Source organism: Micromonospora sp. NPDC005806, from assembly GCF_042871425.1.
Lineage (GTDB): Bacteria > Actinomycetota > Actinomycetes > Mycobacteriales > Micromonosporaceae > Micromonospora.
Map to the genome: position 1 here is coordinate 1 of NZ_JBIAIL010000038.1, position 56,444 is coordinate 56,444.

Sequence of the window (56,444 nt, forward strand, 5' to 3'; positions counted from 1 at the left end):
ACGTTGTTCGCCGAACCGCGGTCGACGGTGTTGTCGTCAGAACGCAGGTTGCGGTCCGCGCCCGAATCGGGCACCTGCTTGACGAGTACGACGATATTCATCGCGCTTCCTTCTGACAGACCCTGTTACTCGCGAGCCACTCCATCGCGACGGTGGAGTCAATGATGTCGGCGTAGCGTCGCCCGATGTCTCGAAGATTTGCGTCATGGCTTTCCAACGACTGGTCGCCACAGCAGTCCTCGACCAGCTGAGTTCGGAAACCGTGCGAGAAGGCGTCGATAGTGGTTGCCCGGACACACCCTGATGTCGTCGCGCCCATGACGAGCACCGTGTCGATATCGTTCCTCTGCAGTATGGAACTCAAGTCCGTGCCAAAGAATGCTGAGGGGTACCGCTTCAGCAGACACAGGTCCGTTTGGCCCCAAACGCGCGGATCGATCTGCGCTGCCCACGACCCTGGTGTGATCTCAAGCAGCGACGGGATCTTCCACCGACCGAACTCTGCCTCGCCCGACCAAGCCACATAGGTGTGAATCACTGGTGTGCCGACCGACCGTGCCGCCGACAGAACGGGTGCGGCCCGTTCCACGGCGGCGACGATGTGTTCGCCACCCCCGAGGGGGGACCCGGAAGACGTAAAAGCGAGTTGGAAATCGACGACGACGACCGCTGGCCGCCGCCCGAAACCCACTTGGCCGATGCCGTAACCTGCACGCTCGAAACTGTCCACGTCGTCCTCCGGTCGTCCCCTCTGGGCATCACATCGACTGACTTTTCCCCGCCTACAGTCGAGCAGTCATGCTCAATGTTCGCCGGGCATGTCGGACCACGGCCTCGTCGAGGAGACGGCCGTTTGCGTCGATGAGAACCGCAGTCCCGGCCCGAACCTGCTCGTCGAACAGTCGGAGTACGGTTCGCGCCTGCTCCAGTGCATCCTCATCGGGCGTGAAGATTTCGTGGACCACGGCAAGTTGCGACGGGTGGATACACGCTCGTCCCACGAAGCCTTGACGCGAAGCCGCCTGGGTAGATCGGCGGAATGCCTGGATGTCTTTGATCTCGATGGACACCGGCGCCGCAGGCGGTTGGATCCCCGCTTCGGCACTGGCCAACACGACCTGGCTGCGCATCACCGCCACCTCGAACTCGTCCGGCCCCGGTGTGATGCCGGCTTCGGCGCAGAGGTCGTACTCGCCTATCTGCAGTCGCTGGACCTGCGGCTGGCGTGCAATCTGTCGGGCCTGGAAGATGGCACCAGGTGTCTCCAGGAGAGGACTCAGAAGCAGGCTGGCGTGTCCGCGGTCGGTGAGGATGTCACCGATTCTGCGGACGTCGTCGGCGCTTCCCGCCTTGGCCAGCACGAGACCCGTGAGGGACGAGATCCCGTCGAGCGCTTCAATGTCGGCCATTGCCGCATCGCCGGAGTTGATCCGTACCCAGAGCTCCTTGCTGAGAGCAGTTTGTGTTGACAGCCAGGCACGGACATCACGGCGCGCTGCCGTCTTGCCGGACCACGGCACCGCGTCCTCTAGGTCGATGATCAGTGCATCGGCGATACTGGCAGCCGCCTTCGGCAGCTTGTCGGGAGCGTTTCCCGGCACGTAGAGATAAGAGCGGGCGAGGCGCATCCTCTCAGCCGACCTTGGTGTCGCCGCGCAGGAGGGACTTGGCGACAACGGTGCGGAGGACGTCATTGGTACCCTCACCAATGCTCATCAGCGGCGCGTCGCGATAGAGGCGCTCAATCTCGTACTCGGTGGAGAATCCGTAGCCGCCGTGCACCTTCATGGAGTCGATGGCCGCCTCGAGGGCCACGTCGGAGCAGAAGATCTTGGCCATGCCGGTCGGGCCGTCTGCGCGGCCGTGAGCGACGGCGTCCGCTGCCCAGTAGGCCATCAGCCGTGCTGCCTGGAGGTTGGTGGCCATCGAGGCGAGCTTGAGTTGGATGGCCTGGAAGTCAGAGATCGGTTGCTTGAACGCCTTGCGCTCCTTGGAGTAGGCGAGAGCCTCGTCGAATGCCCTCTGGGCCACGCCGACAGAACGGGCGGCGATGTTGACCCGGCCCCATTCGAGGGCGGAGAGCACCTGCTGCATGCCCCGGCCCTCGACGCCGCCGACCAGGTTCTCGACCGGCACGCGCACGTTGTCAAGGAGCACCTCGCACGACTCTGTGCCCTTGTAGCCCAACTTTGGGATGTCCTTTAGGACGCTGAATCCCGGGATGTCCTGCTCTACCAGAAGGACGCTCATGCCCTTGTGTGCCGGAGAAGCGGTGGGGTCCGTCTTGACCAGCACGGGCAGCGGGTTTGCGTACCGGGCGTTGGTGATCCACATCTTAGTGCCGTTGATGACGTACTCGTCGCCGTCCAGGCGTGCGGTCGTGCGGATGCCCTGCAGGTCGGTCCCGGCATCGGGCTCAGTCAGGCCTATGCCCGTGCGTCGCTCGCCGGTGGCCAACCCGGGAAGATATTTCTTCTTCTGTTCGTCGGTGCCGTGCAGGCTGAGCAGGCGGCACGACAGGGAGTGGCTACCGAGCACGCCAGCGATGCCCATCCAGCCGCGGGAGAGCTCCTCGAAGACAAGAGCGAAGGAAACCGGGTCCAGGTCGATGCCGCCGTACTCCTCGGGCACCGTGATCCCGAACAATCCCATGTCGGCGAGGCCCTTGATGATCTCGGTGGGATAGCGGCCTGCCTGTTCCCACTCTCGCGCAACCGGAATCACCTCGCGGTCGACGAAGTTTTTGAGCAGCGCGCGGAATTCCCTCTGGTCCTCGGTAAACTGGAATTGCATAGTCGATCCTCCGTACTAGCCGTCGTTGGCGTGGGTTCAGCCTGGGTGCAGGGCAGAAATCACCGCGCCGCGCCCTGCACTTCGAATGCCCGTGAGTCCGGACTGTGGCGGTGCTCGTCCCCGAAGGCGCCCTCGTTGGCAAGCTTCGCGATGGTGGCCTCGTCGTAGGAGGCAATCTCCGTCAGGACGTGTTCCATGTCCTCATTCCGCAGGGGTGCGCGTCGGTAGGTTGGCGTCTCGCTTCCAACGCGGACTGGGGAGGCGACCTGGGAGACGGTACCGAATCGCGGGTGCTCGGTCTGCACAATCAGGCCGCGCGCGATGGTGTGCTCCTCTTTGAGCGCCTTTTCAACGTCGTTGATGGGCGCGCAGGGGATTCCGGCGGCGTACAGGTCTGCAAGCCAGTCATCAACCGTGCGCCCAGCGAGCACGTCTTCGATCATGGGGATCAGCTGTTCCTTGTGCACCCGCCGGTCGGCGAAGGTCTTGAAGTGCGGTTCGTCGGCCCATTCGGAATGGCCTAGCACGTCGACCAGCCGGGTCCAGAACTTTTCCTTGGCGCAGCCGATGATCAGCCAGCCGTCGGCCGCCTGGAAGGCCTGGAACGGCACCAGAGAGGGGTGCGCCGAGTGGGCGGTGCGGGTGGGGGTGAAGCGTGCGTTGAGATGCCATGCCGCCGGGTAGTTCAGGAGGGAGATGGCGGTGTCGTAGAGGCTGACGTCGCAGTCCATGCCGACGCCGTCCCGCCGGGCCGCGTGCAAGCCACTCAACAGGGAGATGGCGGCGACGAATCCTCCTGAGTAGTCGACCAGTGAGAGCCCCGACTTGGCTGGGGGGCCGCCAGGTTCGCCGGTCAGGTCCATCCAGCCCGCCAAGCCTTGCAGCACGTAGTCGTATCCCGGCTCCTTCTGGCGCGGCCCGGTCATGCCGAAACCGGTAAGGGAGCAGCAGACGATGGCCGGGTTCAGATGCTTGAGGTCGTCGTAGGTGATGCGCATCTTGGCTGGGACGTCGCCGCGCAGGTTGGAGTAGACAGCATCAGCGACCCGCACCAGGTCCTCGAAGACCTGCCGTCCTGCAGGACTGGAGAGGTCCAGGGAGAGGCTGCGCTTGTTGCGGTTGAACGCCTCGAAGAAGAGGGAGTCCTCCTCCTCGCCGTAGGGCGGCACATAGCGGCCGACGTCGCCACCGAAGCGCGGGTCCTCGATCTTGATGACCTCCGCACCCAGGTCTGCCAGGTGCACGCTGCCCCATGGGCCTGCGCCGTACTGTTCGATGGCGATGATGCGTACGTCCTCGAGGGGCCTCATGGGGGTCTCCATGCTGTCTTGGGTTGGCTGAATCAGCTGGCTGCAGGGGCTTCGACGGCCAGGGGCACTTCACCCTCGGGAAAGAGAGACTTGAGCTGCTCGGCGCCGCGCTTGTAGACGTAGAAGGTGCGGAGGAAGGAACACACCTGCTTGCCGTCCTGGTTCAGGGTGCGGGTCTTCACGGTGACGATGCCGGCCTGCGGCCGCGAGGACGATTCGCGTTTCTCGGTGACCAGTGACTCGCTCCACAGGGTGTCCCCGGCGAAGACTGGGTGGGTCATCCGGATGTCGTTCCAGCCAAGGTTTGCGAAGGCATTCTGGGTGAGGTCGGTGACGCTCTGGCCCACGGCGATTGCCACGGTCAGGGTCGACACCACGATGGGCCGCTTGAACTCGGAGCGCGCCGCGTAGTCGGTGTTGAAGTGCATCTGGTTGGTGTTCATCGTCAACAGCGTGAACCAGATGTTGTCACTCTCGGTGACGGTTCGCCCGAGGGGGTGCTGGTACACGTCACCGATCTCAAAGTCCTCGTAGAACCGCCCCTGCCAGCCGTCCACCTTAGCCATTGCGGCCTCCCACCTAGTCGGACCTTTGCATGGCAGCATAAACATCAGACCTTTACCGGTCAAGGGCCTACCTGCATAGAAAGCGCCCGACCTCCATCGAAGGTCGGGCGCTTTGAAAAATCTGACCAATCAGGTGCGAGGTCAGTCCTGGTAGAGCACACGTAGTGTCGCGAGGTGGTCGCGCATCGCCTTCGCCGCACCGTCCCCGTCGCCGGCAGCAATGCAGTCGAGAATGGCGCCGTGTTCGGAATCCACCTTGTGCCAGAACTCGGGCGCCACGTCTGGGCGCAGGAACTTCGCTTGGAGGACCTTGAACACCGGATCGTTCATGATCTTGAGTAGTCCATTGCCCGCAGCCTCCACAATGATGCCGTGGAAGTTGCGGTGCTCCCTGAACTTCAGACCGCGGCCCATGCTGGCGACCTCTCGGTGGAGCGCCTCGCGCATTGCCTCGATGTGTCCTGGGGTGGCGCGGGTGGAGGCGAGTCGGGCTGCGGGCACCTCGACGAGCTCGCGTGCCTCGAGGATCTCGGCCACGGTGATGGCGTCGGCTCCCGACATCAGGCCCAGACTGGTCTCGAGATACTGACTCACCTTCGCGGCGTCGGTCCGAGACACGAAGGTGCCACCAGTCGTCCCCCTGACGGTGTGGACGAGGTCGCGGGCAGCCAGCACCCGCAGGGCTTCTCGGATGGTGCTACGGCTCACGCCAAAAATGGCACACAGCTCACCCTCGACTGGGAGACGGTCGCCGGGCGCGAGTTCCCCCTTGAGGATAAGCTGGCGGAGCTGCTCAGCGACCTGTTCGTAGGCCGGCAGCACCTTCTTCACCGACAGCACGTCGGCGGTGCCGTTCTGCCCCGGGATCATCGCACGCACCTCACGCGCCTTCTTGGCGACTGATTCGACCATTGGTTCCTGACTGACCTTCATTGCACTCTAGGGCGTTGAGCCCTCTACTTGTCGCCGCCACCTGTTCGGATCGCAACGCTGGAGGGCGAGTACGGTCCGCATTCGCATTAGTTTGCCCCGTCCTTGAGCACGGGAACCACCTCCTTGGCCAGCAAGTCGATCGAGCCCTGCGAACTGGTGAGCGGCATGCCAGCCCAGTGGGTTCGGAAGATGAAAGCATCTACGCCGACCTCATCCCGCCAAGGGAGCAGTGCCGCCAGGCAATCCTCGGGAGACCCGACGATGAACCGCTGCTGGGCAAGTTCCTCGTAGGCGATGTCGAAGGACTCGGCCTCGGGCATCACCTTGTCCTGGCCCCACCTGGCATACGTGCGGTACTTCTCCGCCAGATAGGGGGCCGCCAGTTCGACGGCTGTAACCCGGTCCTTGGCGCAGAAGATCTCCCGCATCAAAGGCAAACCCGCCCCTGGGCCGGTGTTGGCCTCGGCGCGGGTCAAACGGTAGAGATCGACCTGGCGCCGGATGGTAGAGGCGGTGGCGTGGGGGTTGACCATCCAGGCGTCCGCCAAGCGCGCGGCACGCTGGACCGCTCTGTCGCTATTGGCCGCCATCCATAGGGGCGGGCGCGGCTGTTGCACCGGCAAGAGGTTGAGCTTGGCACCCCTGAGGCGACACCAGGGAAGGTCCGCGTCGACCTCCTCTCCCGCCCACAGGCGCAGCACGATATCCAGGTTGGCCTCAAACCTGGCCACCCTGCCTGTCTTGCCGACGCCGAAGGCGTCGTACTCGACGTCCCTATAGCCAAGTCCAACACCGAGAATCAGCCGCCCTCGGGTGACCACGTCGAGCGAGGCGAAGTTCTCGGCCACGTCGAGAGGGTTCTGGAGGGCGAGCAGGAGGATGCCAAGCCCGATGTTCATGTCGCCTGCCTCGGCCGACAACCGGGCCAGATAGGGCAGGGGCTGGATGTGCGTCACGGACTCGCTCAGGTAGTGCTGCCCGGCGAAGATTGAGTCCCAGCCGGCGTCACGCGCAGCACGCACCAGCTGGAGTTGACCGTCCAGCGCTCGGACCTGGTCGGCGCCTAGCGGCTGCTGGTTGGTCAGGAACAAGCCGATCTGCATACGCACTCCCCCAGGCCCTGGCGGCCACCGGCCGGTGGATGGGCTCTTGACATGGCAGTGTAAATGTCAGATGATTCTGAGTCAAGACTCGCGTGGTCATACCAGCTTTCTGTCGGCACGCACTTCCTAAAACCTCAGAGGTTATCCCCGGATGAGGAACCTCGCCGAGTTGAGCGATGGAGGCACGCCCGATGACCGTCCCAAACGATGATCTTGCACGGCGCGCGGAGGATGCGATCCGCCAGATGGAGAGGTGGGATCCCCTGCTGCGGGCCGTGATCACTCGCATGGATGACGAAGTCCGCGCTGAGGTCGCGCGACAAGCAGCGCAGGGTGGATCCGGGGAGTCGGCGGGTCCGCTGCACGGCATGTTGGTGGCCGTCAAGGACAACATCGACACGGCGGGGACACGGACAACGGCAGGGTCCGATTTCTTCCGCGACAGAGTCCCCGCTGCCGACGCCTTCGTGGTTGAACGCCTCCGGCAGGCTGGGGCCATCCTGAGCGCGAAGGTCAACCTCGCCGAGTTTGCGCTGGGCGCCACCACCCAGAACGCCCACTGGGGCTCATGTCGCAATGCGTGGGACCAGACGCGGATCCCGGGTGGCTCCAGCGGCGGCTCGGCCGTGGCGGTTGCGGCTGGCATGGCTGACGCATCGCTCGGCACCGACACCGGGGGCTCGATACGAATTCCGGCTTCGGTCAACGGATTGGTCGGACTGCGTCCGACCCTCGGGCGAATCTCCAACAGAGGCGTGACGCCACTGAGCCACGCCTTCGACACCGTCGGTCCCTTGGCGCGCACCGCGGCCGAGGCCGCTGCTGTTTTTAGCGCCATCGATGTCTTTGACTTCGATGACCCCACTAGTCAGGACGGGCCGCGGCAGGACGTCCTCACAACGCTCGATGCCGGAGTTGGCCGGCTGCGGGTCGGCATACCCGAGACGTACTTCTTCGACGACGTGGACCCTCCCGTCGCAGCGGCGGTCCGCGCGCTGGGGGAAACCCTCGCCACGCAGGGCAGCGAACTGGTTGCGGTTTCACTCGATGGCGCAGTCGAGGCGCAACAGCACATGTTCCGGATCCTCTATCCGGAGGTGGCGGCCTTCCACGCCGACCGGCTGGCTGACGCCCCCGGGCGGTTCGGGGAGGACGTCCATCGTCGACTCCAGCTAGGAGTGGGAGTCGATGCCCAGAAGATGGCGGAATCCATGGCGTGGCGCCGTAACTGGCAGCGTACTGTCGAGCGGGTTCTTCTCGACGTGGACCTCATCCTGACGCCCACCGTCCCGGCTGACGTGCCATGCGTGGAGGGTGCTGAAATGATCCGCACCACGCATGAGATCACGCGGTTCACCTATGGCTTTTCGATGTTCCACGGCCCCTCAATCTCGGTTCCGTGCGGCCTGCACCCGGAGTCTGGCATGCCCATCGGCGCCCACCTCACAGCCGCGCCGTGGCGGGAGGACCTGCTCTTCCGTGCCGCCGCGGCATACCAGGCGGTGACCGACTGGCACGAGCGCAGGCCCCCGGCCCTCCGGGCCGGCATCGCCTGAGCCCAGACTGCACAACGGCCGGGGAGGCGGAACTCCCCGGCCGTCGGCGTTGGCGCTAGTACTCCAGCCGGGGATCGTGATCATGGCTGGGTGAGTGCTTGGCGGGAGTAGTGGCTGGTCGTGGCTCGGGCTTGGTGGCGACGTCGGCGGATGGACCAGATGAGCGGGTCGGTGCGGCGTCGGCTGGGTTCGATGATCAGGACGTTGAACAGGTGGCGTAGCTCGTTGACGGTCAACGGGATCAGCCCGGCGGGTTCGGGGCGGCTGTGGTGGGCTGTCGCGGCGGCGAGGAAGGCGTGGGCGAGGATCGCCGGGGTGGTCCAGCGGTACAGCCTGCGTCCCGAACCCGCCAACCCGGGCGCCGAGGAACCACCGCCCTCGGTGCCTCGTCCCGACCACCGTGACCTGTCCCCGGCTGGTTCACCCTGCCGTGACCGGGATGCCCACCCCCGCATGGAACGACCTGCTCACCCGGCTGGCCGTCCCTCGCGAGGCCCAACGCGAAGCCGACCTGCACAACCGACGCGGCGGCACCCGACGACTACCGGCAGGCGGCGGACGCCGGCCCCGCCTCACCCTCGCTGACCGGCTCCTGGCCACCATCCTTGACCAACGATTCAACATCCCACAGCCAGTGATCGGTGACCTGTTCGGCGCCTCCCGCATGACCATCAACAACGCCGTCCGCCAGACCTGCCAACTCCTCGCCCAGATCCGGCACACCATCGAACCCGCCGACGTGCACCTCACCACCCTTACCGACCACACAGCCAAGGCAGGCCTCGACATCGCCACAGAGATCAAAAACGTGTGTTAATCCCCTGCGCGCCCTAACCGCCGAGGAAGGCCCGACGCACCTCATCGTCACCTAGCAGCGCCTCGCCGGTGCCGGTGTGGCTCACCAGCCCACGCTGGATGACGTACCCGCGGTCCGCCAGTTCTAGTGCCGAGCGAGCGTTCTGCTCGATGAGCAGGAAGGTGATTCCCGCTTCGTCCCTCAGCTCGCGGAGCTGCTGGAACATCGCCTTCGTGAGGATGGGTGATAGGCCCACGGACGGCTCATCCATCAGAATCATGCGCGGGTCGAGCATGAGAGAGCGCGCGATCTCCAGGGCGCGCCGCTCTCCGCCGGACAGCGTGCCGGCGTACTGCGCCCTCCGCTCGGCGAGACGGGGAAAGAGGTCGAACATCTCGTCGATTCGCGCCTTCACGCGAGCCTTGTCCCTGACGAGATACATCCCGAGCTCGAGGTTCTCGTAGACGTTGAGCGAGGGGAAGATCGTCGACAGCTGGGGAACCATTGCCATCCCGGCGCGCAAGAGCTCCTGGGGGCCCATGGCCGTGACGTCCTGCCCCTCGAAGACGACCTTGCCCTGGCGAACGTTGATCAGACCGTAAATCGCCTTGAACACGGTCGACTTCCCCGACCCATTCGGGCCAACGACGCAGACAATCTCGCCACGCCGCACCTCGACGTCGACGCCGTGCAGGATGTCGAATCCGCCGTATCCGGCGATGACACCGGAGACCTCGAGCATCACCTCGCCAGGTGCGACGCTCGAAGCTGCGACAGGGCTGGTCTTATGCACCGAGGTAGGCATCGATTACCTCCTGGTTTTCGCTGATCTCGTCGGGGCTGCCGTTGGCCAGCAGCTCACCGTCATGGAGGACGACGATCCGGTCGGCAATCGAGAAGATGAACCCGATGTTGTGTTCAACGATAATGAAGGCGACGCCCTCTTCCTGATTGAGCACCTTGACATAGTGCTTAAGTGACTCGATGAGGGTGGGGTTGACACCCGAAGTGGCCTCGTCCAGCAGCACCAGACTCGGGTTCGACATCATGGCCATCACGAGCTCAACGAGGCGCATCTGGCCGCCAGAGATGTTGCCGGCGTACTGGTGTGTGAGATGCGGGATCTCCATGAGGTCAATCAGATCGGACGCCCGCTGCTTCGTTGCGACATCTGCGGGACGAACGAGGCCCCGCAGCCCAACGCCCTTCCACTGACGGCCGAGCAGGGCGTTCTCCCAGACGGTGAGCTCTGGAAACAGCCGCACATTCTGGAACGTACGGCCCATGCCGCTCCGCGCCACCTGCATCGTTCGCAGCTTCGCGATGTCTCGCCCGTTGAACTCAACGCTGCCGCCCTCGAAGGCCATGTCCCGCGAAAGGCACGCCAGGAGGGTGGACTTGCCCGACCCGTTCGGGCCGACCAGCCCCACGATCTCGCCAGCGGCTATCTGGAAATCAACCTCGCGCAATGCCTGGACGCCCCCGAAGCTCTTCACGATTCCCCGAGCGTTTAGGAGTACGCGGCCGGGCAGGGAGGGAGCAAGCGCTGGGGCAGGTGTGGTAGTGGTCACTTCACGCTCCTCACGGCTAACGCGGGCGGGCGCACGGCCGGGTCGTTGCCCCCGCTACCGCGATGCCTCAGCCTCCTGGTCAGTCGGCCGAGCACCGTGCGCTCTCCACGCTGGATCGTGCCAACGATGCCTTCCGGCATGAAAAGCACGATGACGATCAGGAAGGCGCCGAAGATGACGAGGAAGGAGTTGCCCTGCTCCGCCCAGACAGTGTCGCGAACCATGAGGAACAGCGCCGTCCCAATGACGGGACCCCACACAGTTCCGAGTCCGCCGAGCACGGTCATGATTGCGACGTTGATTAGGAAGCTGTCGCGGAACATGATCTCTGGATCGATGAAGGTGACCTCGTACGCCCAGCAGGCGCCGACTGCGCCAGTGATCGCAGCGGAGAGGCAAAAGATCGTCAGCTTCAGCATGGTGGTGTTGATCCCCCTGGCCTCAGCGCCACGCTCATCGCCCTTGATCGCGAGCAGGGACACGCCGAACTGGGAACGGCGCAACCACCAGGCGAGGGCGACCACCGCGACCGCTCCGATGAGGTAGAGGTAATAGAAGAAGTGGCGGTTCACTTCGGGGGGCAGGACTAGCCCTTGGGCGCCCTCCGTCAACGGAGTGGCCATATGCACCAGCTCACGTACGGCCAGGAATGAGCCGAGCATGGCGATCGAGAAGTACACGCCCCGAAGCCGCAGCAAGGGATAGCCGACGGTGAGTGCACAGGCGGCGGCGAACAACGCCGCCAGCGGGACGGTGGAGGCAAAGGACATATCGGCCTTCACCATGAGAATGCCGGTGACATAGCCGCCGAGCCCGAAGAACACCCCGTGGCCGAAGTCAACGTAGCCCGTGAAGCCGGAGATGAAGTTCCAGCTCGACGAAAGGATGATCCACATGAACATCGTGCTGAGGGTGAGCAGCACGCTATCATTCAGCCCCATCGGGGGCAGCACGCTCATGCCGATCAGCGCCAGCACCAACGCAACAACGGGCTTGTACCTGATCTCGCGAACGTTGCGGCCGGGTGCGAGCCTCTCGCTTGGAGTGGTGGCCTCTTCGGCAACTGAACTGCTCATGCGCGAACCCCTCCCAGTCGGGAGATCCCTTCCGGACGCAGGGCTAGGACGACGACGACCAGAATGAAAGCTGCCGCCGTTCCGAGGCTGGTGCCGATGTTGGGCACATAGCCGCTGAGGCCTGACTCGATGAGCCCGACGAACATGGCAGCGGCGAGCGTGCCGCTCACTCGCCCGCCGCCGCCGAGCACGACGATCACGAAGGCTTTGAGGGTGAACAAGCCGCCCATGAAGGGGTAGAAACCCTGGGTGACGCTGAAAAGACCCCCGGCAGCGAACGCGACAGCGGTGCCGAGGCCGAATGCCGCGCAGTAGACGCGGGTCACGCTGATTCCGACGATCCGGGCAGCGCCGCGATTCTGGGCAGTCGCCTTCATCGCTTTGCCCTGCTTGGTTCGGTTCAGGAACAGCGTCAGCAGGCCGAGGAGGAGGAGGGCCGCGCCCAGCATCACGGCTTTGCTGACTGCCACCCGATAGTCCAAGAGGCTGATTACCGACTCGGAGTAGGCCGCCTGGGTCACCTTGGGTGTCGTGCTGAAGCCGAGCGTGAGCGAGCCCGCGATCACCGATGCCAGGCCGAAGGTCACTAGCAGCGGCATCAGCTCGTGGCGGTCGAGTACGGGGATGATGAGCAGACGGGACACCACCCAGCCGAACCCGAAGCCCAGCACGATCAGCAGCGGCAGTGCCACCAGGACGTCAAGTCCCAGGTACTGGTGCGCCAACCATGCCAGGTAGGCGCCGAGGACCAGGAACTCGCCGTGGCTCAGGTTGATGACCCTCATGATCCCGAAGATGAGGGAGAGGCCCTGGGCCATCAGGGCGTAGAACCCTCCCAGGATGACCCCATCGATGATGACCTGAACTAGCGTGTGCAACGTGCGACTCCGATCGCGCGACGTAGGACCGTCCTGTTTGTCATGATCGTGTCAGCGCGCATTCCATGGCTTGAGGGGCAAGATGGCTGCCTTGGCGGTGTCCTTTGGCGCGACCACCACCTGCTCGCCCTTCGCATCGATCTGCACGGTCAGCATGGGCCGGTTGATGTTTGCGCCCGTGAGGCCGCTAGCGTCGCCCGGTGCCGTGTAGTCGATCGGCCCGAAGAAGGTGTCTGCCTTCATGTCGACAAGGGCCTTGCGGACCTTCTCGGTGTCGGTGCTGCCGGCCTTCTCGACGGCGAGCTGCAGGGAGAGCCCCGCCGCCGACGAGCTCGGTGCCAGGTAGGACGGACGCTCGCCGTACTTCTTGAGGTAGGCGTCGAAGTAGTCCTGGGCAGTGCCGAAGTAGTCGTCCTTGTAGCTGTCGTTGGGCATCCACTGCGTGGGCGCCATGATGCCCTCGGCGGTTGCTGCGCCAAGTTCCCGCACGAAGGTGGGCTCGGTCGGGGCTTGGACCATGAGGACATAGTTGGGCGCCCAGCCGATGTCGCGCATGGTGCGGGTGGCCAGCAGTCCGATCAGGGTGGTGCCTGCTTCCACGAATGCGTCCGGCTGCTTCGCCTGAATCTGCCGCATGGCACCTGTGATGTCTGTGGCGTCAGCGGGGACGGACTGCACCGAAACCACCTCGAGCCCCATCTTCTTTGCATTCTCGACGGTAGCGTCCTTGACATCTGTCATCGGGGCATCGTCGGAGTGCATGACGCCGATGCGCTTGACCCCCTTTTCCTGCAGGGCCTGAAGTCCGCTGGTGGTGTAGTCCCGGGTAAGAGTCAGGGGACTGAACACATACTCGTTCTTCTGGTTGAACACACTGACCGCGGCCGCGCCGCCAGCAAACATGATCTTCTTGTACTTGCCCGCGATGGCAGAGGTTGCAATGGTCAGACCTGAAGAGTAGGGGCCGAACATGAAGTCGACCTTGTCCTGGCTGATCAAGCGCTGGGTGAGTTTCACCGCGGTCTCGGGCTCTGACTGGTCGTCGTAGTAGATGACCTGCACCTTGCGCTTCTTGCCGCCGACGTCGATACCACCGTGGGCGTTCACCTCGTCGACCCACATCTCGTACCCGCGCTTGGTGGCCTTGCCCTCGATGGAGAACTTGCCCGTCTCGGATACCGCAGCACCCACCTTGAGGGGCCCACTGTCGCTTCCCTCAGAGGAGCTGCCGCCAGCGCCACAGGCAGTCGCGACCAGGGACGTGGCCAGCGCGGTCGAGATGATCGTCATACGCCTAAACATGGGGCCTCTCTTCGAAGAAGATCTGTCAGGCAGGGGTCGAGCCGTGGTGTATGCGCGCCCTACGCCTGGGCACTTGGGTGGTGGTCTCCGTGGTGCGTGGACACTCAGAGTGGTGAACCTCACTAAATCCTCTGATGTTTCCGGTGATGTTAAAGGTCAGACTGTTGGTTGACAACCCCCTGACACAGCCGGTCTGCACGTCAGACACAGGCAGCCAACAGAGGAGGAATCGTGACCATCACCGAGGCAAGGGACAGCCAGTCGGACTTAACGGGCAAGGGCGGCGGCATCGGCGAGACCATCGCCGCGCGCATCGCACGGTGGGCCGCCGACGTCACCGTGAGTGACGTTCCGACGCACGTCGCTGACCGAGCGTTGTTGCACATTCTTGACTGCGTCGGCCTGGCCTACGCCTCCTCGAACTTCGACTTCGCCAAGCGCGCCCTTGCGGCGGTGTCCGAGCTCGGTGCCGGCAACACTCCGGTCATCGGCCACAGCGTCCGGCTCAGCCCCCGCGATGCGGCCCTCCTCAACGGGTTGCTGGTGCATGGCCTGGACTACGACGACACTCACCTGGCAGGCGTCATCCACGCGTCGGCGAGTGCCCTCCCCACGGCGCTCTCGGTTTCCACCCTGCGGCACCTGCCCGGCAAGGACCTGCTTTTGGGCTATCTGATTGCCATGGAGGTCAGCTCACGCGTTGGCGCAGCGGCAAACAGTGGGCTGCACGCTCACGGGTATCACCCCACCGGTGTGGTAGGAGCCTTCGGGTCTGCAGTGGCCGCAGCCCGACTCGGCGGTTTGAGCGCCCAGGGCATCGCCACGGCCCAGGGTTTCGTTGGAAGCCTCGCAAGCGGCGTAATGGAGTTCCTGGAGACCGGCGCTTGGACCAAGCGGGTGCACCCCGGGTGGGCTGCGGTCAGCGGCATCACTGCGGCGCAGTTTGCGAAGCACGGCTTCGAGTCCCCGCCAGCCATCTACGAGGGCCGCTTCGGGCTCTTTGCGCTGCACACCCCTCTCGGGCATGGCATTGACTTGTCCAAGGCGACCGCGGGCCTGGGTGAGGACTGGGAGCTCGTGCGGGTGGGCATCAAGCCCTACCCGGCCTGCCATTTCACGCACGCCTTCGCCGATGCTGCGCAGATCCTCCTCGACACCCATAAGTTCGCCCCTTCCGACATCGAGTCGATCACATGCCTGGTACCCGAGGAGATCGTGCCGGTCGTGCTCGAACCAGCCGCCAACAAGCTGTCACCCCGCTCGGACTACCACGCGAAGTTCAGCCTGCCGTTCATCGTCTCCGCCATCCTCAGCCGAGGGCGGTTCACCCTGGCAGAACTCGAGGACGAGGCGCTGCGCGACCCGGAGATCTTGTCGCTGGCCGCAAAGGTGGCCTACGAGCCGGATCCCAACAAGACGTTCCCCAAGTACTTCCACGGCGAGGTGATTGTGCGGCTCAAGGACGGACGGGAGCTCCGCCATCGAGAGAACGACAACCGCGGCTCCGAGGAGCGCCCGCTCTCGCGGGAGGACATCGAGACGAAGTTCTACGACAACATGTCCATTGTGTCGAGCCGCAGCCACGCAGAGCGTGTCCACGAGGCAGTCATGGGACTCCTCCAGGAAGAGGACAGTGCCAACTTTGCCGAGGCGCTGCGAGGGTAAGTCGTCCTCGACAGGCATGGCTTCAGGGGGCGCCGCGCGATAGAGGCCCGTGCGGCGCCGCCTGGGTGTTTCGAGATGAGGAGCGGTTAACTTCCGAGGAGAGTCGGTGTGGAAGACATGGTTGACCCATGCGCGTAGCGAGGGTGCCCAATCTTGTAGTCACCATGTTCACCGCCGGCGCCATGACGACGCTGGGTGCCGTTCCGGTCTTCCTATTGAGCGCGCAGTCCGTCTTCGTCCGAAGAGATGTCGGGTTCGACGAGGCGAAGTTCGGGTTAGCGGCCAGCTGCTTTTTCGCGGCGGCAGCGTCAAGTGCACTGTTGGGCGGGCGTCTTGTGGACCGCCTCGGCCGACGGCGCAGCACTATTCTGGCCGGTTCGCTAGCCTGCGCAGGTGCGATGGGACTTGCCTTGCTGGCGCACTCCTACACAACGCTGGTGCTGATGCTGGTCGTCCTTGGCATGGCTAACGCGGCCTTGCAAGTGACCTCAAACCTGTCGCTGGCCAATTCGATCCCGCTGCAGCTTCAGGGCTTGGCCTTCGGCGTCAAGCAGTCGGCCGTTCCTCTCGCGATCTTGCTCGGCGGCATGTCGGTTCCCACGATTGGAGCGCTGATCGGCTGGCGCTGGACGTTTGGGATCACGGCGCTCGGGGGGGTGTTGGTTGTGGTCAGCGGACTCGCTTTGCCGAGGGACGGCAAGCGCCGCGGGCCCGCCGCCCGCGCAGCTGAGAAGCCGCCGAGAGGTGCCCTCTTGCTGACAGTCGGCGGGATGGCCATCGCCAGCGCTTCGGTCAACTCGCTCGGCGCCTTCGTGGCCTCTTGGAGCTTTCACATTGGAATGAGCCCTTCGCAGGCTGGCTACATGATGGCCGCCGGCAGCGCATTGTCCATCATTGCGCGTGTGGTGACCGGCTACCGCGCCGACCGCCGGGATGGTGGCAATCTAGCCGTGGTCATCCAGCAGATCACGGTCGGCGCTATGGCCTTCGTCGCAATTTCGATCGGAACCGTTCCAACCCTCTGGGCCGCGTCCATGCTCGCGTTTGCAATCGGATGGGCGTGGCCAGGGCTCCTGCTCTTCGCGGTCGTGCGGGTAGGTCGCGAGGCCCCCGGTGCCGCCTCGGGAGCCGTCCAAGCAGGGGCATTCGTTGGCGGCGCGACCGGGCCAGCACTCTTTGGTCTTCTCGTAGCGCACGCCGACTATCCAACCGCTTGGCGCGTTGGCGGAGGGTGCATGCTGCTCGCGGGCGTCCTGCTGGTTTTGGCTCGCCGGGCATTCTTGCGAGACTTGGCGGCTCGGCCACTTCAGCGCAGCAGTACGGGCTGAACCGCCGACTTGTATGGGGGCAGCTGTTCTCGGCCTTCCGGTCGTAGGTTCCGTAGGACGCTGGGCGGGGTGACTCGTGAACCGCCTGCCGCCTTTCGGGGTTGACTCTCCCGGGTGTGTTGCCTCCCCGGTGTCCGGCCGCGGTCTGACTCAACAGAGGCGTGATCGTTGCCCGGTACTGCAAGTCGGCATCTCGTCCGCGGTCTTCGTCGTTTCGCCGAGGAGTGGGAGCCGCCGCGGCGGCCTCTGCCCACCACTCCCCGGACGATCATGAAACCCAACCCCACCCACGAGAACGTCAGTAGACCCGAAAATCCCCGCTACCTGGCCATTCGCCGAAGCGTTCGTCGTGTGCTGGCAACGCCTGACCGCCCTACCCGCACCCACCTGACCAGCAGAAGCCGTCTCAGCGAGCCGGAGGGGGCCGTTCCCGGGATCCGGAGACCCGGCACCACCACCGTGACAGGTGGCGCACACCCCCACCACCAAAGGGAACAAAACGGTCAAGCCAAAGTTCCTGCCGAGGGATCAAAACCCTCTGACGGATCGAGGCCAACGAGGGCGACCTCAGCAAGGTCGCGCTCCGGCTGGTCGACGCGGAGGGGACGGACCAAGCCTCAGAAGGCAACAGCGACCGAACACGCACCCACCGAGCAGGCTTTTGGCAAATGCGACCCAAGAATGAGTAGATGGGGCGGCGATACAGCAGGTCACGCGGCTGCAAACGATCGATCGACGTCGGTTTAGGAATCCAGCGGCGCTGTGGGCAGCGACTCCGCCCCTAGCTGGCGGGATGTCGACCGGCGGCTCGGCAAGCAGCAAGATCGTTGCACCTACTTTGCACGTAGGTCGGGAGCTCCACGTCGGGGAACTGCCCGCAGCTCAGGGTAGAGGCCGGGAGGACCCCGTCGGTCCGCCAGCCGTGCCCGGGGCGGTCGGCCCAGCCGGCTCGCGTCATACTCTGTCAATGCCTACATGGGCGAAGGCAACCGGCGGATTCTTCGTTTCCGTTCTCGGATACATCGCATGCGGCGCGTACGTCTACTTCGCCGCCGCCCAGGCCGGTGCCGAGCAAAGGGCAGACCCGGACCCAGGACCAGACAGTGCCGCCGCCTACACCGGGCTCTTCTACATCATGCTGTCGTCCTGCATTCTGGCCGCTTTCCTGATCACCGGTGCGGTGCTTTGCGTCAGCCGACGCCGCAGGCCCTTCGGCGTCGGGATGGTGTGCGGGGTGATCGTTCCTCTGTTGATCGTGGTGGTCTTCCTGCGTGTCGTGGCTTATGGCGCGGCCGTGGGCCGGTGAACACCTGCAACCTGGACCGCGACCCAAACCGGGCGAGCGGAGCAACCCTCCGCTCTTGACTGCCGCGACGCCAGTCTTGTCGTTACTCTGCGCGATGCCTCACGCCTCTACATCGTTCCCGGCATCGGCGCCAAACGACTCGACGGCCGGCTGTCCGTGCGGGAGGTACAGACCTGGCTCAACAAGGTCGCGAAGACGTGCCAATGCTGCGCCGTCGGCCGGTGCTGTCAGGACCTCCCCGCGGCTCGCACCGTCAAGGGAGTCCGCGCCGTTCTCCGCTCGGCGCTCTCTCAGGCGGTAGTGGAAGAGCTGGTCGTGAAGAACGTTGCGGCTCTCGTGAAGCTTCCGCCGATCCGCGCCCGCAAGGGAAAGTCGTGGAGCAGTGAGGAAGCCCGCGCATTCCTAGAGTCATCCCGCTACGGCGACGGCTACCTGTACGCCGCCTACGTCTTCGTCCTCGTCCTCGGCCTCGGCCTCGGCCTCGGCCTCCGCAAGGGTGAAGTCCTCGGCCTCACCTGGGAGCACATCGACTGGGACGGCTGGGACAAGCCCTGCACCACAGACGGCAAACCATTCTGCGAGGGCTGCCGCGACAACCACGACATCAACCTCGTCATCGACGAGCAACTCCAGCGGGTACGCGGCCGGCTGCTGCACCGGTCCACCAAGACCGAGGAATCCGACACTCCCCTACCGCTGCCAGCCATCTGCGTCACCGCGCTCCGGCATCGCCACCGGCAACAAAAGGCGGCCAAGAAGAAGGCCGGCGAGGCCTGGCACGACACCGGCATGATCTTCACGACCCGCTACGGGCTGCCGGTCGAGCCGCGGAACTTCAACCGGTCCTACGACAGCCGCATCGCCCGCGCCGGCGTCCCGAAGATCACCGTCCACGACGCCCGGCGCACCTGCGGCTCGCTCCTGGTCGACCTGGACGTGCATCCCCGGATCGCGATGGCAATCCTCAGACACGCGGGCTTCTCGATCACGATGGAGATCTACAGCCAGGTCTCATCCAAGGCCACCCGGGAAGCCCTGCGGAAGCTCGGCGAAAGCCTCGGCCAATGAGGTCTTCTCGGCAACGTGACGGTTGCGATGTGTGACGGGTTGGGGGTGCCCGCCCGCGGTCTATTTCCGCGGTGCCAGGGTGCGTAGGACGCAGAACTCGTTGCCCTCGGGGTCTGCCATGACCACCCAGTTTCGGTCTGAGCCTTGGCCCACATCCGTCTTGGTGGCACCGAGGCCGAGCAATCTGGTCACCTCGTCCTCGGTGCTGCCGTCGATCGGGCTGACGTCGAGGTGGAGCCGGTTCTTCACGGTCTTGCCCTCGGGCACCTGGATGAACAGCAGGGTGGGCGGCATCTGGCGGGCCCGAACATCCTCGACGGTTGGCACCCAGGAGCCGATCTCGACCTTGCCCTCGCTCCGGTCGATCACCTTGAAGTCCATTACCTCGCACCAGAAGGCCGCGAGCCTCTCCGGATCGTGGCAATCAACGGCCAACTCGGTGAACCGACTTGTCATGACACTCCCAGATAGCGCGGACGGGGCTCAGAGTATCGGCCAATGAGCCGTTGCTGTACTTCGCTGCCGTACAAGATCAGAAGAGGCCATCCGGAAGATCCCGAATGGCCTCTGAGCTGCGTCGGGACGGCCGGATTCGAACCGACGACCCCTTGTTACCGACTGCAGCCGCCCCGAGCTTGTCATTGCTTGCTTCAAGTGGTCTTTGACCTGCACAGACAGGGCGGGGCGTTGGTCTCTTCTTGTCACTGGTTGCGGACGTCAGGACAGGGTTTTCGGGGGGTAAACGGGGGCCACCGTCGGAACCCGCCCACGCCTGAACAGCACTCCCACCACCACGGAGTTGCACGCGCACCGAAGGACGCACCGGCTCATCGCATCACTAGCAGTCGAGCCGTGGGGGTTCGTGTCGGAGGGGCGACACGAACCATTACCCCACCGCCGATGACGATCGGCACGACCTTGAAGCTCGAACAACTCCGGCCGTGACGGCCCTGGCCTGGTCGGCAAGTAGCTGGCACAGGAGGAGGCCGCCGTGGCCGTCATACGGGAATCCACTCCGGCGGCGGCGCGGCCGGCCTGCCCATGGCCGTCCCGAGCGGTGCGGCTGGACATGCACAGTTTCCGTAGGCCGGGCGAGGTTGGCCTCGACGGTCTCCGGGCTGATGAGCAGACGCGAGATGCGTCGGGGGCCGTGCGGTGCGTACAGTTCCGGGTCGGACTTGGGGTGGGCCGGGTAGCTCCGGCGCAGGGAACGGGATGAGACAGCGACGGCATGGCGGCGGACAACATTGCGGAAACCGGTCAATACGGCATTGACCCCGGCCGACTGGAAACCTGTCTCAGCGTCTTTGAGGCTTTGGAGGACCTGCCTCCCGATCACCCCGACGTGGTGCGGGTGCAACGGGCTACCGCGAAGCTCTACAAGGTGATCAAGCAGCGGCGACGGGAGGCACGGCGGGATGCCATCGCGGCGGCCGACCGCGCGGTGACGGCGGCCACCGCCACCGGCGCCCCGGGCCGGATCGACGACGAGACCCAGGGCATCCCGCTCGCCTCCCCCACCGTGGGTGCCACGGCCGGCTTCCTGCACAATCCGCGCGGCTGCTACGTCTGCAAGCAGCGCTACTGCGAGGTGGACGCCTTCTACCATCAGCTCTGCCCGTCCTGCGCCGCGTTCAACCGCGAGCGCCGGAACGCCCGGACTGACCTGACCGGCCGGCGCGCGCTGCTCACCGGCGGCCGCGCAAAGATCGGCATGTACATCGCGCTGCGGCTGCTGCGCGACGGTGCGCACACAACGGTGACCACGCGGTTTCCGCACGACGCGGTCCGCCGATTCGCCGCGATGCCGGACAGCGGGGACTGGCTGCACCGCCTGCGGATCGTCGGGATCGACCTGCGCGACCCCGCCCAGGTGATCGCCCTCGCTGACTCGGTCAGCGGCCAGGGACCACTCGACATCCTGATCAACAACGCGGCGCAGACCGTCCGCCGCACGCCCGGGGCGTACGCGCAGCTCGTCGCCGCAGAGGCGGCGGCCCTGCCGGAGGGCCCACTGCCGGAGATGATCACTTTCGCCAAACCTGCCCGCCGGGGCGACCCGGCGGGCAGCCTGATCGCCCCGCCGCAGTCGGCCCCGATCACCCCGCACGCGCTCACCGCGCTGGCGCTGACCAGCGGCTCCGCCTCGCCGGAACGGATCGCGGCAGCCACCGCCATCGACGCCGGCGGTCTGGTGCCGGACCTCGACCCGGTCAACAGCTGGGTGCAGCGGGTGCAGGAGGTGGACCCGGTCGAGCTGCTCGAAGTGCAGTTGTGCAACGTAACCGCGCCGTTCGTGCTGGTCAGCCGGCTGCGACCGGCGATGGCCGCAGCGACCGCCCGCCGTAAGTACGTGGTGAACGTGTCGGCGATGGAGGGCCAGTTCGCCCGCGGCTACAAGGGGCCAGGGCACCCGCACACCAACATGGCCAAGGCCGCGCTGAACATGCTGACCCGGACCAGCGCCCAGGAGATGCTGGCCGACGGCATCCTGATGACCAGCGTCGACACCGGCTGGATCACCGACGAGCGGCCCCACCCGACGAAGATGCGCCTGGCGGACGCCGGCTTCCACGCCCCGCTGGACCTCGTCGACGGCGCGGCCCGGGTCTACGACCCGATCGTCCGCGGCGAACAGGGCGAAGACCTGTACGGCTGCTTCCTGAAGGACTACGCGCCCTGCGCCTGGTGATCAGCGCGCCCACCCCGCTGGCCAGACCGGTGCCCGCCTCCAGGTTCCGCAACCCGTCGGCCGCCCAAAATCAGGCCGCCAGGGTCAGCACCGCTTCGGCCGATCTCCTCTGTCGACGCCGTCACTCCGGCTGACCTCGAGGTGGCCACGGTCAAAAGTGGGCAGGTCAGATGCTCCGCCGCGTCCGCCGCGCCGGGGGCGTAGCGATCGCGGGCACGGTCATGGGAGGCGTGAGGATCCTCAGTGCGCCGCCACGACCACCGCTTCCGGCTCGAGGTCGGCGAGCCGGGCCGGCCGCACGACCACGAGTAGAACGGTCATCGCCGCGACCATGCCACCTGCAACGACGAGGGCCATGGCCACCGCGCCGGTGCCCAGCACGCCCACCAGGGGCGCAGCCAGCGCGCCGACGCCGAACTGCACGGCGCCGAGCAGAGCGGAGGCCGTACCGGCCGCTTCCCCGTGCCGGGACAGGGCCAGGGCCGGCGCGTTCGGCATCGCGAGGCCCGCCGCCGCGAGCACCACCCACAACGACACCAGCAGGCTCGGCAGCCCGCCGAGCCCGGTCGCGGCGAAGGCGAGCAGCGCCAAACCGGCCCCGGTCCCCACGCCGAGGGCGGCGACGAGGATCCGCTGCGGCGAGTGACGCCGCAGCAGCCGTACGTTGAACTGGGTCGCCGCGATCAGCCCGAGCGCGCCCACGCCGAAGGCCAGCCCGAACTGCTGCTCGTCCAGCCCGTACTGCTGCTGCAGGACAAACGACGACCCGGCCACGTAGGCGAACAACGCCGCCATGGCCAGCCCGGCGACCAGAACCAGGCCCACGAACGTACGGTCCCGCAGCAGCGAGCCGTACACGATCACCGTCGCGACCACCCCGCCGCGCTGGCGCCGATCGGCCGGCAGCGTCTCGCGGAGGCCGAGCGCGGCGACCACGACGAGCAGCACACCAAAGGCGGCCAGGGCCACGAACACGCCACGCCAGTCCGTCCAGCGCAGCAGCCCGCCACCGAGAGTCGGCGCGAGGATCGGCGCCGCCCCCATGACCAGCAGCAGCCGGGAGAGCAACCTGGCGAAGGCCGCGCCGCTGAACAGGTCGCGGATCACGGCCATCGCAACCACCGAGGCCGCTGCGACGCCGAGGCCCTGCACCACCCGCAAGCCACCGAGAACGGCGATGTTCGGTGCGACGACGCAGAGCACCGATGCCACGACGTGCAGCGCGATGCCGGCGATCAACGGCGCGCGCCGGCCGACGGCGTCCGACAGCGGGCCGATCAGCAACTGGCCGAGGGCGAGGCCCGCCAGCGTGCCGGTGAGGGTCAGTTGGACCGCCGCCGGCGTGGTCTGGAAATCGGCGACGATTGCGGGAAGCGCGGGCAGGTACATGTCGATGGTCAGCGGACCCACCGCGATCAGCGACCCGAGGACGAGGACGAGCCGCAGGCGTTGCCGGGGGGTCATCAGGTCACCCGGCGTCAGCGAGGCTGCCGGCCCCTCAGGGACGTCGACGGTGGCGGTCATCGGATCGTCTCCGACCGGTCGTCGCGCAACCAGGCGGGGAACAGTGCAGGAGTCACCTCTGGCTCAAATCTGGATCCGGTGATCTGATTCCCTGTCGACCGGGAGGTAACGAAGGTCACAGTCGAGCGGCGGCGGTCGGGGCGGCGATCCAGGCCTCTGCTCGCAGCTGAATCCTCGCCGGCCCTTGGCAGGCCGTACGCCATGACCCTGCACTCGTCCCCGAACAAAGTCGCTCGTTCAGGCAGGTCCAGCGCGATCGGGTGGGGGTTGGAGTCGGCGGCCAACCACTCGGACTCAAAGCCTGCCTGACCAGCGATGTGGGCCGCTCCCGCCCTGCGGAGTCTCCGACGCGTACTCAACCCACATCCGGGCACGTCTGGAACCAACAGCATCTGCTCCATGAACTGCCCGAGTCTGATGGAGTCCTCAGACTGTGACCAGGGCTTTCTGGTCGGGCTGGTGGTGAGCGTAGAACATCGATTCGTGCTCGGCTGGTGGCAGGTAGTTCAGGGCGGAGTGCAACCGCCGGTGGTTGTACCAGTCGATCCATTCAGCGGTGGCCAGTTCGACCTGGGCCAGGCCGCGCCTGTGGGGTTTCAATAGTCGGTCGTCGTCGCTGACCTGGGCGTGTACGGCGCGGAGCCGGTAGGTCGGTCATCATCGGCGGCGTGCCCATGTGCTTGATCTACCTGATGTTCTGCCGCTTGATCCAGTGGCTCGTTCTGCTCGCTCGATCGGACGCCGTCAAGGATGTGGAGATCCTCGTCCTGCGTCACGAGAACGCGATCCTGCGCCGCACAAACCCGAAGCCGTGCTTGAACTGGACCGACCGAGCGGTCTTGGCGGCCCTGGCCCGGCAGCTCCCGAAAGCGCTGAGGTGGCATCGGCTGGTCACTCCCGAGACGCTGCTGCGATGGCACCGCCGGCTGGTGGCCCGACACTGGACCTACCCTCACCTCGGCCGCCCACCGGTCGATTCGACGATCGTGGACCTCGTGGTGCGAATGGCCCGGGACAACCCCGGCTGGGGCTACCAGCGCATCCAGGGAGAGCTGCTTGGCTTGGGCAATCGGGTCAGCGCCGCCACGATCCGCCGGATCCTCAAGCGGCTGCGCAGACCGCCGGCACCGGTCCGTCGCGATCACACGATCTGGCGCCGTTCCTACGCGCCCAGGCGTCCACGACGCTGTGCTGCGACCTCTTCCACGTCGACTGCGCGGTCACCCTGACCCGCCTGTATGTCTTCTTCGTCCTAGAGGTCGGCAGCCGCTACGTGCACATGCTCGGCGTCACCGCCAACCCGGACGGACCCTGGACCACCCAACAGGTGCGCAACCTGCTAATGGAGCTGGGCGAGCAAACCGACCGGTTCAGGTTCCTGATCCGGGACCGGGCCGGGCAGTTCACCGCCTCGTTCGACACGGTCCTCGCCGACGCCGGCATCACCACCATCAAGATGCCACCACGGTGCCCGCGAGCCAACGCCTTCGCCGAAAGGTTCGTGCTCACCGTCCGCAGCGAGGTCACCGACCGCATGCTCATCTTCGGCGCCCGCCACTTGCGACACGTCCTGACGACGTACGCCGCGCACTACAACGGACGGCGGCCCCACCGGGCCCTGCGCCTCACTCCCCCACGATCCACCCGGCCGGTCGTCAACCCCGACCGCCGACGCATCGCGCGCCGACCAGTCCTCGGCGGGTTGACCAACGAGTACGACCACGCCGCACAAAACCAGCTCAGAACCACGACCGAGTTTTGAAACCCCACAGGGCCCGCCGTACACCACTCCCATGGACGCAGCTCCGTGCGCCGCACACGGAACGCTCGCAAGTCGCCCTTGAGGAGTAGGTGTACCCGCTCCCCCGGCCCGGTGGGCACCCGGCCCAGGCCGGCCATGACCAACCCGGCCACCGTGCGAACATGGTCCGCGCGTCGGGTCAGACGTCACCGCGCCGCGCAACCGCCGCAGGCGGCGACGTAAGCGGTCGGATGGATCGTCGGGACGTCATCACGATGCGCGATGAGCGCGCGTGCCGGCTCTCCATCGCACGGCTGGCCTCGCAGTCGGGGGCTGTGCTCACGATCGCGCGTTACTGGGCCGCCCCCATGGGCCGGTGATGGCGAAGACGTAGCCGGGCGACTGGATGCAGGCGAACAGGATTCGCCCGTCGGCGTTGAAGGTTGGCCCCGCGAACTCGCCCTGACTGATCTCGTTGCGAGCCAGCGGGTACACCTTGCCCTGGTCTGCCACCCCGACGAGATGCTGGATGCCCTCGCCATCCTCCGCCAGGATCACCCCGCCGTACGGCGACACGGTGATGTTGTCCGGTCCGTCATAGTTCGTGTCCGAGGCCGGGTCGGGGTTGACGCCGAAGATGGTCTTGAGGGTGACGCTCTCCGTCGCCGGGTCGTAGAACCACACCTGGCCGTCGTGCTCCTGGGCGCTGCCGTCGCTCGAACGGGCAAAGCTCGCCACGAAGTAAGCGCCACCGTCTCCCCACCAGGCGCCCTCCAGCTTGCGGCTGTGCGTCACCGGTCGGGCAAACTGCTGCTTGCGAACCGATGTGGTGCGCGCATCACGGTCGGGCACGTCCACCCAGTCCACCTTGTACCGCGTGCCGGGCACTGTTGCCTGCGATAGGTCGGGGATGTGTCGGGACCCGAGGTAACAGCTCATCGCCTGCAGCCGGCCGGCGGTGTCGCCGCCCGGGCCGGTTGCCAGGGCGCGCAGGGAACCCTTGCCGCCGGCGAACCCGGCGGGCGACGTCCAGCGGAAGTAGAGACCGTTGGGGGCGGCGGCATCCTCGGTGAGGTAGACGGCGAAGGTCTGCGGATCGACGGCCACCGCCTCGTGGGCGTACCGGCCGAGGAACTTCAAGGCGATGGGGTTCCGGTTCGCCGCGGTGTCGAACGGATCGACTTCGAAGACGTACCCGTGGTCCTTCTGGTACGTGGCGTTCGCCCGTTGCTCGCTTTCCTCGCAGGTCAACCAGGTGTTCCACGGTGTGCAGCCGCCGGCGCAGTTGTTGTGCGTGCCGGCCAGGCTGACGTACTCGCGAATGCGGGTGCCGTCGGCGTCGAGTTCGATGTTCGTGGTGCCGCCGCCAGCGCCTGGGTCATAGGTCAGCCCGGGAAGCGGTGGCACGCGATAGGGCTCGCTGCCCCCCACCTCGTGGTTGTAGACGAGGGTGGTGCCGGACCCGCGCGTGAAGACGGCGGCGCCGTCCGGGTCGCTCGGTGTCGGCTCCCCCGACTCCAGCAGGGTTACGCCGGTCTCCGCGACGATCTTGTAGGCGAAGCCGCTGGGCAGCGCCAGAATCCCGACGGGGTCGGGAACGAGAGGACCGTAGCCGACAGACGAGCGGGTCGCGGCGAGTGCGGGGCCGGCGATCGCCTCCAGGCTGCCGGCGATGACGATACCGAGACCGCCCGCGGCCGAGCGGGAAAGCAGGTCGCGGCGGGTTACGTGGGAAGCCATGAGAACACCTTCCGTTGCGACGGTTGAGGTCCGACCCGAGCGCGCTTCCGGAACATGTGCTGCCCTCAGCACCCCGACCCTGAGTCTGCCTTGGACGGTGGGGCGGGGTTGTGGCGGCCGGCTCACTGTATTACCGCATCTGCCGTATCGCCAGCCCCAGGAAACGACCCGTCCCGGTTTGGCAAGGAGTGGCCCGGTGGCGTCGGTAGGGGTATGACCTCGGCAAATATTCCATCGACCTTGACAGATTCGAGCCCCTCTGCCATGTTTAAAAAACGCGAAATCCCGAGTGTTTCTTCCGTATATCGAACAAACGCCACTGATGACAGCGCGGCGTCCCGCTCGACGGGCCTGCGGTTCAACGCGCGCGCCGACTGGCTTGCGCAGTCCCCCTCGGCTCCAAACTGAGGCGGCTTCGTGGTTCCAGGAGGCCAGGGCGCGGAGGGGTTCACGATCCGGAAGGGAGACCAGAGTTGAGACGCGAAGGCGCGAGCTCCGAAATGTCCTCTGCTGAGAAGCTGCTGGCGGCGAGGTGGGCACGGCGGCGGTTCCTGACGGTGACGGGTGCGGCGGCAGGCCTGGCGCTTGCCACGGGCCTGCCCGTCGCCGCGACGCCCACCGACCGGCGCACCCGCGGCTATCCGTTCACGCTCGGGATCGCCTCGGGCGATCCCCTGCCCGATGGGGTGGTGATCTGGACCCGTCTGGCGCCCGAGCCCTTGGAACCGTTCGGCGGCATGGAGTACGGCAAGAAGGTCCCGGTGCGGTGGGAGGTTGCCGAGGACGAGGCGTTCCGCCGAGTGGTACGCCGCGGGACCACGTTCGCGCTCTCCGAGTACGCGCACGCCGTCCACGTCGACGTTCGCGGCCTGCGCCCGTCGGCCGAGTACTACTACCGCTTCATGGCCGGGTCGGAGATCTCCCCGGTCGGACGCACCAAGACTGCGCCGGCGGTGGGGGCGTCGGTCACGGCCATGAACTTCGCCTTCGTGTCCTGTCAGCATCGCGTCGTCGGCTACTACACCGCCTACCAGCACATGCTGCAGGAGGACCTCGATGTGGTCGTCCACCTCGGCGACTACGTCTACGAAGGCGCCGACCAGGGCAACCTCGGCCGGGGCCACTACCCGACCGTCACCCCCACGACGGAGACGCTGGACGACTACCGGATCCGGTTCGCGCAGTACAAGACGGACCCGGACCTGCAGGACGCCCACGCCGCGTTCCCGTGGATCGTGACCCTCGACGACCACGAGGTGCTCAGCAACTGGGTGTCCAAGTACTCCTTCTACCCGGAGGAGAGCTTCGACCAGTTCCTGGTGCGCCGGGCGAACGCCTTCCGCGCCTACTGGGAGCACATGCCGATGCGGCGCACGCAACTGCCCCAGGGACCGGACATGCCCCTCTACCGCCGCTTTACCTACGGCAACCTGGCCGAGTTCAACGTGCTCGACACCCGCCAGTACCGGGACGACCAGCTCTACAACGACGGCACCGCGCCACCGGACGCGCTGACCCGCGACCCGAACCGACAGATGATCGGCGCTCAGCAGGAGCGGTGGCTGTTCGACGGGCTCGCCAACTCCGGCGCCACCTGGAACATCCTCGCCCAGCAGGTCTTCTTCTCCCAACTGGACCTGGATCCCGACGACGGCGAGGAGCTGTACGTGATGGACGCGTGGGACGGGTACGAAGCGCAACGCAACCGAATCGTGGACTTCCTGCACGACCGGAATATCGCTAACCCCGTGGTGCTCACCGGTGACGTGCACGCCCACAACGCGTGCGAGATCAAGCAGAACTTCGACGACTCGAGCTCCGCCACCGTCGGCGTCGAGCTCGTCGGCACCTCAATTAGCAGCTCGGGCGACGGCGCCGACACCGATCCGGTCCGCGAGCGGCTCGCCTCCCAGCTTCCGCACATCAAGTACGCCAAGAACCGGCGCGGGTACGTCCGCTGCTCCCTGACGCCCGACCTGTGGCGCACCGACTTCAAGGTGATGCCCTACGTCAGCCGTCCGGGCGCACCCATCCGGACCGACGCCACCTTCGTCACCGAGAACGGACACCCGGGGCTGCAGGCCGGGTGACGCCGCTCCAGCGGCCCATTGCCTGTTCAACAACGCAAGGGGGTAGATACACGTGCTCCACCATGCCAATACCACCACCAAGAGGCGGGTGGCGGCGGCGCTGCTCGCCGTGGTGCCGCTGGTCGCGGTCAACGGTAGCGGCCAGACCGCCGCCGCGAAGGACGGGGGCGACAAGGACGGGGTCGTGATCGCGGTGTCGCCCCAGCGGCTGGAACTGTTGCCGCGCCCCTGCCAGCCGACGGCACTCACCGTGGCATTCCAAAACCCGTCCGCCGAGCCGGCCTATGCCACCGTCACCCTCCGCGGCGATCCCCCGCTGCGGCTGTCCCGCGACATCATGACGACGGCCGTCCCGACCGATCGCGCCGCCACGTGGCCGATTGATGTCTCCGTACCCGGCGACACGCAGCCGGGAGAGTACGAGATTGTCCTGGAGTCGGGACGCCAGCGGATTTCAGTGCCGGTCGTCGTGTTGCCAGAGCCTGCCGATCCAGGGCGCAATCTCGCCTTCGGCCAGGAGGTCACGGCTTCCTCGACCTTCCCCAGGCTGTCGCCCCCCTGTGGTCCAGTCGACGGCGACTACACGTACACGTTCGTGGGTTACCACCGGCCGGCGACGGCGTGGGCGGACGACACTCCCGGCCAGTTCCCGGACCAGATGGAGGTGCGCCTGGCCGGACCGACGCAGGTCGGCCGGGTCGACCTCTTCACCGACCCGCAGCAGCGGTTCGCGCTCAGGGACTGGGATGTGGAAGTCCTGACCGGCGCTGGGTGGCAGACGGTCGCGCAGGTGCGGGGACATACCTCCGGCCGAGGTAGCTCCAGCTTCCCGGCGGTCACGGCGAGCGCCGTGCGGGTCACCATGCTGGCCACCAACGGGTACGGCTATTCAATCGTGAACGAGCTGGAGGTCTACGAAGAGTAGCCCGCTGGCTGATCGCCGCCAGCCGAGAAGTGGTGCCTGCCGGATACCCGGCGGGCACCATTTTGCGCGGGGTGCCGTACGACCACGGGTTCCCGACCCCATTGTCGCAGCCCACTGCCTTGATGTCCGTGGTGCCGGCGTCGACGTAAATCGCCGCCATCGTGGTCCTCCGTCAGTAGCTTGGTGCAGGCCGGGTCACCGCGGTCGGGGCTATCCGGCCGCAGGCAGGATCGGCCCCGTGACAGGAGCGTGGGCTGGCGTGGTGGTCGTCGGTTCGTTGCCCATCCCGTTACCTCCTCCTTCAGTTGCGGCCGCCTTTGCTGGTCAGCGAACCGACTTGGCGCCGATGTCGACTGCGAGGGCGTGGGTTCCGGCGAGGAGGCCGCCGTCCACCACGAGGTCGGTGCCGGTGATCCAGGAGGCACGGTCAGATGCCAGGAAGGCGACCGCGTTCGCGACGTCCTCCGGGGTGCCGACGCGGCCCATCGGATACCAGCGGCGGGCACCCACGAGGGCGTCGGAGTGGGTTCGGAGGCGTTCCTCCCAGCCTTTGGTGGCGATGGTGCCGGGTGACACCGAGTTGATCCGTACGCCAAATGGGCCGTACTGGACCGCGAGGGCGCGGGTGAGGTTGATCAGGCCCGCTTTTGCCGCGCTGTACACGTCGTTGCCGAAGTAGCGGTGGCCGTTGACGGAGGCGACGTTGAGCACCACTCCCCTCCCAGCATGCCGCATCGCCGGGAGGACCGCCTGGCACATCCGAATCGCTCCGCCGAGTACGACGTCGAGATCCGCCGACCAGGTGGTCTCGTCGATGGCTTCGAAGTGCTCGTTGGCGCATACGGCTGCGTTGTTTACCAGGACGGTGGGCGGTCCGTAGGCGTCGATGAGATCGGCGATCGTGCGGCGTACCGCGCCAGCCGACCGGACATCGAGTTCGACGGCTGTGGCGCCGGGCACCTGATCGGCCCCATGTTGCGCCCGTGCCGAGTCTAGGTCGCTCATCACGACCCGGAGGCCGGCGGCGGTCAGCGCGCGGGCGATGGCGACGCCGATGTCGCCGCTCGCGCCCGTGACCAGGGCGTACGACGTGCCGGCTTCCCGCTCGTCCATTAGCGCTGCCTCCTTTGCCGCGGCTGCGTGACTCACCGCCGGTGGAGCATCGCCGGCATCGGGCCTCGGGTCGCTGCGCCTCGACCCGCTCATGCGGGGTCAGACAGGTCGGGCAGCAGGTCGGCGAAGTCGATCAGGAAGCGGTCGATCATGCGCCGCTCCTCGCGATCCAGCTCGTGCGCCGGGGCGCGGCAGAAATCGGTGGCGATCAGGCCGCGGCGGGCCGAGATGTGCTTCTCCGCGGCGATGATGAGCTCGGTGTCGAGCATCCAGTACGAGATGTACGGCAGCAGCCGGCGGTGCAGTTCCTCCCCGCCCGCTTCGTCGCCCTCACTGAAGCGGCGCCAAATCTCAACGTAGATCTCGGTGAACGAGCAGCCAGGCTGGGTGCCAACCGCTCCCCGACGGATGGCGTCGGGGAGTTGCACCCCGGCGTATCCCTCGATGGACGGTAGCGGGGGATCGAGCGCTGCCAGTTCGGCGATCAGGCGGCCGGGTGGGCTGGATTCCACCTTGACCAGTCGGAGGTTGGGGTGCCGAGCCGCGATCGCCGCCACGGTCGCGCTGTCCAGACTGGTGCCCGTCTCGGTTGGTGCGTACTGGAGCACCACGGGGGTCGGGGCCACCGCGTCGAGGACCGCCCGGACGTGGTCGACCAGCGCCCGGCGCGACGGGGAGAGGAAATGCGGGGGCAGGAGATTGACCAGGTCAGCGCCGGCGGCGATGACCTCGCGGGCCCGGGCCACGGCCAACTGGGTGGCATGGTCCTGCACCGCGACGATGGCCGCGACGTCCGCCCGCGGTCCGGTCTCGGCGAGCAGCACGGCGGTCAGCGTCCGCCGCTCGTCCTCGGCGAGCTTGTAGAACTCGGAGGCGAACCCGGGGAACATCATGCTGCTCACCCCGGTGGTGAGCACGTAGCGCACCACCCGCCGGAAGCCGTCGGGGTCGATGTCGCCAGTCGCGGTGAAGGGCACCTCCAGGACCGGCGACACCCCGCGCACCAGCGCCGCGGGATCGTCCGAGGCCGACGTCGCGGCGGGTAGGGAGACATCCCGGGAGACCGTCGCTGGCGTAACACTCATTGCCCGCCCACCATCCTTGATGCCATTCGCCGGGCCTGCCATATCGCCAGCCCGACTTTTCGGGATCCTGAAATTATCTTTTGATTAGCAGATATATTATGGCCATCATCGATCTCGAACAACCCCCGTGGCGGCGGCGGTCAGGCGAGTAACCGCTCGATCGTCCCGCCGAGCACGTCCCGGCGCGACGGTTCGTCGATCGGCCAGTCCAGCACCCGGCGCAGCTCGCACCGGGGCACGGTGTAGGGCGCGTCGGTGGAGAACACCAGCCGGGACGTTCCGATTTCGGGATCCCGGCCAAGTTCGCTGAGCACTGTGTCCCATGGGGCGTAGCAGGTGTCGCCGTACAGGTTGGGGGCGTGCCGCAGGGCCGGGGCGGCGTCGATCCAGAAGTCCGTCGCTCCGCTTCGGCCCATCAGGAACGGGACGTCCGGGTACCGCCGGGCCAATGTCGCCAGCGGCAGCGGCAACGCGTTCGGTGGGGTGCCGGTGCGTACGTAGACCAGCCAGCCGTTGTCCTTTGCGAACTCCAGCAGCGGATCCACCAACCCGTCCAGAAGGTCGAACCCTTGAAGCACGCTGTCCACGTGCAGTGCTCGCGCGCCGGCGTCCCGGGCTCGCGCGAGCTCCTCCACCGCCTCGGCACCCCGCCACGGATTCGCCACCGCGTACGGCACCAGTCGGCCGGCCGACTGCGCCCCGGCGGTCGCCACTAGCTCGTTCCCGGCCCGGTTGTGGTAGGCCACGCATCGTTCGTCCGGGGCCACGAGCGCCCGGTCGATCCCCAGCTGGTCCATGCTTGACAGCAATTCCGCCACGTCGAGGGACACCTCGCGTCCCCGGCCCAGCCGCACGTGGGCGTCGATGATCACCGCTGTCCCCTCCCGATCGCCACCGGCTGATCGGTAGGAGCGTCGGCCGGTTCGCCGCCCCCCGATGTTGCGAGCGCCGACGGACGGCCCAGCCCGAGCGCGGTCAGTGCGTCGGCGTGGATGATCTGCTCGATCAATTCCTCTGGGACCCGGGGCAGGGCGGTGCCGGCGAGGACCCGGTTGACGCCGCGGAGGCCGGCGATGGCCTCGGCGGTGTTGGCAATGGGGAAGTCCGACCCGAGCAACAGCTTGTGCGTGCAGCCCCACTCCACGGCCGCCAGCAGCGACTCGTAGCAGACCCAGGGCCGAAGATAGATCGAGGACACGTCGGCGTAGACATGCGGGTGCTTGCGGATCGTCACCACCGTCTCCCTCCCCCATGGGTGCCCCATGTGGGCCATCACGATCCGCAGCTCGGGGAAGCGCAGCGCGACCTCGTCGGTGACCAGCGGGTAGGTGTAGCGCAGTGGCGCGGCCCTGATCGGCGAGGCGCCCTGATGGAACAGGATCGGCAGGCTGAAACGCTGGCAGTAGTCGTAGAACGCCAGCGCCGGCTCCGACAGCGGGTCGAAGTTCTGGTAGTTGGGGCCGAGTTTTACCCCGATAAGGCCCAGTTCGCGGCAGCGCTCCGCCTCGTCGAAGACGTCCGGGTCCAGCGGGTTGACCGACATGAAGCCGATCCGCCGGGTGGGATCGGCAGCCACGAACTCGGCGGTCGCGTCGTTGGTCCGCTCCGGCGGGTAGGGAATTCCGGTCGCCGCCAGCGGATCCGGTACCGCGATGTTGAACACGATGGAGACGTCAGCTGCGGCCGCCGCCTCGTCGTAGTCGGCCCAGGAGTTCGTGGTGGTCACGTCCCGGTCGGTGCGCCAACCGGTGAAGACCTGCCGCTGCTCGGGTGGCACCGCATCGCGGTGGGTGGGTGTGTGCGTGTGTACGTCGACGATCATGGGCTCACCAGACCTTCATCGAAAGGCGTCCACCAGGTCGGGGCGGGGAACAACGCCGAGCCCTGGCTCCGCGCCGAGGCGGACCGTCGTTCCGTCGCTGTTCAGTGGACGTGCCAGGATGTCCTGCGTGTAGTAGTGGGCGCCGATGATGTCCGACGGGAACTCCGACAATGCGGGCAACGCGCAGGCGACGTGCAGCTGGGCGGCCGCCCCGAGGCCGAATTCGCCGTTGGAGCCGAGCAGCGTCGCGATCCCGAAGGCCGCCGCGAGCTGGCCCATGGCCACGGCCCGGCCCGGCCCACCACTCTTGCCGACATACAGGCTGACGCAGTCGGCGGCCTCGGCGCGGACGAGAGCGACGAGGTCCGCCAGGCCGAAGACGGCTTCGTCGGCCACGACCGGTATCCCGGCGTCGCGCAGGGCGCGGAGGCCGGCCAGGTCGGCCGGCGCGACCGGCTGCTCGACGAATCCGATGCCGTGGTCCATGAGTTGCCGCACTGCGCGGGCGGCGTCGGCTCGCGACCATCCGCCATTGGCGTCGACACCGAGGAAGGTGTCCGGGCCGACCAGTTCCCGGGCCCGGGAAACTCGGGCGACGTCCCCGGCCACGCCCAACCCCACCTTGACCTTGAAGGCGCGAAACCCGAGAGCACGCGCGGTCGCGTACACATGGTCAAGCCCCGGGCCGTCCCCGGACAGCGAGAGCTTGATCGGCACCCGGTCGCGGTAGGCGCCACCGAGGGCGACCGCCAGCGGCACGTCCAGCGTGCGCGCGTAGGCGTCCCATAGGGCGATGGCGACGCCCGCCTTGGTGAACGGATTGCCAGCGAGGAGCCGGCCCATCAGCGTCTCGAGGGCACCGACCGGCGCCAGGGGCCGGCCGACGAGAGCCGGTGCGAGGAGGTCGCGGATGAAGTGGTCGGCCGTGCTGCCGTCCTCGCCACTCCACAGCGGCGTCGCACTCACCTCGCCGTAGCCGACGACGTCCTCGCTGGTCACGACCCGGACGAGGAGGAAATCGGACCGGTCGTGGGTGCCGCGCGCTCCCCGGACCACCAGGCCAGGGTGAACCGGCATGCTGACCGGCAGGGTCTGCACCGCGGCGATCGTCGCGCTCATCCCGTGGTCCGGGCAAGGAGGCGGCGGGGGTTGTCCACGAGCATCGCGCGGCGCTGGTCGTCGGTGATACCCCAGCCGTCGATCTCGGCCACCCGGGCCAGCGCATAGTCCTGGCTCTTGCGGTCCGACAGCCCGGCGTCGGTGCCGAACAGCACCTTCTCGGCTGGCGCCTCGGCGAGAATCCGCCGGGCGGCGTACGGCGGGGTGCCGCAGATGCACAGGTAGAGGTTGGCTGTCTCCCGGGTCAGGGCGAGCGCTTCCCGCCAGCAGTCGTGCAGGCCACCATGCCCGAGCACCACCGGGAGCCTCGGGTGTCGGCGGGCCAGCGCGGCGATCTGCGCGGGGGTCGAGTAGGGCGGCGTGCCGTCGTGGCTGAGCAGAATCCCGTGGTGGGCGGCCAGCGCCTCGCAGATCGGATCCAGGGTGGCCTCGTGCGTGCTGAAGCCCTGCAGCCACGGATGGAGCTTGAGGCCGCGCAGCCTGAGAACGGTCATCATGCGGTCGACCTCGGCCGCGGCGTCGGGGTGGCGGGGATGCACGGTGCCGAATCCGGCCAGCCGCTGCGGGTACTGTCCGACGAACGCCGCCAGTTCGTCATTGGCCTGCGGTCGGGCGTCGAACAGGCCGTCGTGGCTGAGGACCACGGCCTGCTCCACGCCGGCGGTGTCCATGAACGTGACGAAATCGTCGGCGCTGAACGGCGCGCCGCCCAGCCAGGTGGCGGTGCGCCATGCTGGCGTGTGCGTGTGGAAATCGATCACAGGACCCTCGCAACGTCGACGATCCGGTCGGCAAGAGATGCCACCAGCTGGTCGAACCGGCGTTTCCCGGTTGCGGCGTCGGCCGCCTCCGGCCGGTCGGTGTAGCCGTCGATGGCCTGCCACACCGCCCCGGTGTGCAGGTCGACGCCGGCGACGGTGGGTGGCTGCGGCGACCGAGGCCGGGGTACGGCGTCCCGTACGAGGTGGGGACGGAGTGCCAGCACCAGGGAGGTCTCGAACTCGCCTGCGTGCCCGGGCACCGGAACCTGCGGCTCCACGTCGGCCACGCGCCAGTAGTCGACGTGCCCGACCGCGAGGTCGTAGCGGGTGCTGGCCGCCGCCGCGGCGGCGTGGCAGACCCCGACGTTGCCGCCGTGCCCGTTGACGATGATCAGGCGGCGACCACCTTGGACGGCGATCGACCTGGCAAGGTCCAGCAGGACGGCCGAGAGTGTCTCCGGGGTGAGGGAGAGCGTGCCGCCGAAGGGCAGGTGGTGGTCGGAGGCGCCGACCGGGATGGCCGGTGCCACGAGCAGCGGCCGGCCGCAGCGGTCCGCCGCTTGGTCGGCGGCGGCCATGCACACACTGTCGGCGATCAGCGCGTCGGTGCCGGTTGGCAGGTGGGGACCGTGCTGTTCGGTGGCGCCCACCGGGAGCAGGACGATCGCTTCGGGCAGCTGATCGCTGAGGGTCTGACGGTCGGTCTCGGCCCAGCGCGCGGCGGACGCCATGGGCGCCACCCTTCAGTATCCGGGAGAAATCTTCCGTTTTACGGATACTAGGAGATGAGCTTCATCTCAGGCAATGCCCCGGACGGACATCCGAGCCGCCGGGACACCTCCGCCGCCAGCCGCACCAACCCGGCCGCCGCCGCCTTTCGTCGCTTCCCCCGCAGGTCGCGGGCGAAGCCGGTCACGCCGACAGAGCCGGCGACCCGTCCCTGCGCGTCGAAGAAGGGGGCGGCGACGCACGCCACTTCGGCCTGCTCCTCCTCGTCCTCCACCGCGTAGCCGCGGCCGCGGACGTCGTCGAGCAGCTTGCGGAAAGCCTCCTCGCTGCTGTCGCCGGCGGCCGGTCCACGTCCGGGGACCAGCCGCGGCAGCAAGGCTTCGAGCTCGCCCTCCGGCAGGTACGCCGCGATGGCCCGGCCGAGGGCTGTCAGGTTGAACGGAGAGACCTTGCCGGGGTAGGTGTCGAACTGGATGAAGCCGGCGGTCGCCGCTTTGGCGACGTAGACCACACTCGCTCCGTCCAGCACGCCGATGTGCACCGGCATCTCCAGCTCGTCGGCCAGCGCCCGCATCTCCGGCTGCGCCACCGATGACAGGTCGACCTTACGGACGAGCTGGCTGGCCAGACCGTACAGGCGCAGGGTGGGGCTCCAGAAGTGGCTGCGACCGACGACCCGGCGAGCCGCGTACCCGCGCCGCTCCAGCGTGTAGACGATGCTGGCGCAGGTCGCCAGCGGTATCCGGGTGGCCTTCGCCAGCGCCGTGAGGGTCAGCTCCTCGTCGGCCGCGACAAGTCTCTCGATGACCGTCAGCGCGCGGTCGACCGCGGGGGACGGCGCGCGGTCCGCAGCCCCGACCTGTTCGGGCATCGCCATACCGGTTCCTCCATGTCCGAGTCGGACTGTACCGACGGTGACCACCCCGTGTGGCCATGAGCGTACGGGCCGCCGGCTCCCGCTCAATCCTCTGGTACGCCACGTTGTTCTTCCCCGTCGCAGAAGAAGAAGCTACCGTATCTACAGCATTCAGTATCTAGATTCGGAATGCCGAGCATGCCGGGTGCCGCAGCCCGCGGAGCGATCGCCAGCAGGAGGGCAGGCCATGTTGTCGTCGAGCAGAAATGCGGGGTCCCGCCCGTGGGTGCCACCCAACGGCGTCCGGGCCGTATTGGTGGGTGGGAACACCGTCGGCGCGGCGGTCCGGGAACGTCGCCCCCGCGCCGACGGCTACCGGCACATCGACACCCCGGCCTTGATCGCGCATCTGCGCGAACTCGACGTCACCACATACCTCTTCGGGGTCTGGGACAGCCCGACCGATTGGGACGACCTGTGCGGCGAGTTCCTGCCCGCGGCCGCGGAGGCGGGCATCAAGGTATGGCCATACCTGGTCCCGCCCTCGGAGACGGACGAGAACGGCCGCGCCTCCCGGCCGTACCTCACGGACTACGTGGCCTGGGCGCGGGCTGTCGCCGAGGCATCCGTCCGGCACCCCAACCTGACCGCGTGGGCGATCGACGACTTCGAGTTCGAGGTGAACGCCCGCCTGTTCACCCCCGACTACATGGCCCGGATCCGCGGGACACAGCAGGAGATCAACCCCAAGCTGGGCTTCCTCACCTGCGTCTACTACCGGGTTGCACTCGACGACGCGTTCCTCGACAAGTACGCCCCGTTCATCGACGGCGTGATCTACCCGTTCCTCGACGGCCCGAACAACAACACGCAGACGGCCGGCTCGCTGCGCAGTTGCCTGGCCGAGGTCCAGGCCAAGACCCGCCCCCGTGACCTGGATCTGTTGCTGCTGGTCTACGCCGGCCGGTTTCTGGCCGCGCCACTCAGCCCAACCGAGTCGTACGTGCGCGAGGCCGTGGAAACGGGCCTGCGCTGCACGGTCGAAGGCACAATTGAGGGCGTCATCGCGTACGGCACCCAGCTGGACGACGCACCCACCATCTCGTCGGAGAACAAGGCGATGTACGGGCTCGGTCGGCTGAGCCTCGCGCTGCCCTCCGAGATCCCGGTGCCCGCCGGTACCTGTGCCCAGGCCAGCCAGCTGATCCATCCGGACCCGACGGCGGCGCGCTACGAGTTGTCGTTCTGGCACTTTGACGAGCTCGCGGCGACCAGCCCCGCAGCAGGCCGGGTGAGCAAGGAGATTCTCGTCGACGGCGCGGTGGTGTGGAGCTGCGACATCCACCACGAGCCGTGGCCGTTGTGGATCCAGGGGCACAGTCTCCAAGGCCCGATCGACCTGACGTCTCAACTCTCCGGCAAGGAGACGGCGACGCTCACCCTGCGCCTGCGCACCACACGGGACGTCACGGATGCCCGGGTCGATGTCGGGTTCGACCACCTGGAGGCCATCGGCTTCACCCTGACCAACCCCGGCTTCGAGGAACCAACGGGATGGGAGCTGACCAGCAGTGGCGGCCCGGCGAAGGCGGCGATCGACATCTTCGTCCCCGACCGGCCTCGCCGGATCCGGCGGACCGTCGCTGACTGCTTCGCGAGTGTCACGGCCCCAGCCCCACGCCGGGCGGATGAATAGTCAGCCCTTGAACGCCCGGCCCATGCCGGCCGACTCGTGATCGTCGCGGGCTGCGGGGCGAACTCCCCAAGTACGCGGTGGCCTCGTGAGCGAGCATCTGATCGGGATCGATGTCGGTAGGGCCGAAAGCACGGGTGTCTTGCCCAGGAGTAGACGAAAATGCTGCTTGCGCCACGGTGCAGACCGCCATTACTCTTGCAAATATCGATTCCATCTTCGGAATGCTGAAGGCCGATGATCGGAGGTCTCAGTGTCTACACACATGAACCAGCCCGGCGGCCTGCCTCGCCGAGGTTTCCTCCAGTTAGCAGGCCTCGCCGGTCTGGGTTCCACTTTGGCTGCCTGCGGGCTCGGGGAGGAAGACAAGGGGTCCGGCGGAGGCAACCTCAACTTCTGGCTCACCCCCAACGCCTCGCCGGAGGCGATGAAGCAGTTCACCGACCAGATGGCTGCAGGTTTTCAGCGAACCTCGAAGGGTGCCACGGTCACGAGCCTCGTCATCCCGTGGGAGAACGCGCTGACGAAGTACACCGCCGGGTTCTCGGGTGGCAATCCGCCTGACGTCACCTACCAGATCATCCCGTGGATGAACAAGTGGCGCTCCACGGGAGTGCTCGCCGACTTCAAGCAGATGGCGAGCAAGGAGGAACTCGCTGCGCTCACAGACGGGCAGCCCGAGTCCTATCTCAAGGCTGCTACTGGTGACAAGGGGGAGCTGTTCGCCGTCCCCTTCACCCAGGGGTTCCAGCCCCTGGCCATGAACCTCGCGGTCTGGGAAAAGGCGGGCAAGCCCCCACTGCCGACCACCCTCGAGGAAATGATCCCGTTCGCGGAGGCGATGACCTTCGACAAGAAGGGCCGCAACCTGAAGGACCCTGGATTCGACAAGAACAACGTCGAGCACTACGGCATGTCGTGGCCCGCACTGCCCACCTTCGAGGACAACTGGGTGTGGCAGTACTTCTGGGCCTACGGGAGCGACTACGTCAACGGGTCCAAGGACGACATCGGCTTCAACAACCCTGAGGGCCGCGAGGCACTCGAGGTCATGAAACGGCTGGTCACCTCCGGCGCCACCACCCCACCCAGCCTGTTCGCCGACACAGCACGATGGGACGCCGCCACGGTGTCCGGCAAGACCGGCATGCAGTGGATGCCCCCGCTCAGTGCGGCCACGTGCAAGCAGTTCCCGCAGGCGAGGATGAAGGTCATCGACCTGCCCTCCGGCCCGGCAGGCAAGGCCATCGTCGCCGGCTGCGGCTACTACGCGATGGCGGCCAAGAGCAAGAACCCCGAGCTGACCTACCAGTTCGCCAAGTACCTGCTGGACCCCAAGCAAGCCGACGTCTACATCCGCATGATCCTGGGCCTGCCCACGCGCCCGGTTCAGGGCAACTACTACGCCGAGCCTCTCGCCGACCCGCGGATGAACACCTTCCTCAACGAGGCGGCGTCCTACGGCAAGCACGCCCGCGCGACGCTCATCTTGCCCTACCAGCCCCAGGAGTACCTGCTCGGCAAGATCAACGACTACCTGTTCGGGCGGCAGTCGCTCGAAGCGATGATCTCCGAGGCCTCCAAAGGAATTCGGCAGATGGCAAAGTCGGCCAAGTGAAGCAGGTGTCCTCGCAACCCGACCACGTACGTCTCGCTGTGCATCCAACGCACCAGCGCGGCGACGTGCGCCGCGAGCACCGGGTGGGCGGGGGGCCACCAGTCGGGCTCGCGTCCGACAGCCTGCGCGTGCCTCCCCGCCGGGGAGGCACGCGCAGGTGGTGGGTGGATCTCACCTCGGCAGTGCCGTTCCTCCTCGGGAAGACGGTGCTCTTCGGCGCCTTCATGCTGTTCCCGTTCGTCTATACCGTCTACCTGACGTTCCAACGTGGCTCGCTGCTGAGCGGCCTCCGGTTCGCCGGTCTGGACAATTACCGGGCGGTGGCTGAGGACCCGCTGTTCCGACAGACGCTGTGGAGCACGTTCCTCTTCATGGCGGTGCTGATCCCGCTGACCCTGATCGTCACGATCGCGGTCGGGCTGCTGCTGTCCAGCTCCGTTCGTGGCATGTCGGTTTACCGCTCGTTGATCTACATGCCATCGCTGCTGTCGATCGTCGTGGCCGGGCTCATCTGGAAGATGCTGATCGACAGCGAGACCGGACCACTGGAGCGATTCGCCTCGGGCGTACTGCGTTTGCGGATTCCTTGGTTGACAGACGGCAACACTGCCATCGTCTTCCTCTCAATCGTCACGTTGTGGACCTCGGCAGGTTTCTACTCGCTGATCTTCATGTCTGCGTTCAACAACGTCTCGGAAGATCTCCTCGATGCGGCGAGGGTCGACGGGGCCAGCGGGTGGCAGATCCTGACCCGCATCAAGCTGCCGCTGATCAAGCCGGTCATGCAGGTCGTCCTGGTCCTGGTGACCATCAACGCCGTGCAGGTGTTCGACCTGGTCTACGTCATCACCCAGGGCGGTCCGGGCACGGCCACGTATACCGCGATGTGGTACATCTACCAGAACGCCTTCAATGGAGGCAGCGTGCCGTATGCCGCGACGATGAGCATGGTCCTGCTGCTGGTGACCGCGATCATCGCCGCCATCTTTGTCGGCCGCGGACGCGGTGAGGAAGCGGACGATGGCCATGCGTGAGCTGACCGGTAACGTCACCAGGCCGCCTGCGGCAAGGCCTGGAGCAGGACGTCTGCGCCGACGTCTGCGAGTCGCCTCGGTGCACGCCGCCGCGATCATCGCCTCCGCTGTTTTCGCCGGCCCCGTTCTTCTGATCGTGCTTGCGTCGCTGCACAACTCCGTCTACGCCGACTACTCCCTGACCGTCGCCGACTGGACCCTGTCGAACTACCGGCGTCTGTTCTCGAACGCGGTTTTCGTCCGCTGGATTCTCAACAGTGTCTGGGTGGCTGCGGCGGTGACTGGGCTCACGGTGGCGGTGGACATGCTGGCCGCGTACGCCTTCGCCAAGATCCGATTTGCCGGTCGGGACATCTCCTTCAGAGTCATGCTGGCGACGATGATGCTGCCGTTCTCGGCAACGCTGGTGCCGGTGTATCTGCTGGCGTCAGATCTCGGGATGGTCGACCACTACACCGGACTCATCATTCCGGCTGCGGCGGGTCCGTTCGGTGTCTACCTCCTGCGCCAATTCGTGGCCGGTATCCCGGACTCACTGATAGAGGCGGCCCGCATCGACGGTGCCAACCACTGGTGGATCTTCCGGCAGGTCGTGGTGCCGCTGTGCAAGCAGCCGATGGCGGTGCTGGCCATCTTCACGTTTGTGGCCAACTGGAACTCGTTCCTCTGGCCGCTGCTGATGGCTCAGTCCGAGCACATGATGACCCTGCCCGTTGGCATCGCCACGACGAACACGCAGTTCACCCAGAACATCTCACTGATCACCGCCGGAGCCGTGATCAGCCTCCTCCCGATGGCCCTGCTCTTCGCGGTCTTCCAACGCCAGTTTGTCGGCGGTGTCCTGGCCGGCGCGGTCAAGTCCTGATCCGCCGCGATCATCAGGCGCTTGCCGTCGTCGCATCCCGGCTGAGGGGCCGCGATCCCCCTGCCCCACCATACTCAGGGGTTCCTCACCACACGAGCCATCCTGTCCGGAACATCCATGTGCGTCCGGCACGAATGTGGCCGATCACCGCTCGCTGCAGGGTGGTGGTCGACGGAAGAGCGTCCAGGCCGGACAGCGGTCGTTTGAAGATGAACTCCACCATGGTGGCGTTGTCGTTGCTTTCCCTCGGCGGGATGAGGTGGAAGCGTCGTTGGAACCTAAGGATGTTCGAGTCTGGCGAGAGGTACTCCTGCAACTGTTCGTCGAGCAGCCAACTGACACAGGTAGCGAAGCAGTGGTCTTCGTCGGGAAAGTGCCGGGCGAAGAAGCCACGCGCTCTGTGCAAGGCGTCTTCCACCAGGTCGGGAGAGAGAGACCCCTCCGGGATGTGCAGGCCGAGTGCGTGATCGCCGCGCCGCGGCGCCGCGGAGACGCCGGGTCGGCGTTCCGCGTCGAACCAGATCCGTTGCCGCTCGAAGTGCAAACCCCCGAGTGAGTAGACCGCGCCGCGGAAGTGGAAGGTCAGCCAGTCCTGTGTATGGAGGCCTCCCTCGCCGTAGATAGCACGGTAGTTGGCCATCTGCACGCCCAACGTGGACAAGACTCGCCACGAAAGGTCGTCCGGGATTCCCCGCTCCAAGTGATATCGGCGCACGTCTGCCACGGTTGAGAGGAAAACCCAAACATAAAAGTACCGGGCCGCCGGCCCGAGTTCCCGCGATAGGACAGGCCACGGATCCAGCGCCCCACCCGTTCCCATCCGATTGACGAGCAGGCTGTGACAGCGGTCGAGCAGCCACCATAGAGCAGGCTGCTTGTTCAAGGACGGACGTGTCGCGATGATCTCGCTTCGATCGACCTCGGCCACGCCGAGCCGAGCGAGCAGATCGTCCGTCTCGGCGGGCGCAGGCAGGCAGACGGCAGCGCTGGCTTGGACCTCAGCGAGTCGCTCAAGCGCCGGCCGCACATCGGGCGGGAGTCGCAAGGCGTTGGCGATCTGGGCGACCTCGTGGACATGGTTCAAGGTGAGCCTCCATCTCGCTCCAGCCCCGAACGTGTTGCCCCGACCATGGTCCCGCCAAGCCCAAGCCGGCGGGAGCGGCTGGCGCCATCACCTGTGAATTCGCGTGCGAGAGGGGACAGCGTCATGCCGGTCAGCAAGAGCATGAGGACTGTGGCTGGAAGCTTGATCGGGTGGCTACTCTTTCCGAATGCCGGGGATATCAACGAAATACCGTGGAAAAACGATTCTGGCAGCCTTGAGCGCGGAGAATCAAGACCCCGGTGCAGGCTCGCTGACTGGGGAGAGGTGTCGATGGTGTCGCCCGAACGCATCTCGATGACATCCCCACCGCGGGCCTGGGTCAGGCCGCACCCTCGGTGACGTACAGGGCGCTCCCCGACTGCCCGGCTGTGCCAGAACATTGCAGGCGCTCGGGGCGATCCCTTCGTGAATGATGCCAGCGGGCTCCAGACGACAGCCGGTACCGGCCAGGCGGGGAGCAGCGAAGGGTGACCACTTCGGTGTTCTCTGGGAGGTCACGGCGACCCGCTCGTCGGCATCATCGCAAGTCAGAGCACTCTGCTCCGTCGAGCCGCGGTGAGCACTTCGGACGCGGCGACCACTTTGCCAACCTGCTCCCGATCTGCACCCACATGCAAGGCCAAGCCTTGCAGCGGCTCCTTACCGCTTTGACCTGTGGATACTCCCCTGCCAGGCGACATAGAGCGCCCTCGACTGCTGCTCAGATGCGGCTGAGCACTCCGTGTCAAACCAGGACGCTGCACCGCCTTTGAGCTGCGGAAACGTTGAGCCGCAGGTGAGCGGGTGTGCCGTTGGGCGCAGTTGGGCGCCGTTCTATGCAGTTCAGCGCCATTCAGCGCGCCACGTTGCTCCCAACCCGCTCCCCCGCCATCCACCGGCAGGCCGTACGGCGGGCGGCGACGCCAGGTTGGGCCATCGGCCGTCGAAGCCTCCGCGCCCGGATGCCACGTCGCCCATGCGTTCGTCAATGAGCAGCGTCAGACTCTGGCCGCTTCGTGCAGGGGGTAATTCCGCCGGTAGGCAAGGTCCGTCTGCCCGTCAACGGGAGCAGGGCTAGGCGCGATTTGGCACTCGTCAGGCGATCTCCGCCCGCCAGGGTGATCTTTGAGTAAATTTCGGGAGTGGACGGCGATTCGAACACTCGGCTTGAGCGCATTCTCGGCGTACCGCTCGTGCAGGATGCGGTACGCCAGTTGCTGCAGTCCGGCGAGCTGATCCGGGGACGGGCGCGAATTGCGGAAGTGGAGTCGCGCTTCGTCGGGCTGCGGCTCGGCGTCGGCATGCGGCACTCCTGCGGAGACACCTTGGTCGTCGAGTGGAGCAACGATTATGGTGACGGCCGGATCTACCGCAACGTCTCGATTGCCGAGCTGCGCAATGGCGAGGCGATCCGGGTGACCGACTACTGGGGCGAGCCGTTCACCGTGCCCGAGTGGCGGCAAGCGCTAGGCGAGAAACTGGACCTGCGAGGCAGTGGCGTGTGGCCAACATCCGACGACCTGACCGTCAGCTGACGCCGGTTCCGGCTGCCAAATGTGTCGGACTCGTTCCGATCTGCGGAGACGGTCATCGGAGAAAGTAGCCGGAGTCATCGTCACGGGGGCATCACGCCTTTCGGCTAAGACTCTCGCCCATGCTCAGGACTTTGCCGGGGTTGAGAATGTTGAGCGGGTCGAGCGCTTGCTTGATGGACCGGTGAGCCGCGAGCGATACCTCCCCCAGCTCCGCCTCGAGCCACGAGCGTTTGAGCAGCCCCACGCCGTGTTCTCCGGTGATGGTTCCGCCGAGGTCGAGACCGAGCCGCATGATCGCGCCGAACGCGTCCAGGGCCCGAGCCGTCATCTCTTCGTCGGCGGGATCGAAGACGACTGCGGGGTGCATGTTGCCGTCGCCAGCGTGGCCGGCGCAGGTAACCAGTACGTCGTGCTGTTGGCCGATCCGCGCCACCCCGCGCAACAGATCCGCGAGCCGGGAGCGCGGGACACACACATCATCGACGAGGTCGGCGCCGACCGACTCGTGCGCCGGCCCGACCAGCCGGCGCGCCTCAATCAGAAGCTCTCCCTCGGCGGGATTCTCCGCGACGACGACCTCGCCCGCACCCAGCCGCCAGCAAACCTCCGCGAACGCATCGAGGTCCGCGGCGGCCCGATGCTCGTCGTCGGACTGGGCGATGAGGACCGCCTCGGTCTCCGGGGGAAACCCAAGCTTCCCGTACGCCGAGACCATCCTGATGGTCGGTCCGTCCATCAACTCGAGCAGTGATGGCCGTACGCCGCTGCTCAGGTACTCGTTGACCGCGGTGCATGCCGCTCCGACGTCGGTGAAGATCGCGGCCGCGGTCAACGGCATGTTCGCCTGCGGCCTGAGGCTCAGCGTCACCTCGGTGACCACTCCGAGCGTCCCCTCTGAGCCGACGAACAGGTGAGTGAGGTCGTACCCGGCCACTCCCTTCGCGGTCGCCCGGCCGGTGCGCAGCACCGAGCCTTCCGCGAGGACGGCTTCCAGGCCGCGTACCCAGTCCCCGGTCACGCCGTACTTCACGCAGCACAGCCCGCCGGCGTTGGTTGCGACGTTGCCGCCGATCGTCGAGCTCTCCCATGACGCCGGATCCGGCGGGTAGTACAGGCCCTTCTCGGCAACCGCAGCCGAGAGCGCCGCGTTGACGACGCCGGGCTGCACCACGGCGATCTGCTCAGCCGAGTCGATCGTCAAGATCTGGTTCATCCGTTCGAGGCTGAGCAGCAGGCAGCCGTCGACGGCGTTCGCGCCACCGGCCAGTCCGGTGCGCGCGCCCTGCGGCACGACCGGAACGCGGTGCTGCGAGGCGAGGCGCAGGACGGTGGACACCTCGGCGGTGGAGCGGGCCCGCACCATTGCCGCCGCAGTGCCGGCGGGACAGAAGCGGGCCGCGTCCGTCGAGTACGTGCGCAACACGTCCGGATCGGTCAGGACGGTCCCGGGTCCGAGTTCGGTGACGAGTTGTGCCAGCACGGCGTCGACATCGCCCACGGGGACCTACCCGACCTGGTGGTAGATGACGGTGGGGCGATCGGCGATGAATGCCTGCGATGCCAGTCGAGCGATGTCGTCGGCGGTGGTGGCGACGACGCCGTGGGCGCCGATCGCCCGCGCCAGGGCGGGGATGTCGGGCCGGTACAGGTCGACCGCCTGGGGAGTGATGTCGCGCTCGACCATCTGCTCGCGGATCTCGGCGTAGCCGCCGTTGTCGACGATCACGATCGGTAGGGCCAGCCGCTGCTCGGTCGCGGTGATGAGTTCCTGGATGCTGAACATCGCCGCGCCGTCACCGAAAAGGCCGATGATCGGGCGGGCAGGGGCTGCCAGCTTTGCCCCGATCGCCGCTGGCAGTCCGTATCCGAGAGTTGCATAGCCGGTCGGGTAGAGCAACCTGTTGGCGGGCGTGAAGGGCCAGTGGTGCACGGTGCCGTAGTAGGTGACCTGCGAGCTGTCCCCCGCCACCACCGTATCGGCCGGTAGGGCAGCGGCGAGCGCGCGTTGGATGGGCTTCCACGGTCCCGCGTCGCGGTCCGCCTCGGCGGCGATCGCCTCCCGGTGCGCCTGCAGCGGCTCGACTGGTCGTGGTCCGATCCCCTTGTCCCGCAATACCTCCAACATCTCGCGGAGGACTGCGGAGGCGTCGCCGACGATGGCCAGATCGGCTTGGACGTTCTTGTGCATCTGGGTCGGGTCGAGGTCGATCCGGATGACCTTCCGCTCCCCGTTGACGCCCGGCCTCAGCCGCCCGCCCCAGAGGTCCGCGTCACCGACCTCGCTGCCGACGATGAGCAGCACGTCGGCCTCGTCCGCCACGTCCCGCGCGGCCTTCAGCCGTACGGCGGCACCGAGCGCCGCCGGGTGCCTCTCGTCGAGTACGCCCTTGCCGTTGACCGTGGTGAGAACCGGGATGCCGTACTCCGCGAGGGCGCGAATCTCGCTGGCTGCCCGGCGTGCGCCGCCACCGGCGAGGACGACGGGGCGGGTCGCAGCGGCGATCGCGACGGCGATGGCCTCGATCGCGGCGCGACCGGGCCGCACGGAGCCCGGCACGCTCCGCACCGGGGCAGGCCGGCGGGTCCACTCGCCCTCCAGCACGTCGACGGGAACCTCGAGGTGGATCGGGCGCGGACGACCGGTGGCGAACTGCTCGAAGATCGCCGCGACGACCTCGGGGATCTCGTCGGCGTGCTCGACGCGGATGCTGCGCGCGCATACCGCGTCGAGCGCGGCCTGCTGATTCTTGACCTCGTGCAGCCAGCCGACGTCGGCACCCACCGTGCCTCGGGGCGGTCCGGGCGAGACGGCCAGGGTCGGCACCGAGTCGGCGTACGAGGTCGCCAGCGCGGTGATGGCGTTGGTGATCCCCGGACCTGAGGTGGTGATGAACACTCCCGGGCGCCCGCTGACCCTGGCGTAACCGTCTGCGGCGTAGCCAGCGCCCTGTTCATGCCGGGTGACCACATGCCGGATGCCAGAAGCCGGCAGGTAGCGGTAGAGCTCGAGGTTGTGGGTGCCGGGGATGCCGAACACATCGCGGACGCCGTGTGCGACAAGCGAATCGATGACGGCAGCGCCGCCGGTCACCCGGTCAGACATCGGTGCCTCGCCGGCCGGCGGCCATCGCGCTGATCAGCTCGTACGCCGCGTGCGCGGCGGCGATGCCGGTGATCTCCGCATGGTCGTACGCGGGGGCCACCTCGACGACGTCGGCGCCGACGAGGTTGAGCTCGCCGAAGGCGCGCAGGATGTTGAGCAGTTCCCGGCTGGTCAGGCCCCCAGCCTCGGGTGTGCCGGTGCCGGGGGCGAATGCCGGGTCGAGGACGTCGATGTCGAGCGAGACGTAGGTCGGCCGGTCCCCCACCCGCGCCTTGATGCGGTCGACCGCACCGCGCCAGCCGAGGTCGTCCATGTCGTGCGAGCCGATGACCTGAAAGCCGAGCACGCCGTCGTCGCTGAGGTCCTTGCGAGAGTAGAGCGGACCACGGATGCCGACGTGCATGCTGCCCGTCCGGTCGATGAGGCCCTCTTCGCTGGCGCGCCTGAACGGCGTGCCGTGGGTAACCGGCGCACCGAAGTAGGTGTCCCACGTGTCGAGGTGGGCGTCGAAATGCACGACCGCCACCGGCCCGTGCAGCTCGTGCACGACCCGCAGCAGCGGCAGGGCGATGGTGTGGTCGCCGCCGATGGTCATCAGCTTGGCGCCGGTGCCGACGATCGCCCTCGTGCCCTCGTCGATCTGGCGGATCGCCTCCGCGATGTCGAAGGGGTTGCAGGCGATGTCGCCCGCGTCCGCGACCTGCTGTACGGCGAACGGTTCGATGTCCTGGACCGGGTTGTAGTCGCGCAGCAGCTTGGACGCGGCCCGCACATGCCCGGGTCCGAACCGCGCGCCGGGGCGGTAGCTGACGCCGGAGTCGAAAGGGACGCCGACGACAGCGACATCCGCCCGGTCGACCTCATCCATCCTGGGCAGCCGCGCGAAGGTGGACGGGCCGCCGTACCGGGGGGTGACGGTGGCGTCGACCGGTCCGCGATGCTGGGTGAAGGTCATCTGTTCACAGCACTTTCGAGAGAAACGCCTGGGTACGGCGGTGTTGGGGATTGCCGAGAACCTCACCGGGGCTGCCTTGTTCGACGATGACGCCGTCGTCGATGAAGATCGCCCGATCGCAGACCTCCCGGGCGAACCCGATCTCGTGGGTGACAACGATCATGGTCATCCCGTCGGCGGCGAGGTTTTTCATCACGTCGAGCACCTCGCCAACGAGTTCGGGATCGAGCGCCGACGTCGGCTCGTCGAAGAGCATCAGCCGCGGTTTCATCGCCAGGGCGCGGGCAATGGCCACCCGCTGCTGTTGGCCTCCGGAAAGTTCACCGGGGTAAGCGGCGGCGCGCTCGGCCAGGCCAACCCGGTCGAGCAGTTCGAGGGCGTACGACCGGGCGCCCTCCTTGCTCTCGCCCTTGACGTAGATGGGGGCTTCCATGACGTTTTCCAGCGCCGTGCGGTGGGGGAAAAGGTTGAACCGCTGGAACACCATGCCCACATCCCGCCGGGCCGCCGCCACCTCGCGCGGTCGCAGTTCGTACTTCTTCCCGCCGTGCCGCCGATAGCCTACAAGCTGGCCGTTCACGCTGATCTCACCTCCGTCGATGGACTCGAGGTGGTTGATGCAGCGTAGGAAGGTGCTCTTGCCCGATCCGGACGGCCCGAGCAGCGATACGACCTCGCCGGCGGCGACCGACAGATCTATGCCCTTGAGCACCTCGTTGTCGCCGTAGGACTTGCGCACACTGCGTGCCTCGACCATGGCGGTCATCAGCGGCCTCCGATCGCGAGTCGGATGCGTTTGCGGGCGACGGCCCCCATGCCCCGGCTCATCCGCCGCTCGATTCGCGTTTGCAGGAAGGTGAGCACGGTGGTGAGCACGAGGTACCAGATGCTCGCGACGATGAGTAGCGGGATCTGCTGGAAGTTGCGACCGTAGATCAGCTGAGCGGTCGTCATCAACTCGGGAAGCCCGATGACCAGGACGAGCGAGGTCAGCTTGAGCATCGAGATCGTCTCGTTCGCGGTCGGCGGGACGATCAGCCGGGCCGCCTGCGGCAGCACCACTCGACGATAGTTGACCCAGGGGCTCATGCCCAGGGCGTGAGCCGCCTCGGTCTGCCCACGGTCCACGGAGCCGATTCCGGCCCGGACGATCTCAGCCATGTACGCCGCCTCGTTCAGGCCGAGCCCGAGAATCGCGGCGGTGAACTGCGTGATCAACGTGTTGGTGGGGACGCTGGCGAACGAGGGCCCGAAGGGGATGCCGATGCTGATCTGCGGGAGGACGGTCCCGAGGAAGAACCAGAAGAGCAGTTGTACGAGGATCGGCGTGCCTCGGAACAGCCAAACGTACCCGGCGCACACCGCGCGCAGCAACGGGTTGTGGGACAGCCGCATGATGGCGAGCGCCGTGCCGAGGACCACGCCGACGAGCATCGCGACGATGGTCAGCTCAAGGGTCAACAGCAAGCCGCGCAGAATCGACCTCTCGAACAGGTAGCCGACCACCAGGTCAAGGTGGAGCTTGGGCGAGGTCGCGACGAAGTGGACGAGCATCGCGGCGAGGACGGCGAGGATCGCGGCCGCGACCCACCGACCGGGGTGGCGCAGCCGGACGATGGGCTCGTCCGCGTGGCCCGCCCCGGTCGGGGTGATGGTCTCGCTGGTCATCGCCGGTCACTGCCCGGTGTTGATCGGCGCACCCTTGATTGCCTGGTCCTGGAGGTTCCACTTGGCCAGGAGAGTGTCGTAGGTACCCGAGTCGATCACCTTCTTGAGCGCGGCCTGCACAGCGTCGCGCAGCTTGGGGTTGTTCTTCGGCACGGGGATGCCGACCGGCAGCGTGCCGAAGGGCTTCGCGTCCACCTGGAACGCCTCGGGCGAGGTCTTGACGTTGTAGGCCAGCGTCAGGTCCAGAGCGACCACGGCGTCGGCGCGGCCAGACTGCAGTGCCTGGACGGCGCTGGCCTGGTCGGGGAAGGGTTGCTTGTTCACCGCAGGCTTGCCCGCGGCGGTGCATTCCTTGGTGATGTCGTCGACGGACAGGTCGCCGGTCGAACTCTTCTCGACCGCGGCCGTTTTGCCACACAGGTCGAGCTTGTCCTTGAGCCCCTTCGGGTTGCCCTTGGCGACCATGAAGGTGACGCCGGAATTGAGGTAGTCGACGAAGTCCACGGTCTCCTGGCGCGCCTTCTTGTCGATCATGCTCGTGAGGGCCAGGTCGTAGCGGCCGGCGTTGAGGCCGCCGATGATGCCGTCGAAGTTCGTGTTCTGGAAGTCGAACTTCACCCCGAGCACCTGGCCGAGAGCCGCGCCCAAGTCGGCGTCGAAGCCGATGACGGTCTTGTTGTCGCTGTCGAAGAACTCCATCGGCGGGAAGCTCACCCCTGACGCGACGCGCACCGTTCCGGCGGACTTGATCGCGTCCGGAAGCATCGCGGCGATGGCGTCGTCCTTGGCCAGCGTCGTAGCCGTGGCGGATGACGCCCCGCCGTTCGTTGGAGCGGAGGCGGGGCTGGCCGCGTCCGGGGCGGCGCAACCGGAGACGGCGGTCGCTGTGGCGAGAGCGCCAGCGAGTACGAGTTGACGAAGCCGCATGATGATCTCCAACGTTGGGGGTTTCATGGGAGACAACAAAGGTTGCTAAGAAGCATCGGGGGCGAGATCATGTGATGTCAAGGGATCGGACTGAGAATGGCCATCTCCCGATCAGGAGTTGTGGAGGAATTACCCGCATGCGACCGCTGCCGGTGTCACCGACGAACAACGAGGTCCGCATCGGCGCGAAGCTGCGCGCCGCTCGCAAGGCACACGGGTTCACGCTCGACCAGCTCGCCGCGGCCGCCGGTCTGACCAAGGGCTTCCTCAGCCGGGTGGAGCGGGACGAGACGTCGCCCAGCGTGGCGTCGCTGATCACGCTCTGCGAAGTGATGAGCCTCGACGTCGGCTCGCTCTTCACCGCCTCTGATGCCACGCTGGTACGTCGGGAAACAGCGCCCGCGATCAATCTCGGCGGTACCGGGGTCAGCGAGCGACTCATGACCCCACGACGAGAGCCCAGGCTCCAGCTCATTCATACGGTCGCGGAGCCGGGCGGCACCGGTGGTACGGATTTCTACACGATCAACTGCCAGCTGGAGGTGGTTTACGTGCTCACGGGCGCGGTCGACATCGTCTTCACCGATCGACGCCAGAGACTCGCGGCCGGAGACGCCCTGACCTTCGCCGCCAACGAGCCGCACACGTGGATCAACACCAGCCAGACCCGCAGCGCCGAATTGATCTGGGTGCTGGTGCCCGCCCCTTGGAGCGGCAGCGCCTAATGTCCTGAGCTCGACGACGCTGACCAGCAGACGATCAAGACAGCGCGGAAGACGCTCACCGCCTGCGCCATCAAGCTGGACCGCTAGCGCGCCGCCCTCAACAGCGGCGCCGACCCCACCGTCGTCAGCCGGTCTCCCGATACTGGACGGGGAGTCCAGAGCCCGCCGCCTGGGGATCAGTCTTCACGGGTCGCGGGGTCTGATGCGTTGCCCGTGTCCAGGGAACGAGGCAGGCTAGACGGCTCTGTTGCATTGACCGTCGGCAAGATCGAGGCAGACTTGCACAGTGAAGTCATCGACCCGACCTGATCCGTGGATGCCTCCGACGTCCGCGTTCGCCGGGTTCCGGTTCCCGCCGGAGGTGATCGTGGTCGCGGTCCGCTGGTATCTGCGCTTCAACCTCTCGTATCGGGACGTGGAGGAGCTGCTGGTCGAACGCGGGGTGGAGGTCGATCACGTCACCGTCTACCGGTGGGTGCAGCGGTTCACGCCACTGCTGGCCGACGCCGCCCGGTTCTGCCGCCATTCTTCGAGCGACAGGTGGTTCGTAGACGAGACCTACGTGAAGGTCAACGGCGTGTGGCGGTACGTGTACCGGGCGGTCGACCAGGACGGGCAGGCCGTTGACGTGTTGGTCTCGGACCGCCGTGACGCGGAAGCCGCTCGGTGTTTCTTTCGCCGGGCGTTGTCGGCCTTGAAGGTGAAGCCCAGCGAAGTCGTCACCGACGCCGCCGCGGTCTACCCCGGCGTGCTCGACGAGCTGATCCCGTCCGCGTGGCACCACGTCGAGCAGTACGCCAACAATCCCATAGAGGCTGATCACAGCCAGCTGAAACAGCGGTTGCGACCGATGCGCGGGCTACGAACAGGCAAGTCAGCGCAGGTGATCATCGCCGGACACGCGTTCATGCAGAACCTTCGCCGCGGCCACTACGAACTCGCCGTCAACGCCCCGCCCGCTCTGCGAGTCGCCGCCGCGTTCACCGAACTCGCCCAAGCGATCTGACCGCGGACCCGACACGAGTTTCAACGCGTCCACCGATCCGACAATGCAACTGTGAGTCTCGGTTTGCGGCTCTGGGATTGTGGAGCCGTTCTCCCGGGGCCGCGGTCTGACCCGCAATGCAACTGGCTCAGTCGATGCCTTCGCGCCGATCTGTCGGCTGTCGGTTCTGGGAGTACAAGCTGTCGCCGGACCGGTGGGGCGTGTCCCGATAGGGGCCTTGCTGCAACAAGGGCACCATCACAGTTCTGACCGCCCTGCCGGCCCGGCGATGGCCATCCGCCACCCGAGCCGATCAGGAGACGAACAACCGATGTCCAGCATGCCGCACCGTGACGAGGGCAACCAGATTAGCCCGAGCGATGAGCAGATCATCCTCGGTGTTGACACCCACAAGGACTCCCACGTCGCCGCGGTCATCACCGTGCTCGGCGTGCTGGTAGCCAGCGCCGCGTTCCCGACTACAGCGATCGGTTACCGGCAGCTGTTGGCCTGGGCGCGTGGCTTCGGCGTGTTGTGTCGCGCGGGGGTGGAAGGCACCGGTTCCTACGGGTCGGCCCTGACCCGATACCTACGCAGGCAGAACATCACCGTCGTGGAGGTCAACCGACCGGACCGGGCCGCCCGGCGCCGCCAGGGCAAAACCGACGCCGTCGACGCCACCGCGGCCGCCCACGCGGTCTTGTCGGGGCGAGCGAACACCACGGCCAAGACCGCTGACGGGCCGGTGGAGATGCTGCGCATGTTCAAGCTGGCCAGAGCATCCGCGGTCAAATCCCGCACCCAGGCCGTCAACCAGCTCAAGGTCGTCATCGTCGGCGCCGAACCGGCACTACGCGAAACCCTGACCGGCCTGACCGACACGGCCCTGATCCGATACTGCGCCAGCCTGCCCGACACGCCGCCACGTGACGTGGCCACCGCCACCACCTACACCCTGCGCCGCCCGGCCGGGCGCATCCAGGCGCTCACCCGGGAAGCCCGTGAGCTGGAGCTACAGATCACCGCGGTCATCGACGCGCACGCCCCGCAGCTGCTGCACCGCACAGGCGTCGGCCCCGACAGTGCCGCCGCCCTGCTCATCACCGCCGGCGACAACCCCGACCGGATGAACAGCGAAACATCCTTCGCAGCCCTCTGCGGCGTCAGCCCCATCGAGGCCTCCTCGGGAAAAACCCGCCGACGCCGCCTCAACCGCGGCGGCGACCGCCGCGCCAACGCCGCCCTCTACCGCATCGTCCTGACCCGATCACGCTGCGACCAACGCACCCGCGACTACCTCGACCGACGCACCGCCCAAGGCCTCACCCGCCGCGAAGCCATCCGCTGCATCAAACGCTACGTCGCCCGCGAAATCTACAACCTGATCCGACAGCTCAACCCCACCACCGAGTGCCCCCGAACGGCTTGACAAACATAGGGGCATCGGGCGCCCAGGGACGAGCCCATGCCGGTGGTCCAGTCAGGATTGCCGATGACCGCGACCCCTCGAGGGCGGCCAGGGCCTGGACGTCGTCGGCCGCCGCGCCGACCACCACGACAACGGGGGGCGCACCGCGCCGCGCGAAGAATGGCGATCGACCGATCGACGAGTAGTTGCCCGTCATGGCGGACGAGGGCCTTCGGCCTGCCGAAGCGGCGTCCGCCGCCGACGGCGAGAAGAAGTCCGGCCGCCATCATCGACGGAGCCGAACACGCTGCGTGACGTCGCGACTTCCCCTGATCGGGGCAGGTTTCAGCCGGGCAGGCGCAGCGCGAGGAAGAGGTCGACTCGGTCCTCGAAGCGGTTCAGGTCCCGACCGGTGAGCTGCTCCACCCGGCCGATCCGGTAGCGCAGCGTGTTCACGTGCACGTGGAGCAGTTCGGCGCACCGGCTCCAGGAGCCGGAACAGGCCAGGAACGTTTCCAGGGTTTGTACCAGGCGGGTTTTGTGGACCCGGTCGTACTCGACGAGCGGGCCGAGCAGCCGGTCACGGAACGCCCGCCGGGTGTCGGTCGGCACCCCGGCCAGCAGCAGCAGGTGCGACGCGAGTTCGCCGGCCGACACGACCGTGGCCCGGCCCGGCCGGTCGCTCGCCGCGCGCCACGCGTGTCGCGCCTCCTCCACCGCCCCGGGCAGCGCGACCGCCCCTGCCGCCGGCCCGCTGATCCCGATGGCCAACCGGCCGGCCCCCAGCGCCGGCACCAGCGCCGTCATCCCGGCCCGAACGGTGTCGAGCACGGTCGGCGTCGGCTGAGCCGGCGCGGAGACGACGGCCAGTACGCCGTCCGGTCGGTCGGCGACCAGCCCGGCGACCACCGTCTGCGGCGCGTACGGCCGGAGGATCTCCTCGACCACGGCCACGGTCAGCTCCGCAGCCGCCGGCAGCCCGGTGAGGCTCGCGGTCAGGGCGAGGAACGTCGAATCCGGCGACAGGCCGCACGACGACAACCGCGCGCGCAGCTCACCGAGGTCGCCGCCGGAGTCGAGCAGCGAGCCGACCCGGTCGGCGAGTCGCCGCTCCACCCGGGTCGCCTCGTCCGCCTGGGCCCGGGCCAGCGCGACGAGGCTGACCAGTTCATCGGCGGCATCGGGCAGCGGCGCGCGGGCGGTACTGGCGGTCACCGCGAGCAACCAGGACGCCAACCGGTGCTCGGGCCGGCCCGGCACGGCGAGCACCGTCAGCGGCCGCCCGTCCACGGTGGCCGATGCGGGCAGCCGGTCGGCCGCGACGAACGCTGCGGCCAGGTCGGCTCGGCCGGTGGCGTCCAGGGCCGCGGTGCCCGCGACGATCCGGCCGGTCGGG

Annotated in this window: 52 protein-coding genes and 2 pseudogenes (1 of these 54 running past the window's edge); 19 read left to right on the forward strand and 35 right to left on the reverse strand. The window is 67.0% G+C overall.

Translation table 11 applies throughout. The annotated features are described in order from the left end of the window. From ACFYOS_RS29040 to ACFYOS_RS29075, 8 genes and pseudogenes are all read right to left on the reverse strand, one after another. Positions 1 to 101: pseudogene (locus ACFYOS_RS29040) on the reverse strand (electron transfer flavoprotein subunit beta); the annotation flags it as partial. After that, entirely contained in the window at positions 98 to 730 is a 633-nt protein-coding gene (locus ACFYOS_RS29045) for an isochorismatase family protein (RefSeq protein ID WP_387148355.1), read from the reverse strand. The gene ACFYOS_RS29045 and the pseudogene ACFYOS_RS29040, both read right to left, overlap by 4 nt. 52 nt (positions 731 to 782) lie before the next feature. Beyond that, positions 783 to 1,628 (reverse strand): HpcH/HpaI aldolase/citrate lyase family protein, encoded by an 846-nt coding sequence (locus tag ACFYOS_RS29050; RefSeq protein WP_387148357.1) that lies wholly within the window; start codon positions 1,626 to 1,628, stop codon positions 783 to 785. Between the two features lie 4 nt (positions 1,629 to 1,632). Further along, positions 1,633 to 2,793, reverse strand: coding sequence for an acyl-CoA dehydrogenase family protein (locus ACFYOS_RS29055; RefSeq protein ID WP_387148359.1), 1,161 nt, complete (start codon positions 2,791 to 2,793; stop codon positions 1,633 to 1,635). Between the two features lie 59 nt (positions 2,794 to 2,852). After that, positions 2,853 to 4,103, reverse strand: a complete 1,251-nt coding sequence (locus ACFYOS_RS29060; protein WP_387148361.1) for a CaiB/BaiF CoA transferase family protein — start codon at positions 4,101 to 4,103, stop codon at positions 2,853 to 2,855. A gap of 32 nt (positions 4,104 to 4,135) precedes the next feature. After that, entirely contained in the window at positions 4,136 to 4,669 is a 534-nt protein-coding gene (locus tag ACFYOS_RS29065) for a MaoC family dehydratase (RefSeq protein WP_387148363.1), read from the reverse strand. A gap of 141 nt (positions 4,670 to 4,810) precedes the next feature. Beyond that, positions 4,811 to 5,602: a FadR/GntR family transcriptional regulator gene (locus ACFYOS_RS29070; protein WP_387148365.1), complete on the reverse strand. Its 792-nt coding sequence runs from the start codon at positions 5,600 to 5,602 to the stop codon at positions 4,811 to 4,813. Between the two features lie 86 nt (positions 5,603 to 5,688). Next, the gene (locus ACFYOS_RS29075) at positions 5,689 to 6,705 is read right to left on the reverse strand and encodes an LLM class flavin-dependent oxidoreductase (protein ID WP_387148367.1); all 1,017 of its coding nucleotides are present in this window, start codon (positions 6,703 to 6,705) and stop codon (positions 5,689 to 5,691) included. A gap of 191 nt (positions 6,706 to 6,896) precedes the next feature. Between ACFYOS_RS29075 and ACFYOS_RS29080 the strand changes: the two genes are divergently transcribed. Then, positions 6,897 to 8,261 carry an amidase gene (locus ACFYOS_RS29080; protein WP_387148369.1) on the forward strand — a complete coding sequence of 455 codons (1,365 nt, stop codon included), beginning with the start codon at positions 6,897 to 6,899 and terminating at the stop codon, positions 8,259 to 8,261. Between the two features lie 80 nt (positions 8,262 to 8,341). Here ACFYOS_RS29080 and ACFYOS_RS29085 read toward each other — a convergent pair whose 3' ends face one another. Beyond that, positions 8,342 to 8,614 (reverse strand): hypothetical protein, encoded by a 273-nt coding sequence (locus ACFYOS_RS29085; RefSeq protein ID WP_387148371.1) that lies wholly within the window; start codon positions 8,612 to 8,614, stop codon positions 8,342 to 8,344. Positions 8,615 to 8,700: 86 nt separating this feature from the next. On the opposite strand from ACFYOS_RS29085, the gene ACFYOS_RS29090 reads away from it, so the two are divergent. Continuing rightward, positions 8,701 to 9,078 carry a hypothetical protein gene (locus ACFYOS_RS29090; protein WP_387148373.1) on the forward strand — a complete coding sequence of 126 codons (378 nt, stop codon included), beginning with the start codon at positions 8,701 to 8,703 and terminating at the stop codon, positions 9,076 to 9,078. Positions 9,079 to 9,091: 13 nt separating this feature from the next. Here ACFYOS_RS29090 and ACFYOS_RS29095 read toward each other — a convergent pair whose 3' ends face one another. The 5 genes from ACFYOS_RS29095 to ACFYOS_RS29115 form a co-directional block, all read right to left on the reverse strand. After that, a complete protein-coding gene (locus ACFYOS_RS29095) occupies positions 9,092 to 9,799 on the reverse strand; it encodes an ABC transporter ATP-binding protein (RefSeq protein ID WP_387148375.1) in 708 nt (235 codons plus the stop codon). A gap of 43 nt (positions 9,800 to 9,842) precedes the next feature. Further along, a complete protein-coding gene (locus ACFYOS_RS29100; protein ID WP_387148377.1) occupies positions 9,843 to 10,553 on the reverse strand; it encodes an ABC transporter ATP-binding protein in 711 nt (236 codons plus the stop codon). Positions 10,554 to 10,624: 71 nt separating this feature from the next. After that, entirely contained in the window at positions 10,625 to 11,704 is a 1,080-nt protein-coding gene (locus ACFYOS_RS29105) for a branched-chain amino acid ABC transporter permease (protein WP_387148379.1), read from the reverse strand. Further along, complete coding sequence (locus tag ACFYOS_RS29110) at positions 11,701 to 12,582, reverse strand: branched-chain amino acid ABC transporter permease (RefSeq protein WP_387148381.1); 882 nt, start codon at positions 12,580 to 12,582, stop codon at positions 11,701 to 11,703. Before ACFYOS_RS29110 ends, ACFYOS_RS29105 begins: the two co-directional genes overlap by 4 nt. A gap of 51 nt (positions 12,583 to 12,633) precedes the next feature. Then, the gene (locus ACFYOS_RS29115; RefSeq protein ID WP_387148383.1) at positions 12,634 to 13,872 is read right to left on the reverse strand and encodes an amino acid ABC transporter substrate-binding protein; all 1,239 of its coding nucleotides are present in this window, start codon (positions 13,870 to 13,872) and stop codon (positions 12,634 to 12,636) included. 243 nt (positions 13,873 to 14,115) lie between these two features. On the opposite strand from ACFYOS_RS29115, the gene ACFYOS_RS29120 reads away from it, so the two are divergent. The 4 genes and pseudogenes from ACFYOS_RS29120 to ACFYOS_RS29135 all read left to right on the forward strand — a co-directional run. Then, positions 14,116 to 15,549: an MmgE/PrpD family protein gene (locus tag ACFYOS_RS29120; protein ID WP_387148385.1), complete on the forward strand. Its 1,434-nt coding sequence runs from the start codon at positions 14,116 to 14,118 to the stop codon at positions 15,547 to 15,549. A gap of 164 nt (positions 15,550 to 15,713) precedes the next feature. Next, on the forward strand, positions 15,714 to 16,877 hold the full coding sequence (locus ACFYOS_RS29125; protein WP_387148387.1) for an MFS transporter: 1,164 nt from the start codon (positions 15,714 to 15,716) through the stop codon (positions 16,875 to 16,877). 967 nt (positions 16,878 to 17,844) lie between these two features. Further along, complete coding sequence (locus tag ACFYOS_RS29130; RefSeq protein WP_387148389.1) at positions 17,845 to 18,183, forward strand: hypothetical protein; 339 nt, start codon at positions 17,845 to 17,847, stop codon at positions 18,181 to 18,183. A gap of 84 nt (positions 18,184 to 18,267) precedes the next feature. Continuing rightward, positions 18,268 to 19,251, forward strand: a pseudogene (locus ACFYOS_RS29135) (tyrosine-type recombinase/integrase); the annotation flags it as partial. Between the two features lie 60 nt (positions 19,252 to 19,311). On the opposite strand, the gene ACFYOS_RS29140 reads toward ACFYOS_RS29135, so the two are convergent. Next, entirely contained in the window at positions 19,312 to 19,707 is a 396-nt protein-coding gene (locus ACFYOS_RS29140; RefSeq protein WP_387148391.1) for a VOC family protein, read from the reverse strand. 775 nt (positions 19,708 to 20,482) lie between these two features. On the opposite strand from ACFYOS_RS29140, the gene ACFYOS_RS29145 reads away from it, so the two are divergent. Continuing rightward, complete coding sequence (locus tag ACFYOS_RS29145; protein ID WP_387148393.1) at positions 20,483 to 21,943, forward strand: SDR family NAD(P)-dependent oxidoreductase; 1,461 nt, start codon at positions 20,483 to 20,485, stop codon at positions 21,941 to 21,943. A 240-nt stretch (positions 21,944 to 22,183) separates the two neighbouring features. Here ACFYOS_RS29145 and ACFYOS_RS29150 read toward each other — a convergent pair whose 3' ends face one another. After that, complete coding sequence (locus ACFYOS_RS29150) at positions 22,184 to 23,407, reverse strand: multidrug effflux MFS transporter (protein ID WP_387148474.1); 1,224 nt, start codon at positions 23,405 to 23,407, stop codon at positions 22,184 to 22,186. Between the two features lie 486 nt (positions 23,408 to 23,893). Beyond that, the gene (locus ACFYOS_RS29155; RefSeq protein WP_387148395.1) at positions 23,894 to 24,067 is read right to left on the reverse strand and encodes an integrase core domain-containing protein; all 174 of its coding nucleotides are present in this window, start codon (positions 24,065 to 24,067) and stop codon (positions 23,894 to 23,896) included. Positions 24,068 to 24,141: 74 nt separating this feature from the next. Between ACFYOS_RS29155 and ACFYOS_RS29160 the strand changes: the two genes are divergently transcribed. Both ACFYOS_RS29160 and ACFYOS_RS29165 read left to right on the forward strand, forming a co-directional pair. Continuing rightward, positions 24,142 to 24,696: a hypothetical protein gene (locus tag ACFYOS_RS29160; RefSeq protein ID WP_387148476.1), complete on the forward strand. Its 555-nt coding sequence runs from the start codon at positions 24,142 to 24,144 to the stop codon at positions 24,694 to 24,696. A gap of 50 nt (positions 24,697 to 24,746) precedes the next feature. After that, positions 24,747 to 25,229: an integrase core domain-containing protein gene (locus tag ACFYOS_RS29165; RefSeq protein WP_387148478.1), complete on the forward strand. Its 483-nt coding sequence runs from the start codon at positions 24,747 to 24,749 to the stop codon at positions 25,227 to 25,229. A 318-nt stretch (positions 25,230 to 25,547) separates the two neighbouring features. Here the strand turns inward: ACFYOS_RS29165 and ACFYOS_RS29170 are convergent, their stop codons facing one another. After that, on the reverse strand, positions 25,548 to 27,020 hold the full coding sequence (locus ACFYOS_RS29170; RefSeq protein WP_387148397.1) for an alkaline phosphatase PhoX: 1,473 nt from the start codon (positions 27,018 to 27,020) through the stop codon (positions 25,548 to 25,550). A gap of 428 nt (positions 27,021 to 27,448) precedes the next feature. Between ACFYOS_RS29170 and ACFYOS_RS29175 the strand changes: the two genes are divergently transcribed. Then, on the forward strand, positions 27,449 to 29,038 hold the full coding sequence (locus ACFYOS_RS29175; RefSeq protein WP_387148399.1) for an alkaline phosphatase D family protein: 1,590 nt from the start codon (positions 27,449 to 27,451) through the stop codon (positions 29,036 to 29,038). An 88-nt stretch (positions 29,039 to 29,126) separates the two neighbouring features. Beyond that, positions 29,127 to 29,963, forward strand: coding sequence for a hypothetical protein (locus ACFYOS_RS29180; RefSeq protein ID WP_387148401.1), 837 nt, complete (start codon positions 29,127 to 29,129; stop codon positions 29,961 to 29,963). A gap of 324 nt (positions 29,964 to 30,287) precedes the next feature. Here the strand turns inward: ACFYOS_RS29180 and ACFYOS_RS29185 are convergent, their stop codons facing one another. The 8 genes from ACFYOS_RS29185 to ACFYOS_RS29220 form a co-directional block, all read right to left on the reverse strand. Continuing rightward, a complete protein-coding gene (locus tag ACFYOS_RS29185; RefSeq protein ID WP_387148403.1) occupies positions 30,288 to 31,076 on the reverse strand; it encodes an SDR family NAD(P)-dependent oxidoreductase in 789 nt (262 codons plus the stop codon). Positions 31,077 to 31,165: 89 nt separating this feature from the next. Further along, entirely contained in the window at positions 31,166 to 32,161 is a 996-nt protein-coding gene (locus ACFYOS_RS29190) for a dihydrodipicolinate synthase family protein (RefSeq protein ID WP_387148405.1), read from the reverse strand. Between the two features lie 140 nt (positions 32,162 to 32,301). Beyond that, positions 32,302 to 33,033, reverse strand: coding sequence for an amidohydrolase family protein (locus ACFYOS_RS29195; protein ID WP_387148407.1), 732 nt, complete (start codon positions 33,031 to 33,033; stop codon positions 32,302 to 32,304). Next, positions 33,030 to 33,983: an amidohydrolase family protein gene (locus ACFYOS_RS29200; protein ID WP_387148409.1), complete on the reverse strand. Its 954-nt coding sequence runs from the start codon at positions 33,981 to 33,983 to the stop codon at positions 33,030 to 33,032. Before ACFYOS_RS29200 ends, ACFYOS_RS29195 begins: the two co-directional genes overlap by 4 nt. 15 nt (positions 33,984 to 33,998) lie before the next feature. Further along, the gene (locus ACFYOS_RS29205; RefSeq protein ID WP_387148411.1) at positions 33,999 to 35,102 is read right to left on the reverse strand and encodes a mandelate racemase/muconate lactonizing enzyme family protein; all 1,104 of its coding nucleotides are present in this window, start codon (positions 35,100 to 35,102) and stop codon (positions 33,999 to 34,001) included. Beyond that, on the reverse strand, positions 35,099 to 35,863 hold the full coding sequence (locus ACFYOS_RS29210) for an amidohydrolase family protein (protein WP_387148413.1): 765 nt from the start codon (positions 35,861 to 35,863) through the stop codon (positions 35,099 to 35,101). Before ACFYOS_RS29210 ends, ACFYOS_RS29205 begins: the two co-directional genes overlap by 4 nt. Then, entirely contained in the window at positions 35,860 to 36,594 is a 735-nt protein-coding gene (locus tag ACFYOS_RS29215) for a creatininase family protein (RefSeq protein ID WP_387148415.1), read from the reverse strand. The genes ACFYOS_RS29210 and ACFYOS_RS29215 overlap by 4 nt, the downstream gene beginning before the upstream one ends. Before the next feature lie 47 nt (positions 36,595 to 36,641). Beyond that, positions 36,642 to 37,469 carry an IclR family transcriptional regulator gene (locus ACFYOS_RS29220; protein ID WP_387148417.1) on the reverse strand — a complete coding sequence of 276 codons (828 nt, stop codon included), beginning with the start codon at positions 37,467 to 37,469 and terminating at the stop codon, positions 36,642 to 36,644. A gap of 295 nt (positions 37,470 to 37,764) precedes the next feature. On the opposite strand from ACFYOS_RS29220, the gene ACFYOS_RS29225 reads away from it, so the two are divergent. From ACFYOS_RS29225 to ACFYOS_RS29240, 4 genes are all read left to right on the forward strand, one after another. Further along, a complete protein-coding gene (locus ACFYOS_RS29225) occupies positions 37,765 to 39,144 on the forward strand; it encodes a hypothetical protein (protein WP_387148419.1) in 1,380 nt (459 codons plus the stop codon). A gap of 262 nt (positions 39,145 to 39,406) precedes the next feature. Beyond that, positions 39,407 to 40,759 (forward strand): ABC transporter substrate-binding protein, encoded by a 1,353-nt coding sequence (locus tag ACFYOS_RS29230; protein WP_387148421.1) that lies wholly within the window; start codon positions 39,407 to 39,409, stop codon positions 40,757 to 40,759. Beyond that, positions 40,756 to 41,793 carry a carbohydrate ABC transporter permease gene (locus tag ACFYOS_RS29235; RefSeq protein ID WP_387148423.1) on the forward strand — a complete coding sequence of 346 codons (1,038 nt, stop codon included), beginning with the start codon at positions 40,756 to 40,758 and terminating at the stop codon, positions 41,791 to 41,793. The genes ACFYOS_RS29230 and ACFYOS_RS29235 overlap by 4 nt, the downstream gene beginning before the upstream one ends. Next, positions 41,780 to 42,658, forward strand: coding sequence for a carbohydrate ABC transporter permease (locus ACFYOS_RS29240; protein ID WP_387148425.1), 879 nt, complete (start codon positions 41,780 to 41,782; stop codon positions 42,656 to 42,658). The genes ACFYOS_RS29235 and ACFYOS_RS29240 overlap by 14 nt, the downstream gene beginning before the upstream one ends. 85 nt (positions 42,659 to 42,743) lie before the next feature. Here the strand turns inward: ACFYOS_RS29240 and ACFYOS_RS29245 are convergent, their stop codons facing one another. Next, positions 42,744 to 43,742, reverse strand: a complete 999-nt coding sequence (locus ACFYOS_RS29245; protein ID WP_387148427.1) for an acyltransferase domain-containing protein — start codon at positions 43,740 to 43,742, stop codon at positions 42,744 to 42,746. A gap of 1,142 nt (positions 43,743 to 44,884) precedes the next feature. Between ACFYOS_RS29245 and ACFYOS_RS29250 the strand changes: the two genes are divergently transcribed. Next, positions 44,885 to 45,277, forward strand: coding sequence for a hypothetical protein (locus tag ACFYOS_RS29250; RefSeq protein WP_387148429.1), 393 nt, complete (start codon positions 44,885 to 44,887; stop codon positions 45,275 to 45,277). A gap of 91 nt (positions 45,278 to 45,368) precedes the next feature. On the opposite strand, the gene ACFYOS_RS29255 is transcribed toward ACFYOS_RS29250, so the two are convergent. From ACFYOS_RS29255 to ACFYOS_RS29280, 6 genes are read right to left on the reverse strand one after another with little or no spacing between them, the layout of a single operon-like run. Then, on the reverse strand, positions 45,369 to 46,775 hold the full coding sequence (locus tag ACFYOS_RS29255) for an FAD-binding oxidoreductase (protein WP_387148431.1): 1,407 nt from the start codon (positions 46,773 to 46,775) through the stop codon (positions 45,369 to 45,371). A gap of 6 nt (positions 46,776 to 46,781) precedes the next feature. Next, on the reverse strand, positions 46,782 to 48,380 hold the full coding sequence (locus tag ACFYOS_RS29260; protein ID WP_387148433.1) for a thiamine pyrophosphate-binding protein: 1,599 nt from the start codon (positions 48,378 to 48,380) through the stop codon (positions 46,782 to 46,784). Beyond that, on the reverse strand, positions 48,373 to 49,335 hold the full coding sequence (speB, locus tag ACFYOS_RS29265; protein WP_387148434.1) for an agmatinase: 963 nt from the start codon (positions 49,333 to 49,335) through the stop codon (positions 48,373 to 48,375). The genes ACFYOS_RS29260 and speB overlap by 8 nt, the downstream gene beginning before the upstream one ends. A gap of 4 nt (positions 49,336 to 49,339) precedes the next feature. Next, positions 49,340 to 50,101 carry an amino acid ABC transporter ATP-binding protein gene (locus tag ACFYOS_RS29270; RefSeq protein WP_387148436.1) on the reverse strand — a complete coding sequence of 254 codons (762 nt, stop codon included), beginning with the start codon at positions 50,099 to 50,101 and terminating at the stop codon, positions 49,340 to 49,342. Next, positions 50,101 to 51,003, reverse strand: coding sequence for an amino acid ABC transporter permease (locus ACFYOS_RS29275; RefSeq protein ID WP_387148438.1), 903 nt, complete (start codon positions 51,001 to 51,003; stop codon positions 50,101 to 50,103). Before ACFYOS_RS29275 ends, ACFYOS_RS29270 begins: the two co-directional genes overlap by 1 nt. A gap of 6 nt (positions 51,004 to 51,009) precedes the next feature. After that, a complete protein-coding gene (locus ACFYOS_RS29280) occupies positions 51,010 to 51,768 on the reverse strand; it encodes an ABC transporter substrate-binding protein (protein ID WP_387148440.1) in 759 nt (252 codons plus the stop codon). A 299-nt stretch (positions 51,769 to 52,067) separates the two neighbouring features. Here ACFYOS_RS29280 and ACFYOS_RS29285 point away from each other — a divergent pair, with 299 nt between their 5' ends. From ACFYOS_RS29285 to ACFYOS_RS29295, 3 genes are all read left to right on the forward strand, one after another. After that, positions 52,068 to 52,655, forward strand: a complete 588-nt coding sequence (locus tag ACFYOS_RS29285; RefSeq protein WP_387148442.1) for a helix-turn-helix domain-containing protein — start codon at positions 52,068 to 52,070, stop codon at positions 52,653 to 52,655. 316 nt (positions 52,656 to 52,971) lie between these two features. Further along, positions 52,972 to 53,661, forward strand: a complete 690-nt coding sequence (locus ACFYOS_RS29290) for an IS6 family transposase (RefSeq protein WP_387148444.1) — start codon at positions 52,972 to 52,974, stop codon at positions 53,659 to 53,661. A gap of 319 nt (positions 53,662 to 53,980) precedes the next feature. Beyond that, positions 53,981 to 55,069 carry an IS110 family transposase gene (locus tag ACFYOS_RS29295; RefSeq protein ID WP_387148480.1) on the forward strand — a complete coding sequence of 363 codons (1,089 nt, stop codon included), beginning with the start codon at positions 53,981 to 53,983 and terminating at the stop codon, positions 55,067 to 55,069. On the opposite strand, the gene ACFYOS_RS29300 is transcribed toward ACFYOS_RS29295, so the two are convergent. Then, the gene (locus ACFYOS_RS29300; protein ID WP_387148446.1) at positions 55,015 to 55,338 is read right to left on the reverse strand and encodes an NTP transferase domain-containing protein; all 324 of its coding nucleotides are present in this window, start codon (positions 55,336 to 55,338) and stop codon (positions 55,015 to 55,017) included. The two genes, ACFYOS_RS29295 and ACFYOS_RS29300, sit on opposite strands and share 55 nt — an antisense overlap. Before the next feature lie 55 nt (positions 55,339 to 55,393). Beyond that, on the reverse strand, positions 55,394 to 56,444 hold the 3' portion of the coding sequence (locus ACFYOS_RS29305; RefSeq protein WP_387148448.1) for a PucR family transcriptional regulator. It continues 503 nt past the right edge of the window; only the last 1,051 of its 1,554 coding nucleotides appear in the window; its start codon lies beyond the right edge, outside the window — the gene reads right to left on this strand; its stop codon occupies positions 55,394 to 55,396.

Excerpts from the sequence above, each read along its gene's own strand:
- ACFYOS_RS29050 (WP_387148357.1), bottom strand. The coding sequence starts at position 1,628 with ATGCGCCTCGCCCGCTCTTATCTCTACGTGCCGGGAAACGCTCCCGAC.
- ACFYOS_RS29055 (WP_387148359.1), bottom strand. The coding sequence starts at position 2,793 with ATGCAATTCCAGTTTACCGAGGACCAGAGGGAATTCCGCGCGCTGCTC.
- ACFYOS_RS29060 (WP_387148361.1), bottom strand. The coding sequence starts at position 4,103 with ATGAGGCCCCTCGAGGACGTACGCATCATCGCCATCGAACAGTACGGC.
- ACFYOS_RS29065 (WP_387148363.1), bottom strand. The coding sequence starts at position 4,669 with ATGGCTAAGGTGGACGGCTGGCAGGGGCGGTTCTACGAGGACTTTGAG.
- ACFYOS_RS29070 (WP_387148365.1), bottom strand. The coding sequence starts at position 5,602 with ATGAAGGTCAGTCAGGAACCAATGGTCGAATCAGTCGCCAAGAAGGCG.
- ACFYOS_RS29075 (WP_387148367.1), bottom strand. The coding sequence starts at position 6,705 with ATGCAGATCGGCTTGTTCCTGACCAACCAGCAGCCGCTAGGCGCCGAC.
- ACFYOS_RS29080 (WP_387148369.1), top strand. The coding sequence starts at position 6,897 with ATGACCGTCCCAAACGATGATCTTGCACGGCGCGCGGAGGATGCGATC.
- ACFYOS_RS29090 (WP_387148373.1), top strand. The coding sequence starts at position 8,701 with ATGCCCACCCCCGCATGGAACGACCTGCTCACCCGGCTGGCCGTCCCT.
- ACFYOS_RS29095 (WP_387148375.1), bottom strand. The coding sequence starts at position 9,799 with ATGCTCGAGGTCTCCGGTGTCATCGCCGGATACGGCGGATTCGACATC.
- ACFYOS_RS29105 (WP_387148379.1), bottom strand. The coding sequence starts at position 11,704 with ATGAGCAGTTCAGTTGCCGAAGAGGCCACCACTCCAAGCGAGAGGCTC.
- ACFYOS_RS29115 (WP_387148383.1), bottom strand. The coding sequence starts at position 13,872 with ATGACGATCATCTCGACCGCGCTGGCCACGTCCCTGGTCGCGACTGCC.
- ACFYOS_RS29125 (WP_387148387.1), top strand. The coding sequence starts at position 15,714 with ATGTTCACCGCCGGCGCCATGACGACGCTGGGTGCCGTTCCGGTCTTC.
- ACFYOS_RS29130 (WP_387148389.1), top strand. The coding sequence starts at position 17,845 with ATGCCTACATGGGCGAAGGCAACCGGCGGATTCTTCGTTTCCGTTCTC.
- ACFYOS_RS29140 (WP_387148391.1), bottom strand. The coding sequence starts at position 19,707 with ATGACAAGTCGGTTCACCGAGTTGGCCGTTGATTGCCACGATCCGGAG.
- ACFYOS_RS29145 (WP_387148393.1), top strand. The coding sequence starts at position 20,483 with ATGGCGGCGGACAACATTGCGGAAACCGGTCAATACGGCATTGACCCC.
- ACFYOS_RS29150 (WP_387148474.1), bottom strand. The coding sequence starts at position 23,407 with ATGACCCCCCGGCAACGCCTGCGGCTCGTCCTCGTCCTCGGGTCGCTG.
- ACFYOS_RS29160 (WP_387148476.1), top strand. The coding sequence starts at position 24,142 with ATGTGCTTGATCTACCTGATGTTCTGCCGCTTGATCCAGTGGCTCGTT.
- ACFYOS_RS29165 (WP_387148478.1), top strand. The coding sequence starts at position 24,747 with ATGCTCGGCGTCACCGCCAACCCGGACGGACCCTGGACCACCCAACAG.
- ACFYOS_RS29175 (WP_387148399.1), top strand. The coding sequence starts at position 27,449 with ATGTCCTCTGCTGAGAAGCTGCTGGCGGCGAGGTGGGCACGGCGGCGG.
- ACFYOS_RS29185 (WP_387148403.1), bottom strand. The coding sequence starts at position 31,076 with ATGGACGAGCGGGAAGCCGGCACGTCGTACGCCCTGGTCACGGGCGCG.
- ACFYOS_RS29190 (WP_387148405.1), bottom strand. The coding sequence starts at position 32,161 with ATGAGTGTTACGCCAGCGACGGTCTCCCGGGATGTCTCCCTACCCGCC.
- ACFYOS_RS29200 (WP_387148409.1), bottom strand. The coding sequence starts at position 33,983 with ATGATCGTCGACGTACACACGCACACACCCACCCACCGCGATGCGGTG.
- ACFYOS_RS29205 (WP_387148411.1), bottom strand. The coding sequence starts at position 35,102 with ATGAGCGCGACGATCGCCGCGGTGCAGACCCTGCCGGTCAGCATGCCG.
- ACFYOS_RS29215 (WP_387148415.1), bottom strand. The coding sequence starts at position 36,594 with ATGGCGTCCGCCGCGCGCTGGGCCGAGACCGACCGTCAGACCCTCAGC.
- ACFYOS_RS29220 (WP_387148417.1), bottom strand. The coding sequence starts at position 37,469 with ATGGCGATGCCCGAACAGGTCGGGGCTGCGGACCGCGCGCCGTCCCCC.
- ACFYOS_RS29230 (WP_387148421.1), top strand. The coding sequence starts at position 39,407 with ATGAACCAGCCCGGCGGCCTGCCTCGCCGAGGTTTCCTCCAGTTAGCA.
- ACFYOS_RS29240 (WP_387148425.1), top strand. The coding sequence starts at position 41,780 with ATGGCCATGCGTGAGCTGACCGGTAACGTCACCAGGCCGCCTGCGGCA.
- ACFYOS_RS29260 (WP_387148433.1), bottom strand. The coding sequence starts at position 48,380 with ATGTCTGACCGGGTGACCGGCGGCGCTGCCGTCATCGATTCGCTTGTC.
- speB (WP_387148434.1), bottom strand. The coding sequence starts at position 49,335 with ATGACCTTCACCCAGCATCGCGGACCGGTCGACGCCACCGTCACCCCC.
- ACFYOS_RS29270 (WP_387148436.1), bottom strand. The coding sequence starts at position 50,101 with ATGACCGCCATGGTCGAGGCACGCAGTGTGCGCAAGTCCTACGGCGAC.
- ACFYOS_RS29275 (WP_387148438.1), bottom strand. The coding sequence starts at position 51,003 with ATGACCAGCGAGACCATCACCCCGACCGGGGCGGGCCACGCGGACGAG.
- ACFYOS_RS29280 (WP_387148440.1), bottom strand. The coding sequence starts at position 51,768 with ATGCTTCCGGACGCGATCAAGTCCGCCGGAACGGTGCGCGTCGCGTCA.
- ACFYOS_RS29285 (WP_387148442.1), top strand. The coding sequence starts at position 52,068 with ATGCGACCGCTGCCGGTGTCACCGACGAACAACGAGGTCCGCATCGGC.
- ACFYOS_RS29290 (WP_387148444.1), top strand. The coding sequence starts at position 52,972 with ATGCCTCCGACGTCCGCGTTCGCCGGGTTCCGGTTCCCGCCGGAGGTG.
- ACFYOS_RS29295 (WP_387148480.1), top strand. The coding sequence starts at position 53,981 with ATGCCGCACCGTGACGAGGGCAACCAGATTAGCCCGAGCGATGAGCAG.
- ACFYOS_RS29300 (WP_387148446.1), bottom strand. The coding sequence starts at position 55,338 with ATGATGGCGGCCGGACTTCTTCTCGCCGTCGGCGGCGGACGCCGCTTC.